This is a genomic window from Lacticaseibacillus baoqingensis, assembly GCF_003946165.1.
Classification (GTDB): Bacteria; Bacillota; Bacilli; order Lactobacillales; family Lactobacillaceae; genus Lacticaseibacillus; species Lacticaseibacillus baoqingensis.
Genome location: NZ_RHOI01000008.1, coordinates 56,659 through 114,329, shown reverse-complemented (window position 1 = coordinate 114,329; position 57,671 = coordinate 56,659). Strand labels below are relative to the sequence as shown.

At 49.6% G+C, this 57,671-nt stretch carries 54 protein-coding genes and 1 riboswitch (2 of these 55 only partly in view); of the genes, 44 read left to right on the top strand and 10 right to left on the bottom strand.

Features of this window, described 5'->3' with window-relative positions; translation table 11 throughout:
- Both EKM91_RS05145 and EKM91_RS05140 read left to right on the top strand, forming a co-directional pair.
- On the top strand, positions 1-136 hold the 3' end of the coding sequence (locus tag EKM91_RS05145; RefSeq protein ID WP_125750775.1) for a GNAT family N-acetyltransferase. 1,079 nt of this gene lie to the left of the window's left edge; only the last 136 of its 1,215 coding nucleotides appear in the window; its start codon lies off the left edge, out of view; the stop codon is at positions 134-136.
- Positions 137-192: 56 nt separating this feature from the next.
- Positions 193-738 carry a hypothetical protein gene (locus tag EKM91_RS05140; protein ID WP_125750772.1) on the top strand — a complete coding sequence of 182 codons (546 nt, stop codon included), beginning with the start codon at positions 193-195 and terminating at the stop codon, positions 736-738.
- A gap of 182 nt (positions 739-920) precedes the next feature.
- On the opposite strand, the gene EKM91_RS05135 is transcribed toward EKM91_RS05140, so the two are convergent.
- The 3 genes from EKM91_RS05135 to EKM91_RS05125 form a co-directional block, all read right to left on the bottom strand.
- Positions 921-1,868, bottom strand: a complete 948-nt coding sequence (locus EKM91_RS05135; protein ID WP_125750771.1) for a diacylglycerol/lipid kinase family protein — start codon at positions 1,866-1,868, stop codon at positions 921-923.
- Between the two features lie 200 nt (positions 1,869-2,068).
- Positions 2,069-3,751 carry a ribonuclease J1 gene (gene rnjA / locus EKM91_RS05130; RefSeq protein WP_125750768.1) on the bottom strand — a complete coding sequence of 561 codons (1,683 nt, stop codon included), beginning with the start codon at positions 3,749-3,751 and terminating at the stop codon, positions 2,069-2,071.
- Positions 3,752-3,756: 5 nt separating this feature from the next.
- Entirely contained in the window at positions 3,757-3,969 is a 213-nt protein-coding gene (locus EKM91_RS05125; protein WP_125750765.1) for a DNA-dependent RNA polymerase subunit epsilon, read from the bottom strand.
- Positions 3,970-4,153: 184 nt separating this feature from the next.
- Here EKM91_RS05125 and EKM91_RS05120 point away from each other — a divergent pair, with 184 nt between their 5' ends.
- Together EKM91_RS05120 and EKM91_RS05115 are read left to right on the top strand one after the other, a co-directional pair.
- Positions 4,154-4,591 carry a hypothetical protein gene (locus tag EKM91_RS05120; protein WP_125750761.1) on the top strand — a complete coding sequence of 146 codons (438 nt, stop codon included), beginning with the start codon at positions 4,154-4,156 and terminating at the stop codon, positions 4,589-4,591.
- A gap of 116 nt (positions 4,592-4,707) precedes the next feature.
- Complete coding sequence (locus EKM91_RS05115; protein ID WP_125750758.1) at positions 4,708-5,946, top strand: dicarboxylate/amino acid:cation symporter; 1,239 nt, start codon at positions 4,708-4,710, stop codon at positions 5,944-5,946.
- Between the two features lie 122 nt (positions 5,947-6,068).
- On the opposite strand, the gene def is transcribed toward EKM91_RS05115, so the two are convergent.
- Positions 6,069-6,623 (bottom strand): peptide deformylase, encoded by a 555-nt coding sequence (gene def, locus EKM91_RS05110; protein ID WP_125750755.1) that lies wholly within the window; start codon positions 6,621-6,623, stop codon positions 6,069-6,071.
- 130 nt (positions 6,624-6,753) lie between these two features.
- Positions 6,754-6,916, top strand: a riboswitch (M-box (ykoK) riboswitch).
- A 206-nt stretch (positions 6,917-7,122) separates the two neighbouring features.
- On the opposite strand from def, the gene EKM91_RS05105 reads away from it, so the two are divergent.
- From EKM91_RS05105 to typA, 9 genes are all read left to right on the top strand, one after another.
- Positions 7,123-7,923, top strand: a complete 801-nt coding sequence (locus tag EKM91_RS05105; protein ID WP_125750752.1) for a hypothetical protein — start codon at positions 7,123-7,125, stop codon at positions 7,921-7,923.
- Positions 7,924-8,417: 494 nt separating this feature from the next.
- On the top strand, positions 8,418-9,524 hold the full coding sequence (gene pdhA / locus EKM91_RS05100; RefSeq protein ID WP_125750749.1) for a pyruvate dehydrogenase (acetyl-transferring) E1 component subunit alpha: 1,107 nt from the start codon (positions 8,418-8,420) through the stop codon (positions 9,522-9,524).
- A gap of 1 nt (position 9,525) precedes the next feature.
- Positions 9,526-10,503 (top strand): alpha-ketoacid dehydrogenase subunit beta, encoded by a 978-nt coding sequence (locus tag EKM91_RS05095; RefSeq protein WP_125750745.1) that lies wholly within the window; start codon positions 9,526-9,528, stop codon positions 10,501-10,503.
- A gap of 69 nt (positions 10,504-10,572) precedes the next feature.
- Positions 10,573-12,207 (top strand): dihydrolipoyllysine-residue acetyltransferase, encoded by a 1,635-nt coding sequence (locus tag EKM91_RS05090; protein ID WP_125750742.1) that lies wholly within the window; start codon positions 10,573-10,575, stop codon positions 12,205-12,207.
- 2 nt (positions 12,208-12,209) lie between these two features.
- A complete protein-coding gene (gene lpdA, locus EKM91_RS05085) occupies positions 12,210-13,613 on the top strand; it encodes a dihydrolipoyl dehydrogenase (protein WP_125750739.1) in 1,404 nt (467 codons plus the stop codon).
- 170 nt (positions 13,614-13,783) lie between these two features.
- A complete protein-coding gene (locus EKM91_RS05080; RefSeq protein ID WP_125750736.1) occupies positions 13,784-14,665 on the top strand; it encodes a Rossmann-fold NAD(P)-binding domain-containing protein in 882 nt (293 codons plus the stop codon).
- A complete protein-coding gene (locus EKM91_RS05075) occupies positions 14,662-14,943 on the top strand; it encodes a UPF0223 family protein (protein ID WP_125750733.1) in 282 nt (93 codons plus the stop codon). The genes EKM91_RS05080 and EKM91_RS05075 overlap by 4 nt, the downstream gene beginning before the upstream one ends.
- Positions 14,940-15,716 (top strand): inositol monophosphatase family protein, encoded by a 777-nt coding sequence (locus EKM91_RS05070; protein ID WP_125750730.1) that lies wholly within the window; start codon positions 14,940-14,942, stop codon positions 15,714-15,716. Before EKM91_RS05075 ends, EKM91_RS05070 begins: the two co-directional genes overlap by 4 nt.
- 213 nt (positions 15,717-15,929) lie before the next feature.
- Complete coding sequence (gene typA / locus EKM91_RS05065; RefSeq protein WP_125750727.1) at positions 15,930-17,771, top strand: translational GTPase TypA; 1,842 nt, start codon at positions 15,930-15,932, stop codon at positions 17,769-17,771.
- Between the two features lie 205 nt (positions 17,772-17,976).
- On the opposite strand, the gene EKM91_RS05060 is transcribed toward typA, so the two are convergent.
- Positions 17,977-19,263: an O-acetylhomoserine aminocarboxypropyltransferase/cysteine synthase family protein gene (locus EKM91_RS05060; protein WP_125750724.1), complete on the bottom strand. Its 1,287-nt coding sequence runs from the start codon at positions 19,261-19,263 to the stop codon at positions 17,977-17,979.
- 613 nt (positions 19,264-19,876) lie between these two features.
- Here EKM91_RS05060 and EKM91_RS05055 point away from each other — a divergent pair.
- The 9 genes from EKM91_RS05055 (at position 19,877) to holA (ending at position 30,809) form a co-directional block, all read left to right on the top strand.
- Positions 19,877-21,067: an FtsW/RodA/SpoVE family cell cycle protein gene (locus EKM91_RS05055; RefSeq protein WP_125750721.1), complete on the top strand. Its 1,191-nt coding sequence runs from the start codon at positions 19,877-19,879 to the stop codon at positions 21,065-21,067.
- Positions 21,060-24,512 carry a pyruvate carboxylase gene (locus EKM91_RS05050; RefSeq protein WP_125750718.1) on the top strand — a complete coding sequence of 1,151 codons (3,453 nt, stop codon included), beginning with the start codon at positions 21,060-21,062 and terminating at the stop codon, positions 24,510-24,512. Before EKM91_RS05055 ends, EKM91_RS05050 begins: the two co-directional genes overlap by 8 nt.
- An 8-nt stretch (positions 24,513-24,520) precedes the next feature.
- Positions 24,521-24,835: a YlbG family protein gene (locus EKM91_RS05045; protein WP_125750715.1), complete on the top strand. Its 315-nt coding sequence runs from the start codon at positions 24,521-24,523 to the stop codon at positions 24,833-24,835.
- The gene (gene rsmD / locus EKM91_RS05040; RefSeq protein ID WP_238475772.1) at positions 24,816-25,373 is read left to right on the top strand and encodes a 16S rRNA (guanine(966)-N(2))-methyltransferase RsmD; all 558 of its coding nucleotides are present in this window, start codon (positions 24,816-24,818) and stop codon (positions 25,371-25,373) included. Before EKM91_RS05045 ends, rsmD begins: the two co-directional genes overlap by 20 nt.
- Complete coding sequence (gene coaD, locus EKM91_RS05035; protein ID WP_125750710.1) at positions 25,366-25,860, top strand: pantetheine-phosphate adenylyltransferase; 495 nt, start codon at positions 25,366-25,368, stop codon at positions 25,858-25,860. The genes rsmD and coaD overlap by 8 nt, the downstream gene beginning before the upstream one ends.
- Positions 25,853-26,887 (top strand): SepM family pheromone-processing serine protease, encoded by a 1,035-nt coding sequence (locus tag EKM91_RS05030; protein WP_125750707.1) that lies wholly within the window; start codon positions 25,853-25,855, stop codon positions 26,885-26,887. The genes coaD and EKM91_RS05030 overlap by 8 nt, the downstream gene beginning before the upstream one ends.
- Positions 26,888-26,990: 103 nt before the next feature.
- Positions 26,991-27,617, top strand: a complete 627-nt coding sequence (locus EKM91_RS05025) for a helix-hairpin-helix domain-containing protein (protein WP_164508460.1) — start codon at positions 26,991-26,993, stop codon at positions 27,615-27,617.
- The gene (locus EKM91_RS05020) at positions 27,614-29,797 is read left to right on the top strand and encodes a ComEC/Rec2 family competence protein (protein WP_125750704.1); all 2,184 of its coding nucleotides are present in this window, start codon (positions 27,614-27,616) and stop codon (positions 29,795-29,797) included. The genes EKM91_RS05025 and EKM91_RS05020 overlap by 4 nt, the downstream gene beginning before the upstream one ends.
- Positions 29,784-30,809, top strand: a complete 1,026-nt coding sequence (gene holA, locus EKM91_RS05015) for a DNA polymerase III subunit delta (RefSeq protein ID WP_125750701.1) — start codon at positions 29,784-29,786, stop codon at positions 30,807-30,809. The genes EKM91_RS05020 and holA overlap by 14 nt, the downstream gene beginning before the upstream one ends.
- A gap of 109 nt (positions 30,810-30,918) precedes the next feature.
- On the opposite strand, the gene rpsT is transcribed toward holA, so the two are convergent.
- Entirely contained in the window at positions 30,919-31,173 is a 255-nt protein-coding gene (gene rpsT / locus EKM91_RS05010; protein WP_125750698.1) for a 30S ribosomal protein S20, read from the bottom strand.
- A gap of 278 nt (positions 31,174-31,451) precedes the next feature.
- Here rpsT and rpsO point away from each other — a divergent pair, with 278 nt between their 5' ends.
- The 4 genes from rpsO to tuf all read left to right on the top strand — a co-directional run bounded on the left by rpsO (position 31,452) and on the right by tuf (position 36,084).
- Positions 31,452-31,721, top strand: a complete 270-nt coding sequence (gene rpsO / locus EKM91_RS05005; RefSeq protein WP_125750695.1) for a 30S ribosomal protein S15 — start codon at positions 31,452-31,454, stop codon at positions 31,719-31,721.
- Positions 31,722-31,885: 164 nt separating this feature from the next.
- The gene (locus EKM91_RS05000) at positions 31,886-33,568 is read left to right on the top strand and encodes a ribonuclease J (RefSeq protein ID WP_125750692.1); all 1,683 of its coding nucleotides are present in this window, start codon (positions 31,886-31,888) and stop codon (positions 33,566-33,568) included.
- 203 nt (positions 33,569-33,771) lie between these two features.
- Complete coding sequence (locus EKM91_RS04995) at positions 33,772-34,686, top strand: tetratricopeptide repeat protein (RefSeq protein ID WP_125750688.1); 915 nt, start codon at positions 33,772-33,774, stop codon at positions 34,684-34,686.
- Positions 34,687-34,893: 207 nt separating this feature from the next.
- Positions 34,894-36,084 (top strand): elongation factor Tu, encoded by a 1,191-nt coding sequence (gene tuf / locus EKM91_RS04990; RefSeq protein ID WP_125750685.1) that lies wholly within the window; start codon positions 34,894-34,896, stop codon positions 36,082-36,084.
- 232 nt (positions 36,085-36,316) lie between these two features.
- On the opposite strand, the gene yidC is transcribed toward tuf, so the two are convergent.
- Both yidC and EKM91_RS04980 read right to left on the bottom strand, forming a co-directional pair.
- Complete coding sequence (gene yidC, locus EKM91_RS04985) at positions 36,317-37,279, bottom strand: membrane protein insertase YidC (RefSeq protein ID WP_125750682.1); 963 nt, start codon at positions 37,277-37,279, stop codon at positions 36,317-36,319.
- A gap of 57 nt (positions 37,280-37,336) precedes the next feature.
- Positions 37,337-37,618, bottom strand: coding sequence for an acylphosphatase (locus EKM91_RS04980; protein ID WP_125750678.1), 282 nt, complete (start codon positions 37,616-37,618; stop codon positions 37,337-37,339).
- Between the two features lie 95 nt (positions 37,619-37,713).
- Between EKM91_RS04980 and EKM91_RS04975 the strand changes: the two genes are divergently transcribed.
- From EKM91_RS04975 to EKM91_RS04925, 11 genes are all read left to right on the top strand, one after another.
- Positions 37,714-38,472, top strand: a complete 759-nt coding sequence (locus EKM91_RS04975; protein ID WP_125750673.1) for a TrmH family RNA methyltransferase — start codon at positions 37,714-37,716, stop codon at positions 38,470-38,472.
- Positions 38,473-38,649: 177 nt separating this feature from the next.
- On the top strand, positions 38,650-39,150 hold the full coding sequence (locus EKM91_RS04970) for an HD domain-containing protein (RefSeq protein ID WP_125750670.1): 501 nt from the start codon (positions 38,650-38,652) through the stop codon (positions 39,148-39,150).
- A gap of 123 nt (positions 39,151-39,273) precedes the next feature.
- Positions 39,274-39,636: a winged helix-turn-helix transcriptional regulator gene (locus EKM91_RS04965; RefSeq protein ID WP_125750667.1), complete on the top strand. Its 363-nt coding sequence runs from the start codon at positions 39,274-39,276 to the stop codon at positions 39,634-39,636.
- Positions 39,637-39,964: 328 nt separating this feature from the next.
- On the top strand, positions 39,965-41,011 hold the full coding sequence (gene pheS, locus EKM91_RS04960; RefSeq protein ID WP_125750665.1) for a phenylalanine--tRNA ligase subunit alpha: 1,047 nt from the start codon (positions 39,965-39,967) through the stop codon (positions 41,009-41,011).
- Between the two features lie 5 nt (positions 41,012-41,016).
- The gene (pheT, locus tag EKM91_RS04955; protein WP_125750662.1) at positions 41,017-43,428 is read left to right on the top strand and encodes a phenylalanine--tRNA ligase subunit beta; all 2,412 of its coding nucleotides are present in this window, start codon (positions 41,017-41,019) and stop codon (positions 43,426-43,428) included.
- Between the two features lie 41 nt (positions 43,429-43,469).
- A complete protein-coding gene (gene mltG, locus EKM91_RS04950; RefSeq protein WP_125750659.1) occupies positions 43,470-44,633 on the top strand; it encodes an endolytic transglycosylase MltG in 1,164 nt (387 codons plus the stop codon).
- 49 nt (positions 44,634-44,682) lie between these two features.
- Entirely contained in the window at positions 44,683-45,312 is a 630-nt protein-coding gene (udk, locus tag EKM91_RS04945; protein WP_164508461.1) for a uridine kinase, read from the top strand.
- An 85-nt stretch (positions 45,313-45,397) separates the two neighbouring features.
- On the top strand, positions 45,398-45,874 hold the full coding sequence (gene greA, locus EKM91_RS04940; RefSeq protein ID WP_125750652.1) for a transcription elongation factor GreA: 477 nt from the start codon (positions 45,398-45,400) through the stop codon (positions 45,872-45,874).
- 219 nt (positions 45,875-46,093) lie between these two features.
- On the top strand, positions 46,094-46,804 hold the full coding sequence (gene liaF, locus EKM91_RS04935) for a cell wall-active antibiotics response protein LiaF (RefSeq protein ID WP_125750649.1): 711 nt from the start codon (positions 46,094-46,096) through the stop codon (positions 46,802-46,804).
- A complete protein-coding gene (locus EKM91_RS04930; protein ID WP_379896064.1) occupies positions 46,804-47,868 on the top strand; it encodes a sensor histidine kinase in 1,065 nt (354 codons plus the stop codon). The genes liaF and EKM91_RS04930 overlap by 1 nt, the downstream gene beginning before the upstream one ends.
- Complete coding sequence (locus tag EKM91_RS04925) at positions 47,861-48,505, top strand: response regulator (protein ID WP_125750646.1); 645 nt, start codon at positions 47,861-47,863, stop codon at positions 48,503-48,505. The genes EKM91_RS04930 and EKM91_RS04925 overlap by 8 nt, the downstream gene beginning before the upstream one ends.
- Positions 48,506-48,648: 143 nt before the next feature.
- On the opposite strand, the gene EKM91_RS04920 is transcribed toward EKM91_RS04925, so the two are convergent.
- The gene (locus tag EKM91_RS04920) at positions 48,649-51,255 is read right to left on the bottom strand and encodes a YfhO family protein (RefSeq protein WP_125750643.1); all 2,607 of its coding nucleotides are present in this window, start codon (positions 51,253-51,255) and stop codon (positions 48,649-48,651) included.
- Positions 51,256-51,403: 148 nt separating this feature from the next.
- Between EKM91_RS04920 and EKM91_RS04915 the strand changes: the two genes are divergently transcribed.
- The 5 genes from EKM91_RS04915 (at position 51,404) to EKM91_RS04895 (ending at position 55,980) form a co-directional block, all read left to right on the top strand.
- A complete protein-coding gene (locus EKM91_RS04915; protein ID WP_125750639.1) occupies positions 51,404-53,527 on the top strand; it encodes a peptidoglycan D,D-transpeptidase FtsI family protein in 2,124 nt (707 codons plus the stop codon).
- Positions 53,528-53,665: 138 nt separating this feature from the next.
- A complete protein-coding gene (locus tag EKM91_RS04910) occupies positions 53,666-54,343 on the top strand; it encodes a rhomboid family intramembrane serine protease (protein WP_125750635.1) in 678 nt (225 codons plus the stop codon).
- A 28-nt stretch (positions 54,344-54,371) separates the two neighbouring features.
- The gene (locus EKM91_RS04905; protein WP_125750798.1) at positions 54,372-54,605 is read left to right on the top strand and encodes a YqgQ family protein; all 234 of its coding nucleotides are present in this window, start codon (positions 54,372-54,374) and stop codon (positions 54,603-54,605) included.
- Entirely contained in the window at positions 54,598-55,557 is a 960-nt protein-coding gene (locus EKM91_RS04900) for an ROK family glucokinase (RefSeq protein WP_125750632.1), read from the top strand. Before EKM91_RS04905 ends, EKM91_RS04900 begins: the two co-directional genes overlap by 8 nt.
- A 12-nt stretch (positions 55,558-55,569) precedes the next feature.
- Entirely contained in the window at positions 55,570-55,980 is a 411-nt protein-coding gene (locus EKM91_RS04895) for a rhodanese-like domain-containing protein (RefSeq protein ID WP_125750629.1), read from the top strand.
- A gap of 112 nt (positions 55,981-56,092) precedes the next feature.
- On the opposite strand, the gene EKM91_RS04890 is transcribed toward EKM91_RS04895, so the two are convergent.
- Positions 56,093-56,272, bottom strand: a complete 180-nt coding sequence (locus tag EKM91_RS04890) for a DUF3042 family protein (protein ID WP_125750625.1) — start codon at positions 56,270-56,272, stop codon at positions 56,093-56,095.
- 106 nt (positions 56,273-56,378) lie between these two features.
- Here EKM91_RS04890 and miaA point away from each other — a divergent pair, with 106 nt between their 5' ends.
- The gene (gene miaA, locus EKM91_RS04885) at positions 56,379-57,305 is read left to right on the top strand and encodes a tRNA (adenosine(37)-N6)-dimethylallyltransferase MiaA (RefSeq protein ID WP_125750622.1); all 927 of its coding nucleotides are present in this window, start codon (positions 56,379-56,381) and stop codon (positions 57,303-57,305) included.
- Positions 57,305-57,671: the 5' portion of a methionine gamma-lyase family protein gene (locus EKM91_RS04880; protein ID WP_125750620.1), read on the top strand. Its footprint extends 896 nt past the window's final position; the window shows 367 of its 1,263 coding nt (coding positions 1-367); it begins with the start codon at positions 57,305-57,307; the stop codon falls past the right edge of the window. The genes miaA and EKM91_RS04880 overlap by 1 nt, the downstream gene beginning before the upstream one ends.

The window sequence follows — 57,671 nt, the reverse complement described above, 5'->3', positions numbered from 1 at the left end:
GACGACCATGCTCATGAGCTATCGCCGGCCTTCTTATTTGGCGAAGATCGAACGGCTGCAGGCGTCCAAAGCGGCCTTGAAGGTGCTGGAAAACATTATCCCGATGGATGAGCCTTATTTTTCTGACTATTTCTAATGCCGCTGGCAGCGCCAGCGCTTGATTGCGGCACGCGCTTTTTAGGAGGCCTGGACATGACGATCGTGCATACGTTAGGACCAAAATCAACGGATAGTTATGCTGCTGCTGCCACATTGCCGGCGGAATACGAGATCCAACTGCATGACGATTTCGATACCTTGATCGCGCATTTGCAAGATTATGTTGGCGACACCTTGTTGCTGCCAGCAGCCTATCAAAGTCAGCAGCCGGATTTTGGTTGGCGCGAGTTGGCCTATCAGTATTGGCAGCAGTTGAAGCTCCGTTCGGTGTTTGCGTTGCCGTTAAAACCGATGTGTATTATTGAAAATCCCGCGTACCAGTTGGCAAAAGCGGTGGTCCATCCAGCCACGGAAAACTTATTGCGCAGTTATTTGGATGCCCATGATCTGCAGGTAGCCATAGGTTATGCCGGCAGCAAAGCCCAGGCGTATACCGATTTTGTCAGTACACAAGCGCGTTTTACCGTGGCGAGTGCCGGGACATTTGTGCCTGGGGCACAGTGCGTGATCCGGGCAACATATAAGCCGGAAATGGTTTGGTGCTTGTATCAAATCAGATCCCAAGCTAAAAGCAGCTGAGTGAACACTCAGCTGCTTTTTTGCGCGGATGTGCGTTCAAACAGGCCATCATCAAAACGTGACCAAGTCATGCCCATGACAAAAGCGCCTTGGGACCGCGATTCTAAAACCGAATCGTGCCCTCAAGGCGCTGTTTTATGGGCTAAAATCGCTTGGTGGCTCAGCCTGGTTTGGGGCTGGCCTTAAGTCAAATCGACCCAGAATTTTTGCTGTTCGACGCGGAAAGCTAATTCATAAGGTCGAGAGCCCATTTCTTCGCCATCCATTTGGCCGAACTCTAAAGATGACGTCTCCAATTCGATGCGCGCTGCTTCAAACACATGCACACGGCGATAGTGGGTGTGGCGGCCTAATAACAGTTGCAAGCAAAGAAAAAGAAAGTAGGGGGTGTTGAGGTGCTCGACGACGATCAAGTCTAATTTGCCATCGGTGGGCTTTGCTGATGGTAGGATCCGCACGCCGCCGCCAAAGTAGGGATGATTGGTGGTGGTGACCAAAAATGCTTGCGGGATGTAGGTGCGTTTGCCATTTACATAAACGGCGACTGGAAAAGGTTTGCGGGAGAAAAATACCGTCAAAACGCCGACCATATACGCTAGACTGCCAAGGTGCAGGCGATTCAAGACTTTTTTGAACCGGCTGCGATTGGTCGCTGCAACTGCGGCAGCGTCAAAGCCGACGCCCACATTATTGACGAAATAGCCGGTATCACCGCGCGTCTTCTCGGTGTAATGACCAATGTCGCGCACGATCGGTTGGCTCGCTTGTAAGACTTGCTCTAAGGCAACCATGGGGTCTTGTGACATCCCGATCCCACGGGCAAAATCGTTGCCTGAGCCGGCAGGAATATAGCCAACTGGCATTTGCGGATTTCGAGTTTGGCGCAATCCGGTGATGGCTTGGTTCAAGGTACCATCGCCGCCAATGACCAACATCACCGCGCCAGCTTGTTGGTTAAAGCTCCCGATCTGCTTGGCTAACTGGATCGCGTGACCAGAGTAGCGGGAGACCTTGATTTCATATTGGATCTTACGGTCATCTAAAACTTGTTTGATCTTCTTGAATACCTCGACTGCGGTACCCGAACCCGCAGCGGGGTTGAAGATGATGTAGAAGAACCCTGCCTGCATACGCGACCCCTTTCTAAAAAACACTAATACGATTATACCGGCAAGGTTTGCAGAAAACAATAAGGCGCAAGCCCGAAAACAAAAAAGAAAGTGGGCAATTACTTTTTTTGTGCTGGATTCACGGCGGGCAAAGGGGCTTTTGCATCAAAAAATAGCCTTGGCCCGCCTGTGGTTGCACAGGTGGGCCAAAGCTAAGTCCCTTATAACAAGATCAGCATCGGTAAGATCACGGGATGCCGTTCTGTTTTATCAAACAAGAAAGTTTGCAAGTTGCTGATGATCGCATCTTTAAGCATGCCTTCAGTCACTTTCTCATTTTGTTTAAAGGTATTCTTGATCGTGCGATAGACACGCCGTTGCGCTTGATTGATCAATTCGCCAGATTCACGCATGTAAATGAAGCCGCGAGAAAGTAAGTCGGGACCGGCAAGGACCGCTTGCTTTTGCATATTGATCGTCGCCACGACCACGACCAGACCTTCTTCAGATAAGGTGCGGCGGTCGCGGATCACGGCATTGCCGATATCGCCAATACCAGAGCCGTCAATATAAACGTCATTGGCGGGGAAATGTCCGGCGCGCCGGACAGAATCTGGGGTGAGAGCTAACACATCCCCATTTTCCATGATGAAGCAGTGATCTTCAGGAATGTGGCATTCTTGTGCCAGTTCCGTGTGGATCTTCAGCATCCGGTATTCGCCGTGGATCGGCATGAAATACTTTGGCTTCATTAAGCGCAACATCAACTTTTGTTCCTCTTGGCCGCCATGGCCAGAGGTGTGCACGTTGTTGACTTTACCATGGATCACTTCCGCGCCGGCTTCTTCCAGCTCGTTGATGACATGGTTGACGCTGGTGGTATTGCCAGGGATTGGGTTGGACGAGAAGATCACCGTGTCGCCAGGTTGAATCGAGATCTGACGGTGAGTGCCATTGGCGATGCGTGACAATGCCGCCATCGGTTCGCCTTGCGAGCCGGTACACAAAATCATCACTTCGCCGGCCGGCAGTTTGTGCAACTCATGAGCGTCGACTAAAACGTCATCTGGAATATCCAAATAGCCAAGCTCACGGCCATTGACCATTGCGGTTTCCATCGAACGGCCAAAGACTGCGATCTTACGGCCATGATCCATGGCGGCTTGGGCGGCTTGGGCGATCCGGCTGATGTTGGACGCAAAGGTGGCAAAAATGATCCGGCCTTCGATCCCGTCGAAAATGTGGCGGATCGAATGGCCAACAAACCGCTCAGACTTGGTGAAGTTAGGGATCTCGGCATTCGTCGAGTCACTCATCAACAACAACACGCCTTCTTCACCTAAGCGGGCCATCTTTTGCAAGTTAGGTGCCGGTTGATCACCAACTGGCGTTAAGTCGAACTTGTAATCCCCGGTTTCGACGATCACGCCTTGTGGGGTATGCACGGCCACGCCTAAAGTATCCGGGATACTGTGGGTGGTGCGGAAGAAGTCGACCCAGACTTTGCCAAACTTCAAAACTGAGTCTTCTTTGAGCTCTTCAAGTTTTGTTGAGCGCAACAAACCATGTTCTTCCAGCTTGCCGCGAATCAACGCCGCGGCTAATGGCGGCGCAAAAACAGGCACGTTTGGCACTTGCTTTAAGAAGTAAGGAATTCCCCCAATATGATCTTCATGCCCGTGAGTGATCACTAAGGCTTTGATCTTGTCCTGGTTTTGGACGAGGTAGGAATAATCGGAAATGACATAGTCGATCCCAAGCAGATCATCTTCTGGGAATTTGATCCCCGCGTCAATGACGATGATCTCATCTTGGAATTGGACCCCATACATGTTTTTCCCGATCTCACCTAAACCACCGATCGCAAAAACGGCGGTTTCGTTATTTTTAACATTGAGTTTCATTTAGTTTAAAACTCCGTTAACTTGAAATCTGGGGATTGCTTCTCGTAATCCAAGAAGTTGCCGCTTAATTCTTGCACGAACTCGATGTTGTATGGGGTGTTAGCTTCCACCAAGGCACGTGCTTCGATTGCGGATGGCGCTTCAAGATAAAGCGTCTGCGTGGTTTCCCGGCGAGGGTTGACCACCTTGTCTTTTTGATACAATACTTTGTAGATCATAATGAACTCCTTTCGAATACGCAAAAATCGCCCCTGATGAAGGGGTGAACTTGCATTTGCCGGTCATTTGTTGATGATTTCAACAGTTATTAACAGTTTAGCATAAACCCGTCGGCGACGCTATAAGACGCGCAGGGATGCAATAAGGTATAATAGAAGGTAAACAAACCAAGGAGGGCACGCCATGCTGTGGTGGGTGATAGGCATCGCAATCGTTGTGATCGGGCTGATAGTGATTTTTTGGTGGCGCTTGGCACGCCGCAAGCGCGCCATGAAGGTGTTGATGCGGCGCAATCAACACCTATGTGATCAAGTGGTGGCCCAAGTGTTACATGATTTACGGTGGCAATATCCGGATCCGTTGCGTTCACAGCCGGTTGCCGATGTTTGGGGTCATGGTATCATGGCGTTTGCATATGCTTTGCCAACCGCGCAGCCGCCAGTGAGTCAAGCCGCTTTTGCCACCGCGTTGAAAGCTGTACCGGCGATCCCGCAAACAGAGGCGCTGGCCAGGTTAGTGATCACAGATTGGTGGACGCGGGATGCCTTGACCCATATCGATATTGCGTATGTGACTAATGCCGCGACCCGAGAATATGTTGAAGACGTGCGTCGGGTGTAGACCCGACTTTTTTTGTGCTCATTTTTGCTGAAATCTCGCAGCGGTGCTTGTGTCCCAGTACAGAAGCGGGTAAGATTAACTAACGATTAAATTTTTAGTAGTGAGGTTAATGTCAGGTGAAAATTCTACGCAATTATCGCGATACCTTCCTTTTATTGGGCGGGGTCGTCATCGGCGGGGTCGTTGGGGCCGTCGTGGGTGAAAAGGCCATTGTCTTGCAGCCGTTTGGTGAACTTTTCTTGAATTTGATGTATATGCTGCTGATCCCGTTGATCTTTTTTTCCATTGCCAGTGCGATCGGGCAAATGGGTAATAAGGCGCGGCTAGGGCGGATCTTAGCCAGCACAGTGGGCGTCTTTTTGTTTACCGCATTAGTGGCCACCGTGATCGGCTACATCGGTGTGCGGTTGTTTCCACTGATTCAAAGCGGCGATTTGCCAAAATTAAAGGCCATGATGGGCGGGGTGAAAGGGCAAAATAGTCATATTCCGGTGCTGCAGCAACTCGTTGAGTTGTTTACCGTCGATGACTTTAGCAAGCTGCTATCGAAATCACATATGTTAGCGACCATCGTCTTTTCGTTATTGATCGGTATTGCCACCAGTGCCAGCGGCCAACATGGCGAAGCGTTTCGGCAGTTTCTTGGGGCCGGCAATGCCGTAGTGCTCAAAGCCGTGCATTATGTGATGTTGTACGCGCCGTTTGGCTTGGCGTGCTATTTTGCCGGCGTCGTCGGAACGTTAGGCAGCCAGATCGTTGGCGGTTATTTGCGCAGTTTTCTCTTATATCTTGGCCTCACATTGGTTTACTTCTTTGGGGTCATGACCTTGTATGCTTGGTTAGCCAATGGCCGTTCTGGGGTGCGCGCTTATTGGCGCCATGTCAGCATTCCGGCGATCACAGCCATTGCCACCAGCTCCAGTGCGGCATGTATCCCAGTGAATCTGCAAGCGGCTAAGGCGATCGGCCTGGCGCCGGATATCGTTGACACAGTGATCCCTTTAGGGGCCAACATCCACAAAGATGGTTCAGCGATCGGCGGTGTCTTTAAGGTCTCGTTTTTGTTCCTATTGTTTGGCCATGACATCACCAGCTGGTCCAGTATCTTGGCCATCATTGCCGGCGGCTTTTTCGTGGGTGCGGTGATGGGCGCGGTGCCGGTAGGCGGGATGATCGCTGAGACTTTGATCGTGACCATGTTTGGCTATCCGACTGATGCGATCCCGCTGCTGATCGTGATCTCAACGATCATCGATGTACCAGCGACTTTGTTGAACTCGACTGGCAATATTGCCAGTTCAATGATGGTGGCACGATTGGTGGAAGGACGCCACCAGCGCACCCTTGATCAGTAATAAGCGCTTTGTTAGGGTCGTACGCAAATGAAAACTGGATCGTGGGCGGCGCAGCCATTGCTGGTTGTGCCGTTTTTTGGGTCAAAAAAATACGCCTATCTAAGTAGGCGCAGGTGGTACATTTAGTCGATCAAAACGGCATTAGGGTCCATGTGGAACGGTTCTTTTTCGTTGATATGATCATAAAACAAGATGCCATTCAAGTGATCGATTTCATGTTGGCAAACGATCGCTGGATAATTCTTTAAACGGACTTTTTTGGTTTCTCCGTCTAGGTTTTGATAGCGGATGGTAATGCGATCATGGCGCACCACATAACCGGGGACGTCTTTGTCGACGCTTAAGCAGCCTTCACCTTCAGATAAGGCTGCGTCTTGCACGCTGTGGCTGATGATCACAGGATTGATCAGCACTTCTTTGAACAAGATCTCGTTTTCCGGCCCAGGTACTAAGACGGCGGCCATGGCTTCGCCTACGCCAACTTGCGGGGCGGCTAAGCCGACGCCAGGACGCAAATGGTATTTTTTGTTGGCTTCTTCATCTTGGCTGATCACAAGATATTCCATCATATCATGTGCTAATTGCTTGTCGGCTGCTGATAGTGGAAATTGCACCTGATCAGCAGTACGGCGCAAAACCGGCTCGCCGTCGCGAGTAATATCTTTCATTAAATACACGGCTATTCCTCCATACATACTTGCTGTAGTCTACTTTACCACAAGCCGACAAGCGCGACTAGACTGCAAAGTAAGCTCATGCCTTGACACGTTAGCAGGAACCTGATACAGTGAGGTTGAATCAAAATATGGTGCTTTCCGTTAGGTGAGGCTCCTATACGAACAATGCTGCTGCTCAGAAACATCCAGAGATGCCAATGAGTCAACTGCGCTTGTCTACAAAGGCTTGTGCTAACGTAGCTGAAGGTTACTTCTAGGCGTATAGTGCTAAAACTAAACGATTGGGATGCAAAGATCGCGCATACCCTTTCGGTGTGCGCTTTTTTATTGATCCGCACGACGGTGAGTGAATGAAAGGTGGTGAGCACATGAAACAAACAGCGATTGATGGCGGTAGTCCCGACAATGCAGATCCCGGAAGGTTTGTCATTGTGCCACCATTTGATTTAATCAGTCAATAGGCGCATCGCAAGCCTCTCTGGGAAGAGAGGAGTTGTTGATGTTGATGCAAGTAAACAGCGGGTTGACCCGCTATGAAGTCCAAAAAGCAAAGCTGGCATTGCCAGAGGCTTTGCCGATGAAAAAGCCGCATTTGGCCATCGCACCAGCGCTCTTAGTGGCGTTGGGCGGGGCCTGCTTGCTGGATGCAAGCGCAGGGATGCAAGCGGCAGTTGTCGTTTTGATGGTGTTAGGGAGTTTGTTAGTGGGGGCGCACCTCTGCGTACAGCGGGTGTTGAGTCGTTTTGACAATGACCGCACAGAAGTTTTGGTGATTCGTGAAGGGCTGATCCGCCCGCGATTGGTGCGCGACCTTGTCCCAGGCGACACTTTGTGGTTAGCTGCTGGCAGCATCGTACCAGTGGATGTGGCCTTACCGGCTGATCAAGCCGTTTTAAAGGGGCCGTTAGCTTGGCTGTTGCGTGGGTTGCACATTGCCTTGCCTCATGATCAGGTGATCGCCGGCAGCCAAATCCTGAGCGAAACCCAAACCACAGTGCTGGCAACCGGCGCCAAGCGTTTTGCCCTCGTTCATCTTGGCGCTGCTTTGACGACTAACCCGGGGATCGGATGCTTGTCAGGCGTGATCGCATTGATCACTGCTTGCAAGTTCCAGTTACGGGTAGGACAAGCACGCTTTGGCTTACACTTGACCCAGATCACGCAGCTTGTGACGCGGCAGGTCGTGGCTTGGATCGATACGTTTAATGCCCACATGACCCTGGTTGGCCATTTGCAACACCACGCGAAACAAGTGGCGTTTCAATACAACCAGGACCCAGTCTCGTGGCGCTTGATATGAATTTTGCAGGAAAGACTCGCGATGCGGGTCTTTTTTTTGTATGAAAATTTGAATGTGCTTTGTAACATTTTTCAGCCATAAAATTTGCCTCAAAAGGGGGCTTTTCGCTATGCTGGAAGAAAGCATAGTGAGACAAGGGTGTCTGGATACTGGCAGCTGTTATAGTAACAGCTACGCAGCTGTGAAACGTACCACATGTTAAACCGGAAATACAAAGGCGGGATCATCAAATTGTTAACCCAAAAGTTTGTGAATGTACCACGAGTTTGTGAAATTGAAAGCGTTGTAACTGTTTATGAATGTGCTTATTCCTGTACAGACATTTTCCGTGAATCTGTTCACGGTTGTTAAACCGGCAAAAATCAGTAGGAAACCGGTGCCCTAAAACGCTTGCACGTCTTTTCTCCATGTGTTAAGGTTTAAGCGTAGGAATGATTAGTAATACAGTTTCCACTATAGATTGCAACAGATAACAATGAAAAGGGGTTCTGAATATGGCAAAGCATCCTGCAGTTGACTTTGATCAATTGTTGAAAAACCAAGCCGCAGATTTCTCAACGGTACAAATTTTGGATGAAGTCGGTAAGGTCGTTAACCCGGATATTTTACCGGATCTTTCCGACGAACAACTGGTGGAATTGATGTCGCAAATGGTGTGGTCACGCGTCCTTGACCAACGGGCGACCGCATTGAACCGCCAAGGCCGCTTGGGCTTTTGGGCACCGACTTCTGGTGAAGAAGCGTCTCAATTAGCGTCTAATTATGCAATGAAGAAAAGCGACTGGATCTTGCCAGGTTATCGTGACATTCCGGAATTGATCCAACATGGTTTGTCGATTGCCAAAGCATTCCTGTGGTCTCGTGGACATGTGGTCGGGAATGAATATCCAGAAGATTTTCATGCCTTGCCGCCACAGATCATCATTGGTGCACAGTACGTGCAAACTGCTGGCGTGGCGTTAGGTTTGAAGAAAAATGCGGCGGATGAAGTCGCTTATACCTACACCGGTGATGGCGGTACGTCTCAGGGTGATTTTTACGAAGGCGTGAACTTTGCCGGAGCCTTTAAAGCACCAGCTATTTTCGTGGTCCAAAATAACGGTTATGCGATTTCAGTACCGCGGGCAAAACAAACTGCTGCCGCTACTTTGGCGCAAAAAGCCGTGGCAATGGGTGTTCCAGGGATCCAAGTGGATGGGATGGACGCCTTAGCCGTTTATGAAGTCATGAAAGAAGCCCGGGAATTCGTTGCTGCCGGCAATGGCCCAGTGCTGATTGAAACTTTGACCTATCGGTATGGTCCGCATACGTTGTCTGGGGATGATCCGACCCGGTATCGTTCCAAAGAAACCGATGATTTGTGGCAACACCGTGATCCGTTGATCCGGATGCGTAATTACTTGACTGAAAAAGGTTTGTGGAGTCAAGAACAAGAAGATGCGTTGATCGAAAAGACCAAAGCCGACATCAAAGCTGCGATCAGTGAAGCTGATCAAGCGCCTAAGCAAACGGTTTCGCGCTTCTTGAAAGATACGTATGAAGAAGCACCGCAAAACGTTGCTGAACAACTCGCACAATACCAAGCAAAGGAGTCGAACTAATATGGCACAAAAAACGATGATTCAAGCGATTACCAATGCGCTTGACTTAGAATTGGCTGCTGATCCGAAGACACTGGTATTTGGCGAAGATGTGGGTAAAAACGGCGGCGTCTTCCGTGCTACCGATGGCTTGCAAGCCAAGCATGGTGAAGATCGCGTTTTTGATACGCCTTTAGCCGAGTCTGGGATCGGTGGCTTGTCCATTGGTTTAGCCTTGACTGGCTGGCGGCCAATTCCGGAAATCCAATTTTATGGGTTCATTTTTGAAGTCATGGATTCAATTGGCGGGCAAATGTCACGGATGCGCTATCGCATGGGTGACACGCGCAGTATGCCGATCACGATCCGGGCACCCTTTGGCGGTGGTGTGCACACGCCGGAAATGCATTCTGATAACTTTGAAGGTCTCGTGGCCCAATTTCCTGGGATGCGCGTCGTCGTACCAAGCAATCCATATGATGCCAAAGGCCTCTTGATCGCTTCAATTCGCAGCAATGATCCAGTGCTGTTTTTGGAACACATGAAGCTGTACCGTTCTTTCCGCGAAGAAGTGCCTGATGACGCTTATACGGTGCCGTTAGACAAAGCAGCCGTGACTAAAGAAGGGACAGATGTGTCGATTATTACCTATGGTGCAATGGTCCGTGAAGCGAAAAAAGCCGCCGATGCATTGGCCAAAGATAATATCAACGCTGAGATCATTGATTTACGGACGGTGGCACCATTAGATGTGGAGACCATCATTGCTTCTGTTAAAAAGACCCACCGGGCAGTCGTCGTTCAAGAAGCCCAACGGATGGGCGGTGTCGCTGCCAGTGTGATCGCTGAGATCTCTGAGCGTGCGATTTTGTCCTTGGAAGCGCCAATTGGTCGGGTAGCGGCACCAGATACGCCATTCCCATTTGGCCAGGCAGAAAGTGCCTGGTTGCCTAACGCCAAGGATATTGAAGATAAAGTCCGGGAAACGGTCAATTTCTGATCGGTTAGGATAGCGGGATCACCGCTTGTTGGATCGATGGAAAGCTACTATATATAAAGGGGTGCCAAGATGGCTTATGAATTCAAACTCCCTGATATCGGGGAAGGCATTGCTGAGGGGGAAATCGTTAAATGGCATGTTGCCGTTGGCGATGAAGTCAAAGAAGACGATACTCTCTTAGAAGTTCAAAATGATAAATCTGTTGAAGAGATCCCATCACCGGTTACTGGTAAGGTGCTGAAGATCTTAGTCCAAGAAGGCGAAGTCGCCACTGTCGGGCAAGCATTGGTCCAAATCGATGATGGTTCCGGTGCCGCTAGCCCAGACGCCGCACCAGCAGCTGCTGCTTCAGCGGCCGCAGCGCCAGCACCAGCAGCAGCGCCAGCCGGCGGTGTGTATCAATTCAAAATGCCAGAACTGGGCGAAGGCCTAGCTGAAGGCGAAATCGTTAAATGGCACGTTGCGCCTGGCGATGAAGTCAAAGAAGACGACACGCTGGTCGAAGTCCAAAGCGATAAGTCTGTCGAAGAGATTCCATCACCTGTCACCGGCAAAGTGCTCAAGGTATTGATCCCAGAAGGGGAAACGGCCACTGTTGGTGATGTGATGGTTGAAATGGATGCGCCTGGCCATAACGATGCAGCCGCTGCCCCAGCTGCAACGGCACCGGATGCACCTGCGGCTGCTGCGGCTGTCCAACCGGCTCCTGCTGCCACTGGTGTACCAGCGGTTAGTGATCCTAATCGCGAGATCCTAGCGATGCCATCAGTGCGGCAATACGCGCGGGATAACGGCATCGATATTTCTCAAGTGCCTGGTACTGGCAATCGGGGCCGCATCACTAAAGCAGACGTTGATGCATTCAAGAACGGTGGTGCCCAAGCGGCGCCTGCCCCAGCGGCAACACCAGCAGCAACTGCGCCTGCCGCAGCTGCTGCTCCGGCAGCTAAGCCTGCTGCACCAGCAGTGAAGCCATATGTGCCTGATGCAGATGTTGCTGAACTTGAAACTCGTGAAAAGATGACGCCAACACGCAAGGCGATCGCCAAGGCGATGTTGGCTTCTAAGGCCAATAGCCCACACGTTACGAGCTTTGATGAAGTTGAAGTTTCTAAGCTCATGGTGCACCGCAAGAAGTACAAGGCCTATGCTGCCGATAAGGGTATCAAGTTGACCTTCTTACCGTATATTGTTAAAGCGTTAGTCACCGTATTGCGTGACTTCCCGGCTTTGAATGCGTCAATCGATAACAGTACTGATGAAATCGTTTATAAGCATTACTTCAACGTTGGGATCGCCACAGACACCGATCATGGTTTGTATGTGCCTGTGATTAAGAATGCCGATAGTAAATCAGTCTTTGCGATCGCTAAAGAAATCTCAGAAAATGCCCAAAAGGCTTATGACGGTAAGTTAAAGGCCAAGGAAATGTCTGGCGGTTCAATGACGATTTCTAACGTTGGTTCGATTGGCGGCGGTTGGTTCACACCAGTGATCAATCAGCCTGAAGTCGCGATCTTAGGGGTCGGTAAAATTGCCAAAGAACCTTATGTCAACGAAGATGGCGAAATCGTCGTTGGGAGCATGTTGAAGCTTTCGATGAGTTATGACCATCGTTTGATCGATGGTGCAATGGCTCAGCGGGCATTGAATGAACTGAAGACACTGCTGGCAGATCCAGATCTGCTGTTGATGGAGGGATAAGGATGGTTGTTGGTGATTTTGCAATTGATTTAGATACCGTTGTGATCGGGGCCGGCCCTGGTGGCTATGTGGCGGCGATCCGTGCGGCACAAATGGGCCAAAAGGTCACTGTGATCGAAAATACCTTCATTGGTGGCGTTTGCCTGAACGTTGGCTGTATCCCGTCAAAGGCATTGATCAACGCGGGACATGCCTTCCAAGAAGCACAAGGCGGTTCGGTCTTTGGGGTTGAAAGCAAAGGCGCTACTTTGAACTGGGCCAAGACGCAAGACTGGAAACAGCATAAAGTCGTTGAGCGCTTAACTGGCGGTGTGGGGATGTTGTTCAAGAAGCACAAGATCGACGTCGTTTGGGGCACTGCCTTTTTGAAGGATGATCATTCACTGCGGGTCATGCAAAAAGACTCCGCGCAGACTTATACGTTCAAAAACCTGATTTTGGCGACTGGCAGTCATCCAATCGAAATCAAAGGTTTCAAGTTTGGCAAGCGGATCGTTGATTCGACTGGCGGGTTATCCTTGCCAGAAGTCCCGAAGGAATTTGTCGTCATTGGCGGCGGTTATGTCGGGTCTGAGCTTGCCAGTGCCTATGCGAACTTAGGTGCGCATGTGACAATTCTGGAAGGTACGGATTCGATCCTGCCGAATTTTGAAAAAGATATGGTCAAGTTAGTCACCAATTCCTTCAAGCAGCGCGGCGTTGATGTGATCACCGGTGCGATGGCAAAAGAAGCGGTTGAATCCGATCACGGGGTCAAGGTCACTTATGCCGTTGACAACGCTGAAAAGACGATCGATGCTGATTATGTGATGGTCACTGTCGGTCGGCGCCCCAACACCGCTGACATGGGCTTGGATATCGTTGGGATCGAAACGACTGATCGCGGTTTGATCAAAGTGGATAACCAAGGCCGTACCAGTGTGCCGAATATCTACGCGATCGGCGATATCGTCCCTGGGGCAGCTTTAGCACACAAAGCCAGTTATGAAGGCAAGGTGGCTGCAGAAGCGATTTCTGGTAAGGCTGCGGCAGTTGATTATAAAGCAATGCCTGCGGTTTGCTTCACTGATCCAGAATTGGCGACTGTCGGGTTGACGCAAAAAGAAGCTAAGGCTCAAGGCATCGATGCTAAAGCGGCGAAGTTCCCATTTGCCGCCAATGGCCGGGCAATTTCGTTGGATCAAACGGATGGGTTTGTTCGCTTAGTGACCAACCCTGAAGGCACTGTCATCGGTGCGCAAGTTGCTGGCCCTGGCGCTTCTGATTTGATCTCTGAGTTAAGCGTTGCGGTGGAATCCGGCCTCAATGCTGAAGACTTGGCTTTGACGATCCATCCACATCCAACTTTGGGTGAAGCCATCATGGATGACGCTGAACTTGCATTGGGAATGCCAGTCAACATTTGATCTTAGCTTTCAAACCGAAGTTCTTTGACAAAGGCGTGCGCACAGTCGCACGCCTTTGTTGTGCTTTTTGCAGGCAAAATAATAGTGGTCGCAATTTAACGGTTAAAAGACGATTTTTTGAATTTGTTTAAAAGTTTGCTAAACTTAAGGTAGAGACTTGGAGGTAGGGTATGCAAAAAATCGTGGTATGCGGGCAAAGCCGAGCGACCGTCGCGATCACCGCGCATTTGTTGCGGCAATCGCAACGGTTTGAGGTGGCCTTGGCAGCACTAGACCTTGAAGCGTTAGAAATGGCGAGCTTGGCCGTTTTAAGTACGTTAGGGGCGAATCAATTTGCTAAGGCAACGAGCAAGACCCTGGGTGAAGCAGATATCTTAGTGATTACCGATTACGGCAGCTATGGGGCCAATGACTGGCGCGAACAAATGCTGGCACAAATGCGCAAGGTGATCAGTAATGCAATGGCAGCAGGATTTCAAGGCAAGATCTTAGTCGCCGCGCATGAAGATGGGCTGATGACTTATTTTGCGCAACGCTTTTCCGGCTTAGCCAAAACAGTCGTATTCGGCCTCGGGACGATGGGGTTAACAAGCTGCTTTGAAAAAACGGTCGCCACCGCCTTGTCTGTGCCGCGGGCTGCGGTGACGGCATATGTCGTTGGCGGCTTGATGACGCCGGTATATGTTTGGAGTCGCGCGTATGTCGCAGCGACGCCGTTGTTAAGTTTGCTACAGCCAGAAGCAGGTCAAGCGCATCCGTTATTGTCAGCGGTACCGCAAGCGTGTGCGGCTTTTGCCGCTGCTGATGCCGCCATGTTATGGCCGCCGCTGGTCGTTCGAGTCCTTGCGGCGCTTGCAGGCGAAGTGCTGTTGGCGCCGTTGACTGTGATCACGGCGCGTGGGACATATGCGACACCGATGTTGGCAGATGCTGACGGCGTACGGCCTTTAGCGGATTTAACGGGTGCTGAAGCCGAAGAAGCGGCCCTGGAAACGCTTTTGGCTGATCAAGCCGCAGTGATCACTGCGATTGAAAAAGGAGAACCGGCATGAAACCTAATTATCAATACCCATTAGAGCTGGATTGGACAACCGACGAGATGATCAAGGTCACGACGTTTTATCAGCTGGTTGAAGACGCGTATGAGCATGGTGTGGATCGCGACAATCTGTTAGCCGCTTATCGCGGGTTCAAGACGGTGGTACCGGATCAAGCAACCGAAAAAACCTTAGGGCGCGAATTTGAAACCGTCAGCGGGTATTCTTTATATACGGTGGTGAAAGCTGCTCGGTCAGGAAGCCAAAAAAAAATTAAGGTGCGCTTATCATGACGGTGGCAATCGCGACTTTACATGAACAAGTCAGTGCGTGGCTAAAAGCGAGTCGGCAGCGGATATACCGCGAGCTGCAAGCACCCTTGACGGTAGCGACCAAGTCTGGGCGCACGGACTTGGTGACGAATGTTGACCGCGCCAATCAGCGCTTTTTGATCAGTCAGATCCACGCGGCATACCCCCAAGCGCATATCGAAGGCGAAGAAGGGCGTCAAGCCAAACTGGATCGATTAGCGGGGCTCGTGTTTTTTGTGGATCCGATTGACGGGACGATGAATTTTGTCAAACAACGCGCTAATTTTGCCGTCATGATCGGGGTGTATATTGATGGTGCGCCGCTTTATGGGGCTATCTTAGATGTTGCCCGCGATGAATTGATCACCGGCGGCCCCAATTGGCCGTTGCAGTTGAATGATCGGCCATTGCCAACGCCGGCTGATCTTGCGTTGGCAGATGGCTTGATCGGCGTCAATGGGCATATGCTGATCCGTAACGGGGTACATGTCGCAGATGTGGCTTTAAAAAGTGCTGGACCAAGGTTGATCGGCAGTGCAGGCATGGAATTTATTGCCGTGGCGCTAGGTCAGCAAGTCGGTTATGTCTCTTATTTACAGCCATGGGATGTGGCGCCGGGCTTGGCGATTGGGGCGAATTTTGGGCTTCAAGTGACGCGCCCAGATGCTTCGGCGATCGACTTGCTTGAACCTGGCATCGTCGTCGCCGCTATGCCCAAGGCTCATGCTGAGATCATTGATTTGATGCAGGGTTAAAATACTTTTCTGAAAATCAAGACAGCGCGCCTGAGTTATGTTATAATTTCAAATCGGATACTGTGTCGCCTGCGACACGATTTTTTTATGAGCTTAGACTGAAGATCGGTGCGCAAATGCGCGAGGACATCGCAGGCCATGCCCATAATGCCGTTTTTCGTAACAGTTCATTGATTTATACAACTTGTACCAGCCTGAAAGGAAGTAGAACACGTGAAGACACGCGACGATATTCGGAACATTGCGATTATTGCCCACGTTGACCATGGTAAAACCACTTTGGTCAACGAGATGCTGAAGCAATCAGACACCTTGGATGAGCATATTAACCTGCAAGACCGCGCTATGGACACCAATGCGATCGAAAAAGAACGCGGGATCACCATCCTATCGAAGAACACGGCCGTTAAATACGGTGACACCACGATCAACATCGTGGATACCCCAGGACACGCGGACTTCGGTGGCGAAGTAGAACGGATCATGAAAATGGTCGATGGTGTGTTATTGGTCGTTGATGCATTTGAAGGCACCATGCCTCAGACCCGCTTCGTTTTAAAGAAAGCTTTGGAACAGCACTTGACCCCGATCGTCGTGATCAACAAGATCGACCGTCCCGGTGCACGTCCTGCCGAAGTCGTTGACGAAGTCCTAGAATTATTTATCGACTTAGGGGCTGAAGAAGATCAACTTGAATTCCCGATCGTATACGCATCAGCAATCAACGGAACCTCGAGCTATTCAGATGATCCAGCTGATCAAGAACACACGATGGTACCGTTATTCGATACGATCTTGAAGACGATCCCAGCGCCAGAAGATACTTCTGATGAACCTTTGCAGTTCCAAGTCTCAATGCTTGACTACAATGATTATGTTGGACGGATTGGTATCGGCCGCGTGTTCCGCGGCACGATCTCAGTTGGCGATAATGTCACTGTGTTGAAGCTTGACGGCTCCAAGAAGAACTTCCGGGTCACCAAGATCTTTGGTTTCTTTGGTCTTAAGCGGATCGAAGTTAAGAGTGCCAAGTCTGGTGATTTGATCGCCGTATCTGGGATGGAAGATATTTACGTCGGCGAAACCGTCGCCGATGCTGATCATCCAGAAGCCTTGCCGGTTTTGCGGATCGATCCGCCGACATTACAAATGATGTTTTTACAAAATGATTCGCCATTTGCCGGTCGCGAAGGTGATAAAGTGACTGCGCGTAAGTTGGAAGATTATTTACGCAGCAAGCTGCAAACAGATGTTTCTTTGCGTGTTGAAGATACTGACCAAGCGGGTGCTTGGATGGTTTCTGGCCGTGGGGAATTGCATTTGTCCATCTTGGTCGAAGAAATGCGGCGGGCCGGATTTGAATTACAATTAGGCCGTCCTGAAGTGATTTATCGCGAAATCGATGGCAAGCTTTGCGAACCATTTGAAGAAGTGCAAATCGATACCCCAGAACAATATACTGGGACGATCATCGACGCCATGGCACAACGCAAAGGCGAAATGCAGAACATGGAAAACGAAGGCAATGGCCAGACCCGTTTGACGTTCTTAGCGCCTTCGCGCGGGTTGATCGGTTATTCGACTGAGTTCTTGAGTTCTACTGGTGGTTACGGGATCATGAACCACACCTTTGAGAAGTATTTACCAGTCGTTAAAAACTGGGAACCTGGCCGGACTTCCGGCGCCTTGGTTTCTATCAATGCGGGCCAAGCAACGACTTATTCGCTGCAGTCGATCGAAGATCGGGGACAGCTTTTCATTGATGCTGGGACCGAAGTTTACGAAGGCATGATCGTGGGTCAAAACTCCCGGGAAATGGATATCGCCGTTAACGCGACGAAAGGGAAGAACCTGACCAACACCCGTGCTTCTGGTAAAGATCACGCTGCCGCCATCAAGACACCAAAACACTTGTCTTTGGAAGAATCTATTGAATTCTTGAATGAAGACGAATTGTGTGAAGTAACGCCTGAATCAGTGCGGTTGCGTAAGAAGATCTTGAACACCAACGAACGCCAAAAAGCGGACAAGAAAAAGAAGAAGACGACAAACTAAACCTTCTTGCTCGTGCTAAAAAACAGCCTTGTTGTGCTCCTCGGTTTGAGGCGGCGGCAAGGCTGTTTTTTGCATTTGCATGCGCTTGAACGCCCCTGATTGGCGCTGTCAGTCGGCAAATGAATCGTGATCGACACCACAAAAAAAGCTTCTGCTGCTCGTTTGCAGAAGCTTTTTTGAATGGATAAAGCTGGAAAATACAATGTTAGTCGACGTATGTGAGGGCGTGGGTCAAATCGGCGATCAAATCATCGACGTTTTCGATGCCGACAGACAACCGGATCAAATCCGGGGTGATCCCGGCAGTTTTGAGCTGCTCATCGTTAAGTTGCGCATGCGTCGTTGAGGCAGGGTGAATGATCAATGACTTGGCATCGCCGACGTTTGCCAGCAACGAGAAGAGTTCCAAATGGTTGATCAACGTGATCGCCCCTTCACGACCAGCTTTCAAGCCAAAGGTGAAGATCGACCCCGTGCCATTAGGGAAGTACTTGGCTGCCAGATCCGCATATTTAGAGCCCTTAGCTTCTGGGTAGGAGACCCAAGCGACCTTGGGATTGTCCTCTAAGAACTTGACGATTTTGCGGGTGTTGGCAACGTGACGTTCGACCCGCAGGCTTAACGTTTCGAGGCCTTGAATGAAATACCAGGCGGATTGTGGTGATAAAGTGGCCCCGGTATCGCGCAGATGTTCGGCACGGATCTTGGTAGTAAAGGCGGCAGGGCTTAATTCACCCCAGACAATGCCGTTATAAGATGGCGTCGGGGTCGTGAAGCCGGGATATTTGCCGCTGGCTTGGTAATCAAATTGGCCATTTTCCACTACCAAGCCGCCTAGAGTTGCCCCATGCCCGCCGATAAACTTTGTGGCAGAGTGGACTACGATATCGACGCCATGTTCTAAGGGGCGCACCAGATAAGGCGTGGCAAACGTGGAGTCAACGATGCTTAAGATCCCGTGTTTATGCGCAATTGCAGAGACTGCTTCAAAGTCGACAATATTGATTGCAGGGTTGCCTAAGGATTCAAAGAACACGGCTTTGGTGTTGTCTTGAATGGCATCTTCGAAGTTTTGCGGATCATCTGGATCAACGAAGGTGGTTTCGATCCCTAACTTTTTGAAGGTTTCAGAAAACAACTCGTATGTGCCGCCGTAAATAGTGGAAGCAGAAACGATATGGTCCCCTGCACCGGCAATGTTCAAAATCGCCGCGGTCACCGCAGCGGCGCCTGAAGCCAAGGAAATTGCGCTTGTCCCGCCTTCTAAAGCGGCAATGCGTGTTTCAAGCACTGCATTAGTGGGGTTGGTCAAGCGACCATAGATGTTGCCTGCATCGCGCAAAGCGAAGCGGTCGGCAGCTTGTTTGGCATCTTTAAAGACGAAACTGGCAGTTTGATAGATCGGCGTGACCCGTGCACCAGTTGCTGGATCTGGTGCTTCTTGACCAGCGTGGAGTTGCAAGGTTTCGAAATGGTAGTCGTTTTTTGTCATGTTCATTACCTCTGTTTAAGTTGACGTGTGCAAATTATTGGAGTGGGGGAGCAGGCATGGCCAATGCCTGACACAGGAATAAAAAAAATCCCGGGATCTTCAATTGAAGACCCCGGGACGACATGTCGTGTTACCACCCGTGTTTTGATCGTTATCGCTACCGACCACTCATCAAGTACGCGAGACCACACTTGTCTCGGATACTCTAGCGCTTTAACGGGCGCGCCCGGACTCAGCTCACAACTGCTTACCGAATCACTGGCTCGAAGACCATTTTCCCACATTCTGCGTCACCGGCTTACACCATTGACCAGTTCTCTGAGCACGCATTGTGTGGTACTTATCTTGTCATTGCCATCTGTTGATAATCACTTTAATCGCTTACTCATAAAAAAGCAAGGGCTTTTCGGAATTTATTTGTGGGTCTACTCAACGGATAGTTGCTCTATAGAAAGAAAATCAGCAAACGGCTGAAATAATTTTAGCCGACGATGAAATTAAAAAAATGGTAAAATGATGAGGATTACCTTAACGCCCGTGTCAGCATGCCGCTAAGCCGCTATGGGGATATGCTATAATAGTGCTAACTTTGCCGTGAAAGGGCGACTGTGTTGTGAAGAAACTGCGTTATTTGGACTATTATATTTTAGTCCCATACCTGGTGTTGATTGCGATCGGGGTGGTCATGGTTTACTCTGCGAGTGCTTATTGGATCAAGAACCAATACGGCATGGCAGAAACTGCGATAGTGGTGCGACAGCTGTTATTCGCCTTGATTGGCATTTTACTGGTGGTGTTTTTTTATTATTTCAAACTGCAAGTGTTTACGCATCCGCGGTGGACGAAGATCATGTGGGCGATTACCTTCGCGTTGTTAGTCTACTTGTTTTTACTGAGTCACTTGCGGCCTAGTGCTGCCATTAATGGGGCTACCGCTTGGATCCAACTGGGGCCGATCAACATTCAGCCTACAGAACTCGCCAAATTGGCGGTGATCATTTATTTAGCGAACATGTTCTCCAAGCGTCAATCACAGATGCTGGATCCGGATTTTTCGCTGCGGCAGCTTTGGCAGCCAGTCATGATGGTGGGGATCTGTTTGATTTTAGTCTTTTTTCAACCGGATACCGGCGGTGCATTGATCATTGGCGGCATTACCGTGGTCATGTTGGCAGCGAGCGGCATTTCCATGCGGTACGGCTTGACATGGGCTGGCGCTTTGGCGATTCTTGTTTCAGCATTGTATTATGTGTTAAGCCATATTTCCTTGCCTAAAGCCGTGTTGAAATCTTATCAGATTCGGCGCTTACTAGCGGCGATCCACCCTTTTGCCATGCGCAAATTGGAAGGTAATCAAGTTGTCAATTCATTAGTCGCGATCGCTCATGGCGGTTTGTTTGGTGTCGGGTTAGGCAACAGCAGCCAAAAATTAGGCTATTTGCCTGAGCCGTACACAGATTTTATCTTGGCGGTCATTGCAGAAGAGCTAGGATTGATTGGGGCCCTTGTGGTGGTGGGATTGATCTTCTTTTTGATCTTACGGTTTTACTTACTCGGCGTTCGGTCAAACAATACATACCATGCGCTGATTGCATATGGGATCGCCACGATGATGTTGATCCAGACCACGTTCAACGTCGGCGCGGTGGTTGGCTTGTTGCCAGTTACCGGCGTGACCCTCCCGTTCATCAGTTATGGCGGCTCTTCGATGTTTGTGTTATGTGCTGCCATCGGGATCATGTTAAACATTAGCGCGACGCAAAAGCGCGCAAAAGAAAAGAAAGTGGGCATCGATCATGCATAAAGTGTTAGTCGCTAACCGCGGGGAAATCGCGATTCGCATTTTCCGTGCGGCTGAAGAGTTAGGGTTGGAAACAGTCGGGATCTTTGCGAAAGAAGATGAATTAGCTATTCATCGCTTCAAAGCAGAAGAATCCTACCAAGTTGGTGCAGGCAAAGCGCCGATCGCGGCCTATTTAGATATGGATGATATTATTCGCATCGCGAAAGAATCTGGTGCCGATGCCATCCATCCAGGCTATGGATTACTTTCCGAAAATGCCGAGTTTGCCCGCAAAGTCCGCGCTGCCGGGCTGACTTTTGTGGGACCGCGCTCTGAATTGCTCGATATTTTCGGGGATAAGGTGGCTGCCAAAGAAGCTGCCCAAGACGCCGGTTTGGCTACCATTCCAGGGACACCAGAACCCACCCGCGATTTTGACGAGATCTTGGCCTTCACGCAAACGCATGGCTTCCCAGTCATGCTCAAAGCTGCCAGTGGCGGCGGCGGCAAAGGGATGCGGATCGTCCACTCAGAAGCAGAATTACGCCAAGTCTATCAAAACGCGGTCAATGAAGCGCAAGCCAGTTTTGGCGATGACCGGATGTATGTCGAAAAATACATTAAGTCGGCCAAACATATTGAAGTCCAAGTGCTAGGGGATAATTATGGGCATTTAGTCCATTTGTTTGAGCGTGATTGTTCCGTTCAGCGCCGAAATCAAAAGGTGATCGAAATTGCGCCAGCAATCGGTTTGCCAGCCGCACTGCGGCGGCGCATTTGTGATGCGGCGGTCCAGTTGATGAGTCATCTTCATTATGAAAATGCCGGGACCGTTGAATTTTTAGTCGAAGGCAACGACTTTTATTTCATCGAAGTCAATCCGCGGGTGCAAGTTGAACATACGATCACAGAATTGATCACCGATGTGGATATCGTTCAATCGCAATTGCGGATCGCCGATGGTGCCGATCTATTCAAAGACTTGCACTTTCCGCAACAAGCCGACCTCACATTTCGAGGCGCCGCGATTCAATGTCGGATCACGACAGAAGATCCAACCAACCACTTTATGCCCGATACCGGGACGATTTCGACTTATCGTTCACCAGGCGGCTTTGGGGTGCGCTTAGATGTTGGTAATGCCTATGCCGGGGCAGTGGTCAGTCCATATTTTGATTCTTTGTTGGTCAAAACGTCAGTGCATGCCGCCACTTTTGGTGGGGCAGTGCGCAAGATGCAGCGAGCATTGAAGGAATATCGGATCACTGGGGTCAAAACGAACTTGCCGTTTTTGAAGAATGTTTTATCTCATCCGACGTTTCAAGCCGGTGCCGCAGAAACGACGTTTATCGATACGACGCCTGAATTATTCAAGCTGCGGCCGGTGCGGAGCCGTTCCGGTGAATTAATGCATTATGTCAGCGAGATCACGGTCAATGGCTTCCCGGGGTTGGATCGCCATGAACAAAAATATTATCCCGATTGGCACTATCAGGCCCAATTCCCACAAGGCCCGCTGCACTGGCCGGCTGTTTCAGGTGGTTTGCCGCAACTCTTGCACGATCAAGGCCCAAAAGCCGTCACCGACTGGATCCGCGACCATCAGCAAGTCTTGTTGACGGATACGACCTTCCGCGACGCGCATCAAAGCTTATTTGCCACCCGGATGCGCACCCGCGATATGTTACGGGTGGCACCAGACATGGCCAATGGCTTGCCAAATCTGTTTTCCATGGAAATGTGGGGCGGCGCGACCTTTGATGTGGCGTATCGCTTCTTAAAAGAAGACCCATGGCAGCGTTTGGCCTTATTGCGCAAAGCGATGCCGAATACGTTATTGCAAATGTTGTTCCGCGGCTCGAATGCGGTCGGTTATAAGAATTATCCGGACAATGTGTTGAAAAATTTCATTAAAACGGCTGCTAAAGACGGGATCGATGTCTTTCGGATCTTTGATTCGCTTAACTGGGTCCCGCAGCTGACGCACAGTATCGATGCCGTCAAGGAAACCGGCAAGCTGGCAGAAGGCACCATGTGCTATACCGGCGATATTTTAGGGGATGCCCATCCCAAATATAACCTCGCTTACTATGTTGATTTGGCCAAACAATTAGTTAATGCCGGTGCCGATATTTTGGCGATCAAGGATATGGCTGGTTTGCTCAAACCACAAGCCGCCTATATGCTGGTCAGCGCCTTAAAAGATGCCGTTGATGTGCCGATCCATTTGCATACGCATGACACCACCGGCAACGGGGTGGCGACTTATGTCCAAGCGGTCAACGCCGGGGTAGATATCGTTGACGTGGCGCAAAGTGCTTTTTCCGCGACGACGTCTCAACCTTCCATGGAAAGTCTTTATTATGCCTTGGCTAACAATAAGCGGCAACCGGAACTGAATATTCAAAACGCGGAGAAACTGGATGCTTATTTCCAAAGCATCCGACCATATTACGCTGATTTTTCCAATGGCGTTTCTGGTCCGCTGACGGATATCTATACGGTTCAAATGCCTGGGGGCCAGTATTCAAATTTACAACAACAAGCCAAGTCAATGGGCATTTCAGATTTTGGTGCGGTCAAGAAGATGTATGCTGCAGTCAATGATTTATTCGGGGATATCGTCAAGGTCACCCCTTCGTCTAAAGTTGTTGGGGACATGGCGTTGTTCATGATCCAAAATGAGCTTACCCCTGCAGATGTACTGGATCATGGTGAGACGATTGATTTTCCAGAGTCTGTGGTCAGCTTCTTCAAAGGCGATCTCGGTCAACCAGCCGGCGGGTTCCCGCCGTTATTGCAGCAAAAGATCTTAAAAGGCCAGCCGGCTTTGACGGTCCGGCCAGGCAGTTTAGCCGAGCCAGTTGACTTTGATCAAGTACGGGCGGAGCTTATCGCAGATGGGGTAGAAGATCCAAGCGAAGAAGCGGTTTTGAGTGCGATTTTATACCCAGAAGTGTTCAAGCAATATCGCCAAGATCATGCTCAATATGGGCCGGTGACGACATTAGATTCACCGACTTATTTCCAAGGGATGCGGCTGGGTGAAACGATCAGCGTCGCGGTCAAGCCAGGGATCATCTACATTATTCGCTTGGATGCGATCGGAGAACCCGATGCCGGCGGCTTGCGAACCTTGTATTTTACCGTTAATGGGCAAAAACAAGAGACCCAAGTCCGTGATGCCAGTTCGCAACACACGACGGCGGCCCATCAATTAGCTGAACCAACCAACAAGAATCAGATCGGCGCGCCAATGGGTGGTCGGATCGTTTCTGTGGCAGTGGCGAATGGGCAAACAGTGCAAGCTGGAGATGACTTATTCGTGACGGAAGCCATGAAGATGGAAACCACCGTCCATGCGCCATTTACGGGCAAGATCACGCACTTGTACGTTGAAGCCGGGGATTTGGTCCAAAGTCAGGAATTATTGGCGACGATCAAACCGGTTGCAGAAGAAAAGTAGGTGAAAGCATGTTCACACTAACGCCCAGGATCGGGTTGGTCGTTTGGGTCTATTCATTAAAACAGATTCGGGCATTGCGCCATTATGGCACGGTGATGTATGTATCAAAAAAGATGAAGTATGCATATTTGTATTTAGATCAAGCTGATTTGGAAGCAACCATGGCAAAACTGGAAAAGTTGCGTTTTGTGCGTGCAGTCGAGCCGTCACATCGCCCAGAGTTGGCAGTGGCATACGGACCAGATGCGGATACGGCAATGAATCATTTGATCCAGGCAACTCATCAAAAAGGAGGACAAGCGCGTGCGGGTGATCAGCGGTGAATTTCGCGGGCGACGATTAGACGCGGTCAGCGGAGACCAAACTCGGCCAACTGCAGATAAAGTCAAAGAATCAATGTTTAACATGCTTGGGCCCTATTTCGACGGTGGTCAAGTTCTGGATCTTTACGCGGGTACCGGCGCTTTAGGGATCGAAGCGGTGTCACGCGGAATGGCTCATGCAACGGCAGTGGATCGCCAGTATGCCGCGATCAAGACGATTCGCAACAATATCGACAAGCTAGGGGCCAAAGATCGGTTTACGGTGATGAAAGCGCCAGTCGAAAAAGCACTGGCCAGTCTGAAAGGACAACAGTTTGATTTGATCATGGCGGATCCGCCTTATGCCAAACAAGCTGTTTTGACGCAATTAGCAAGTTTTTTGGCGCTTGATCTGTTGACGGGAAATGGGCGGGTGATGCTGGAAACCGGCTTGGATGTTGATTACCCTGAAGAAATTCCAGGTTACATCAAGTTGCGGCATCAAACTTATGGGGTCGCGCAAGTCTTGATCTTGAAAAAGGCGGTGGCTCATGAGTAAAATCGCTGTATTCCCGGGCAGTTTTGACCCGTTCACTAATGGTCATCTTGATACGGTGCGGCGCGCAGCCGGGCTATTTGACACGGTGGTGATCGCGGCAATGACGAATACCAACAAACATCCGTTATTTTCAAGTGAAGAAAAGGTGCGCTTGATCCAAACGGCGGTCCTAGACCTGCCAAATGTTCAAGTCGTGGCGCAGCCAGAGATGCTGACGGTGACTTTTGCCAAGCAGATCGGCGCACGTTATCTGATCCGCGGCTTACGCAACGTCGCAGATTATAACTACGAAGCTGATATCGCCGCGATGAATCACACCCTCGATACGCAAATCGAAACGGTGTTATTGTTAGCGGATAAGCGCTATTCATATCTATCTTCAAGTTTGATCAAAGAAGTCGCGAGTTTTGGTGGCGATGTGTCTGCTATGTTACCGCCAAATATTGATGCTGCCTTACAAGCAAAGTTAGGAGGACAGCATGCGTAAGCGCCGTTGGCTGGCGGCGATCGTGTTGGCGCTTGGCGTCGGTGGATTTTTATTTTGGCCCACCGGCAAATATGTGGAAGTGCCAGGATCAGCTGAGTCGCTAAAGCCGTATGTGAAAGTTGCCGGCACTAAAGATTCTGCCAAGGGCAATTACATGCTGACTACCGTGGGCGTCATTGGGCCCGCAACGCCAGTCGAATTGTTGTACGGTAAGTTGCAACCTTATGCGGAAATCGATGATGCGAGTCAACTGCTTGGGGGAGACACTTCCGCAGAATATGATCAACTGCAACGCTATTACATTAAAAGCGCCGCAGATATGGCCAAAGCCGCCGCGTTTAAAGCTGCTAAGCAGCCATATCAGATCACCCACAAAGGGATCTACGTGATGTCGATCTTAAAAGGATCGCCATTTAAAACGCAACTCAAATTAGGCGATACGATCACGCAACTGGATGGCAAGCCATATTCAACTGCGGATCAATATGTCAAAGCGATCCAATCGCGGCCCATCGGCAGTCAGTTAACGTTAACGTATCTGCGTGATGGGCGCCAACATCAAGCTAGCGGTAAATTGATGCGGCTGCCAGGCACCCAAAAAGCCGGGATTGGGATCACGCTGACCGAGCATACCGTCACGCAAACGACCCCTAAAGTGACGATCGATGCCGGAAACATTGGCGGGCCCAGCGCCGGCTTGATGTTTGCTGTGCAAGTTTATACGCAGATCACGCATCAAGATCTGCGTCATGGGCAAAACATCGCAGGCACCGGGACGATCGATGCCGATGGGAATGTCGGCCAAATTGGTGGCATCGATAAAAAGGTGTATATGGCCAATAAGCAAGGGGCGAAGGTCTTTTTCGCGCCAGACACACCGGCAACTAAGCAACTGCTGAAATTAGATCCAAGCTACCAAAACAATTATGCGGTAGCAAAGAAAACAGCGCACCAGCTGGGCAGCAATATGAAGATCATCCCGGTCAAAACTTTAGCAGACGCGTTAGCTTATCTGCAGACGCATTAACCAAGTACGAATAAAAAAGTCGGCCATTTTGGCCGGCTTTTTAGTTTGCGGTGCAGGTGAGCGCAACTAGCTGGCGAAATTTTACGATCATGGGGGTGATCGATTGGAGACGTTGAAAAACTGGGTGCGTGATTATTGGGGGATCGCCTTAGTAGCAATAGGTGTTTGCGGATTCATGTGGTGGCAAGGCCGCAGCGGTGCCGCAATGGCCCCAATTGAAGCGTCATCGTCAGTAGTGATCAGTACCAGCCAAACCAGCAGCATCAGTGCCACTAGCAGTACGGCTAAAGCAGGGTATGTGCACATTAAAGGGGCGGTTGTACATCCAGGCTTATATCCTGTTGATGGGACGACGCGCTGGGATGCGGTTGTGAAAGCTGCCGGCGGCTTGACGGCGGCAGCAGACATTTCAGGGGTCAATTTGGCAGCAATCGCCAATGATCAAGAAAGCTTATTGATCCCAGTCAAAGGTGAGACACCATCACCTGCTGCTAGCGGTGTCACTGCAGCGCCGAACGCGAGTGGCCAATCTGCATTGATCAACTTGAACACCGCAACGGAAGCCGAGTTACAGACGTTAAGCGGTATTGGCCCTAAAAAAGCCGCAGATATTATTGCTTTTCGAGAAACCAACGGGGGCTTCAAATCAATCGAACAACTCAAAGAGGTCAGCGGAATCGGGGATAAAACGTATGAGCAATTAGCCCCATTTGTCACGGTGGGACCATGAGCGGGCGCTGGTGGGTGGCCGCGGCGGCGTTTGCCGGCAGCATCACCTGCATGATCGGGCCGCGACTGATCGGCATCGTCGTTGTCAGCTGGGCATTGTGGCACGGCCGGCAGCTGATCAAAGGCTGGTGTGTCGTCTTTATCCTCTGCGGTTTGGTTGTCGGGCAACAAGAAGCACAACAACAAGCCCATCCGCAGATTCCTGCAGGGGCGATTTTAGTCATGCCAACCGCTTGGCAAGTAACGGATACCTTGGCGACATTCACCGGTAAGGCAGCCAATGGCGTGACAGTCGGAGGCCAAGTGACACTAACCAATGCGCAAGTCATCCAGTTGCAGCAGTTGGATGCGCCTGCGATCGTCAGCTGGGAGCAGGCGCCAAAACGGCTGACCGGCGCTCGCAACCTCTATGAATTTGATTATGCGCAATATGCCTGGGCACAGCTGCATCAAGCCTATACGATTCAGCGCCAACCGCTGCAGCTGCAAGTTTTGCCCATCACTTCGATTTCAGCACGACTGTTTGCGTGGCGTGTGCAGATCCAGCGGCGCATCGCTCAATTACCAACGCATGTTGCGCGGTATGCCAAGGGCTTATTATTGGGCCAGATCGACCAAGATTTCGACCCTGTGCGGATGACGTTTATCAATCTGGGGATTTTTCACCTTTTTTCGGTTTCTGGATTACACCTGTTTGCCTTAGTGGCGGCATTGTTTTGGCTGGCAGACCGGATGCGGGTGCCGAGAGAATTTGGCGAATGGGGGTTGCTGATTGGGTTGCCTGCGTTGTTGATTTTGATCCCAACCGGTGCCGGTTTGATCCGAGCAGTTTGGATGCGGTGGGGATTGAGTTTAAATTCACGATTAGGGCTGCACCTCACCGGGTTGGATGTCTTTAGCTTGGTATTGATCGGCAACTTATTTTGGCGCCCGCAGGTGTTGTTTACCTTTGGAGGTCAATTGACTTACTTGTTGACCGGCGTATTGCTGCTATTGCCAGCAGTGTCGACTTGGGGACTCTCGTGGCGTTTGTTGTGCGTGAGTTTGCCAGTGGTGATCGCGCATACCTTTCGCTTTCATTTATTGGCGGGGGTGTTTAATTGGCTGTTGGTCCCTATTTTTGAAGTGGGCGTGATGCCGTTGCTGTTTCTAGTGGTGATTTGGCCGAATAGTTTGCTGACCAATTGGTTGGAGCTGCTTTTGCGTCACGGTGAATCCAGTTTAACAGCGTTGAGCAGTTTACCCGGGCAAGTCGTGTTTGGCGCAATTTCAACAGTGACTGCGGTAATCGGCTTGATTGCAGTATTAGTGGGGTTGGCCCATCAACGGTGGGGGTATTTTGGGACTTGGGTCGTCGTTGCTTATGGGATTGCCAACTGGCACCCACAAGCGCGCGTCAGTGTGTTTGATGTCGGGCAAGGGGATGCGATCTTGATTGAAGCCCCAAATAAACAAGGGACGCTATTGATCGATACTGGCGGCCGTATTTTTGGAACCAAACGCAACCCGCCAGCGCTGAGTGTGATCGTTAATTATTTGTATGCCAGAGGGTATTCCCATTTGGATACATTGGTCTTGACCCATGCTGATGCTGATCATGTGGGGGATGCGGCTGCTTTGACGCACAACTATCCAGTTGAATTGTTGGTGACCACGCCGCTGGCAGCAGCGCATCCATTGATCCAAGCGGCTAAAGCGGGACAAGTGGCGGCAACTAAGCAGGTTTTAGCAGGGACAGCATTGAATGTCGGGGCACTTTCTTTACAAGTGGTGGCGCCGCAGTCGCCGACGGCCAAGGAGAAAAATGCGGATTCTATTGTGCTCTATGGTAAAATTGGTGACGGCTCCTGGTTATTTACCGGAGACGCTGATGCCAACGTGGAAAAACGTGAGTTGATCCCGCAGCACTTGGCCGTTGATTATCTCAAAGTCGCCCATCACGGTTCACGGACTGCGACGACACCTGATCTAATCGCACAATGGCAATTGAAAGCCGCATTTATCTCTGCGGGTGTCGATAATCGCTATGGCCACCCCCATGAAGAAACGGTGCAAACGCTTGATGCGGCCAATGTTCCCTGGTGGGTCACCGCAAAATCAGGCATGTTGTGGGTAGATAGTACGCTTGACACGCATCAGATCAACCAATTTGTGAAGGATACTGAGCATGCAAATCACTGAATTTTTGAAACAGCTTAAACAACAGGTGCCGCCGTTGATCTTGATTCTCGGTGAAGAAGAAGCCGTGCGCGAGCAGGCCCTTTCAGCGATCAAGGCGGTGATCCCTGAAGCAGAAGCAACCATGAATCTCGCCACTTATGACATGCGGCAAACCCCAGTGGCCGTGGCTTTAGATGATGCCGCTTCACCGCCATTTTTCGGGGATCGGCGCGAAGTGGTCATCCAAGACCCTTATTTTTTGACTGGTGAAACTAAACTCAGTAAAATCGAGCATGATCTAGACGCATTAACAGCGTATTTTAAAGCGCCGATCGAATCGACGGTCATGGTGTTAGTAGCTCCTTATCCGAAGCTGGACGAACGCAAGCGGCTGACGAAAGCACTGAAGCAAAATGCCTGTGTGGTCGAAGCCAAGCCTTTAGACGAGCGCCAAGCCAAACATGCTGTGCAAGCGGCCTTACAAAAACAAAACATTGCCGTGACGGCAGATGGGTTGCAAGCTTTGGCGACCAGAGCGAATGCCGATTATAGCGTCATGATGGCACAGCTGCCAAAACTCGCCTTATACGCAGCCAATGGGTCGGTTTTAGATGCAGAAGCCATCTCGGCGCTGGTCCCCAAGCAATTGACGGATCGTGTCTTTGATTTGGTCAGTGCCGTTTTGGCCCGCGATGTGACAACGGCGTTGGGGATTTACCGTGACTTATTGCTTCAAAAAGAAGAACCCATTCGCCTCAATAGTTTGTTGCTGGGACAATTTCGACTGTTGTTACAAGTCCAGATCTTGGCGAAAAAAGGGTATAGTCAAGGCAGTGTCGCTTCAACTTTGAAGGTCCATCCTTATCGCGTCAAGTTGGCATGGCGGCAAAGCGGCCGGTTGAATGGGCAAGCGTTGCGCCAGGCCTATATTGGCCTAGTAGATACTGAAGCCAATATGAAAACTGGTAAAATTGATAAAGCGCTGGCGTTTGAGTTATTTGTCTTGCAATATGCCCGCAGTGCAACGGCGTAGAGCAAGTGATGTCAAAAAATGGCCTTGTCACTTTCTGTTGTTGGAAAGCGGCAAGGCCATTTTTGTTGATTTGAGCAAAAAAAAAGCCTCGCTGTGGCGAGGCACCGAATTACTTGTTCAGCAATGCGGATAAACGGCTCTTATCGCGGCCGGCTTTGTTCTTATGGATCAAGCCTTTGGATGCAGCCATATCGATGGCGCGAGTTGCGTCCTTGAGCAAGTCTTGGGCGTTATCGGCACCGCTAGCTTGAGCAGCCTTGAACTTTTTGATGGTGCTGCGCAATGCGCTTGATTGGGCAGCATTGTTTTGGCGAGCAGCTTCTTGCGTCTTCACACGCTTGATAGCAGATTTAATTTGTGGCATGAGGTTCACCTCCGAAAATTATTAGTTGATACAGAACTGGTTTCGGTTCAACAGCAAGTATTATACCGAAGGCACCCAGGCAATGCAATAAAAACTTGTAAAGGGAAAGTGCTTGATACCTAAAAGACTGGCTGGCAGAAGACTTTGAGGGTCAGACTTGCAATCGTCTGCAAACTCCGGTAAAGTTAACAAGTACTTTTGAACCTGTCACTTAGCTCTGCGGTTCACCGCGCGCTGCTCAGTCCCAGGCAATTATAATGGAAAGGTGGAAATAACCCATGGCTATTTCACAAACACAAAAGAACGAGATCATTGCTAAGTACGCCCGTCACGAAGGCGACACTGGCTCACCGGAAGTGCAGATTGCAGTATTGACTGCTGATATCTTGGCATTAAACGATCACTTGGATGTCCATCATAAAGATCACCATTCTTATGTTGGCCTAATGAAGAAGATCGGGCAACGTCGTAACTTACTTCGCTACTTGCGGAACAAGGATGTTACTCGTTATCGTGATTTGATCAAGAGCTTAGGGCTGCGTCGTTAAGCGCCTGCCCAATTGCAACGACTCCCATGATGGGGGTCGTTTTTTTTGCGTGAACCACTGGAAGTTTGGGAGCCATAGGTATTTTAGCAGACGTGTGGTACACTAGTCGTTAGGAAAAACCGTGACCGGGATTTAGCCGGTTAATTAAATTTTGAGGTGAAACCATGACAAAAATCAATCTGGTTGCCCTCGGTGGTGTGCGTGAAAACGGTAAAAACATGTATGCTATCGAAGTGGACGACCAAATTTTCGTTGTCGATTTTGGGTTGAAGTACCCCGACAATGAGTTATTAGGCATCGACATCGTGATCCCAGACTTGACCTACTTAGAAGAAAACGCAGATCGGATCGCAGGGATCTTTTTGACTCACGGTCATGCCGATGCGATCGGTGCGCTGCCTTATTTCTTGAACACGCATCCCGTGCCAGTATTTGGTTCGGAATTGACCATCGCCTTGGCCAAGTTGATCACAGCAACTGACCCGCAAGCTAAGAAGTTCAAGGATTTTCACATCATCGATGAAAAATCCGTGATCGACTTTGACAATGTTTCGGTGTCGTTTTTCCGTACGACGCACAGTATTCCGGGTTCCTTAGGGATCGATATCCAAACGCAAGCAGGGCAGATCGTTTATACCGGCGATTTCAAATTTGATCAAAGTGCCCGCCCAATGTACCGCACGGATCTTGCCCGCCTGGCACACATCGGTGAACAACGCGTCTTGGCGTTGTTATCTGATTCAGGCAATGCCGAATCACCTTACACCAATGCGTCAGAGCGGGAGATTTACGCAACGATCAAAGAAACTTTTAAATATCATCCGGGGCGGATCGTTGTCGCTGGGGTCGCCAGCAACATCGAACGGATCCAGCAAGTCTTGGATGCGGCTGCTGCCAATGATCGCCGTGTCGTTTTGACTGGACGAGATGTTCAAAAAATCGTCAAAACCGCGATCAAAATGAAGTATGTCAAGCTCCCAAATGCGGACATCCTCGCAACGACTAAGGACCTCAAGGAATTGGCACCAGAGCAAACCGTAATTTTAGAAACTGGCCGCATGGGCGAACCGTTGAAGTCGCTGCAGCGTATGGCCACTTCTAAACATCGCCTGATCCATATTCACGAAGGTGATCTGGTTTTCATCACGACGTCGATTTCGCACGCCATGGAAACGATGGCGGCTAAAACCAAAGATTTGATCTACCGTGCCGGCGGCGAGGTGAAGTCGATCAGCGATACCTTGCATGCATCAGGACATGCGAATAAACAAGATCTGCAGTTGATGTTGAACTTGTTGCGGCCTAAGTATGTGGTGCCCGTGATCGGTGAATATCGCTTATTAGCGGCACATGCGGAGATCGCTCATGAAGTCGGAATCCCTTATTCACATATTTTTGTTCCTGGTTTAGGGGACATTTTGAGTATCGAAAAAGGGAAGATGCATAATGCTGGGCATGTCGATGCCGGCAATACGATGATCGATGGCATTGGCGTAGGCGATATTGGCAACATCGTGCTGCGTGATCGTAAGATGTTAGCCGAAGATGGGATCTTTATTGCAGTCGTGACGATCGACCGTAAAAAGAAAAAAGTAGTGGCCCATCCAAAGATCCAATCGCGAGGTTTTGTTTATATGAAAACTTCCAAGGATCTGTTGCAAGAATCCGCCAAATTAGTGACCGAGTCCGTGCAAAAGAACCTTGACCATAAGGAATTTGATTGGAGCACGCTTAAGCAGGCAGTACGCGACGATTTGAGCCATTTCTTATTTGATCAAACTAAAAGACGGCCAGTGATCTTGCCGGTCATCATGGAAGTCAATCAAAACAGCGCCAAGCGTCAATAAGCAAGATGGCCTCTGGCAACGATGTCGGAGGCTTTTTTTGGTCAGTCCAAGAAAGCGCCTTCTAATGATACGTCGGGAATTGCTCGTACTTTGTAAGACAGGTACAATGAAGCCACCGGTTTTAATTACTGCGGCAGCATTCGCGTGGACTGGCGCCAACTTGATAAGCGCAGTAAGCTGTACACGCACAAAAGGAGTGTATTATGGGAAAAGTCGTTTCGATGCCAAACAACACTAACCGCCATTTGACCTTGGGTCAGCGTGCGTTAAAGAGTCAAAATTACGCCAGTGCCGTCGCCCATTTAGAAAAAGCGTTTAAACAAGCGCCAGCGTTTGAAATCGCGCGTTTGTTAGTCAGCGCGTACAACGGACTTTCGCAACCGCAAGAAGCGGTCGGATATTTAAGTGAATTCATGGAGGACTTTTTAGCTCATCCAGAGGATACGGCGACACTTTATGATACGTTGATTGCCTTGCCGGATTATCGTTTTGCTTGGGCCGTATTGCATCACGTCCAACCTGATCAGCAACATAGCGTCAAAGCGCGCATTGAAGCTGCAGAAGCTGCCGATATGGCAAAACATCAAGCCGAGATCACAGAACTCGCGCGCCAATTACGGCATCTAGGCGGGTTTGAGCCGCATCAGCAAGAAGAATTACTTAAAAATCTTGGCCGTTTACCTCGCACGGCCTTGATCAGCGCGGCGCGGGCAAATTTGGCTGATCCGGATGTCCATCCGGCTGTGCGCATCAGTCTGCTTGATGCGTTAACAGCCGTCGATGATGATCAACCGGTCATGGTTGCCGGGTATCAACAAAGCGGTGAGGTGGTGCCCAATGCCTTGCCAGGTGTTTTAGGAGATCACACCTTGTTGGCCGTGTTAGATCAGATCCAGCGCCAGATCGGCCTTGGCGACCCAGAACTGATGCGTGCCACGGTTGAAGTTTTGCGCTTTGAGTTAGGGTATCTTTATCCTTTCATTGATGCGGTGATCCCAGATCCGGCGCATTTTGCGGCGAGTTATTTCCACAAAGAAGCGGCAAGCGTCACCAAAGCGGAACAAGCGCTTTTTAACTGGATGCAGCAGCAAACGGCGAAGTTAATGGATATGGCGTAATATCGCGATTTTGGTGTAAATGAAAAAAACTTGACGCCACGGGTTTACAAAGTCCGCGATTCTCGATATAATCATTTTCGGAATTCATTTCCAGCCAAAATATTTGTTTTGTGTTTTGGCGTGAATGTAGTACACTATAACGTAAAGGATTGCGTGGCTTTTGCGATGCATATCTTTGCGACAAAAATACAGGAGGTTCGTTTTTTCATGGCTGAAAAAGAACACTATGAACGCACTAAGCCCCACGTAAACATTGGTACGATCGGGCACGTTGACCACGGTAAGACTACCCTGACCGCGGCTATCACCAAGGTACTTTCCGAAAAGGGCCTTGCTAAAGCGCAAGACTATGCATCTATCGATGCTGCCCCAGAAGAAAAGGAACGTGGTATCACTATCAACACCGCCCACGTTGAATACGAAACCGAGAAGCGCCACTATGCGCATATCGATGCCCCTGGGCACGCGGACTACGTTAAGAACATGATTACCGGTGCTGCGCAGATGGATGGTGCGATCTTGGTTGTTGCCGCTACTGACGGCCCAATGCCACAGACGCGTGAACACATCCTCCTGGCTCGCCAGGTTGGTGTTGACTATATCGTTGTCTTCTTGAACAAGACTGATTTAGTTGACGATGAAGAACTCATCGACTTAGTTGAAATGGAAGTCCGTGAACTCTTGTCCGAATACGATTTCCCTGGTGACGATATTCCTGTTATCCGCGGTTCTGCTCTCAAGGCTCTTGAAGGCGACCCAGAACAAGAAAAAGTTATCCAAGAACTCATGGACACGGTTGACGAATATATCCCAACCCCAGAACGTGATACGGACAAGCCTTTCTTGATGCCTGTTGAAGACGTCTTCACTATTACTGGTCGTGGTACCGTTGCCTCTGGTCGTATCGACCGTGGGACGGTTAAGATTGGTGACGAAGTCGAAATCATCGGCTTGAAGCCTGAAGTGCTCAAGTCCACTGTTACGGGTCTGGAAATGTTCCGTAAGACGTTGGATCTTGGCGAAGCCGGCGATAACGTTGGTGTCTTGCTTCGTGGGGTTAACCGCGATCAAGTTGAACGTGGCCAAGTTTTGGCAAAGCCAGGTTCCATCCAATTACACTCCAAGTTCAAGGGTGAAGTTTATATCTTGACCAAGGACGAAGGTGGCCGTCATACACCATTCTTCTCTAACTATCGTCCTCAATTCTACTTCCACACCACTGATGTGACTGGTGTCATCGAATTGCCAGACGGCGTAGAAATGGTTATGCCTGGCGATAACGTGACGTTTGAAGTTGATTTGATCAACCCAGTTGCGATCGAAAAAGGTACCAAGTTCACCGTTCGTGAAGGTGGCCGTACTGTTGGTGCCGGTGTCGTTTCCGAAATCTTGGACTAAGACACTGCCCCGAAAAAGTATCCTGCATTGCAGGGTGCTTTTTTTGTGCGCGTTTAAGTCATCGTGGCGGTAAGCGGACTCGCACTGCAAAGTCGCCTAATTGCGACTCACAGCGATGATCATCCAAAGCTCGGGTGCCTTCGTACCAGGCTGAACACGTCAAAAAAACGGTTCTGTGCACAGCCGCTGGGTGTGAACAGAACCGTTTATTATGTTTGGTGATTGCGAGTGATTATTTTTTATGATGTTGCTGCTTGCCGGCATTACGGTTGCGCTTGGTCACACCTGGGCGAGCAGGATTGATCGGGGCGTTGGTTGGCGTTGGTGCCGGTGCGGCCTGATCAAAGGTATGTTCATCGACCACAATCACAGGGGGATTTTTTGCCAGATCTTCATCCATCTTGCGACGAATGTTTGGCGTGATGACGTAGGTCACGATCACTTGTTGGATCAAGATGATCACCCCACCGGCTAAGAAGTAAAGTCCCAAGCCGGCGTTGTACATCAGACAGAACCAAAATGTCATGATCGGTGAGATCAAGGCACTTGTTTGCATGGCCTTGCGCTGCTCAGGGGCAACGCCTTGCAGCATGATCCAACTTTGGATCAAATACAAGATCGTCGCACTGATCGTGATGATCAAGCTGGAATGGCCCAACTGGATCCCGAAGAAGGTACTTTTGGAAATCTCTGGCGAATATGCAACGGCTTGATAAAGTCCAGAGAAAATCGGCAATTGGATCAGCAAGGTCAAGCAACCCATGGATGGGATCATACTCGTACCATTTTTCTTGTAGACATCTTGCATCAACTGATTCAGATGAATGGTTTCGTCTTGACTCAAGCCTGGTTTCTTCATTTGCTTTTGGATGATATCCAATTGTGGCTTGAGAATCTTGGCCTTTTCTTGCGAAGTGGTCATTTTGCGCTGCTGATTCAGCATCGCCGGGAGCAAGACCAACCGGACGACTAACGTGATCAGCAGGATCGCGATGCCATAGCCGTTGGTGGTGTTGCCGACCATACCGGCGATCCATTCCATCACGTGCTGAATTGGCTTACCAATGATGTTGTAAAAGACGCCAAAGAATCCTGTCGGCGGTTTTAACTGTGTTGTGGTCTTATGACACGCACTTAAAAAGATTGCGAGGCTTGCGACCCCGCCAAGTGCGGCCCATTTTTTTATTCTATGCATGTTGTCTGTCCCTTCATCTCATACTGAAAATAACTATACTTGAAGGAACACCGGCTTTCAACCGGTAACCCGAAAGTCGTCATATGGAAAGTCCTTGGTCAAGACGTGCTCTTCATACGTTGCGACGCGCCCGCTCGGGGTGGGACTGGCTTTGATCGCAGCGGCGAATTTTGCCATCGCCACAACATCGCCTTTGGCTTCAATATAGACAGAACCGTCAAAACGATTTTGCACATAGCCTTTGATCTGTAATTTATCTGCGACCATCTTTGTCATCCAGCGAAACCCAACGCCTTGAACGCGGCCGGTGACGCGCATTGATTTTGCAATTTCTACCATGAATGACACCTCCACAAATATTTTATCACAACGCTGTGAGATGGTGTCTGCGCACGAAGACTGCTATACTCGTTAAGAAACCTTAGGAGGACAATATGGAATACATTGCATCACCAAAAAATGAACACATCAAAGCCGCGAAGAAATTGACGGTCAAGAAATATCAAAAACAAGGAGACGCCTACTTGCTGGAAGGGTGGCACTTAGTCGAAGAAGCCCTAAAAGCGGGACAGCAGCCGCGGCGGATCTATGCGATCAATAAGTTTTTGGAAGAGCGCGCGTTACGGCCTTATTATGAGCAGCTGACAGAGATCAGTCCGGAAGTGGCTAAACATTTGAGCGAAACCCCAACACCGCAAGGGATCTTTGCGGTAATGCCGCGGGTCACAGGTACTTTGCCAGAAGCGGTGAGCGGGTCATATTTGTTGTTAGACGGGATCCAAGATCCAGGTAATGTTGGGACCTTAGTACGGACTGCCGATGCCGCTGGGATCCAGCAGGTGATCTTTGGCGATGGGACTGCAGATGCGTTTAATCCCAAAGTCTTGCGCGCGATGCAAGGCAGCCAATTTCACGTTAACATCACCACTACGGCACTGGCCCCTGTGATCGCACAATTACAAGCCGCCCAAGTCCCTGTGTACGGGACAGAATTAAATGTGAATGCCAAATCCTATCGAGACGTGCAACCGACTCGGCATTTTGGCTTGATCGTCGGCAACGAAGGCAATGGGATGTCTCAGGAACTTTTGCATCAAACGGATGTCAACTTGTACATCCCGATTCGTGGCGAAGCTGAATCGTTAAATGTTGCGATCGCGGCTGCGGTGGTGATGTTCCACTTGACCGCCTGAAAACCCGCCTAAAGCTGTCGGCTTAAATTAGTGATAGCGCTTTTGGTGGTCAGTCTTTAGCTAATTGCTGAACGGTTACAAGCAAGTTAAGAATCTTTAAACCAGGTGCGCAAAAGGACTTGAGGCTGTTATAATATAGGTGTGTTGAACGATAACCGCATATGAAGGGGACTTTGAATGAGCACTAAGCTTGATTGGACCACCGACGCGGAATATCTGGGTTATGTTGGCGACTTGCTGGCACAACCAGCGGTGCAAAAGCTGGCGGATTATACCCAGCATCATTATTCCAACCGTTTGGAACATTGTATCAGCGTCTCTTACCAAAGCTATTTGCTAGGTAAGAAGTGGCATTTGAATGTTCGTGCACTCGCTCGAGCAGGTTTGTTACATGATCTGTTCTATTATGACTGGCGGGTGACCAAGTTTGATCTGGGAACGCATGCCTATATCCATCCGCGGATCGCATTGCGAAACGCGGAGAAGTTAACGGATCTCAGTCCAATGGAAAAAGACATCATCGTCAAGCACATGTGGGGCGCAACCACGGCTTTGCCGAAGTATAAGGAAAGTTTTGTGGTGTCTTTAGTTGACGATTATGCCGCCATGGATGAAGTTTTAGTCCCGTGGCTCCAAAAGGTGCGTCATCCATTTCGGTACCACTTAGAACGATCATGAAGTTTTGGCCCTGTGGTGGAAGCCTCAGGGCTTTTTTGATGGGGCTGCTGCGGTTGCATTTTGAACCCAGTGCGTTATACTAATACTATATAATTGTAAGTGAGGCTTTATGAGGTGACTAATATGACAGCGACTGTAGTAGCAACGAGCAACTGTACCCAAGAACGTTTATCGTTGTGTCCAAAATTTACTCAGACCTTTAAGATCTTAGGCAAAAAGTGGAACGGCCTGATCCTTGAAGTCTTGTTACAAAATGGACCATCGAGGTTTAAAGACATTGCCGGTACGATCACAAAGTGTTCTGACCGCGTTTTAGTTGAACGGCTAAAAGAATTAGAGGCAGAAGGTTTAGTGGATCGGCGCACGCATACTGATTCTGCATTGATCGAATATGTGTTAACATCAAAGGGTGAAGCGCTTTCGCCAGTGATGGCAGCAGCGCACACTTGGGGTGACGCATGGTTGACCGATCAAGAATGTGAATAATCGATTGGGCGGTTCGCCCTTGACGAACCGTTATTTTTTTGCTAGCCTAAATGCAACTAAACAAATCAAATACATTGAGAAAAGCGCAAGCCGGCGGACTAGTCAGGGAACAGCACTCAGCGACTGAGAGGTGCTGATAGGATCAAGGCTCGTATTCACTTTTTGAGTAGACGATCGTCAGGTCGCTCCGGTACTGCCGTTAAGTTGTTGAGTTGTTTTGCCATTAATGGCATTGAACAAGGGTGGTACCGCGATGCTTCGTCCCTTCTTAGGGATGGGGCTTTTTTTGTGCCACCGAATTGAGAGACACATAAAGGGAGGATTCCAAATGGATCTCAAATCTAAATTGGAAGAACTATTTGAACAGAATCAAGCTAAGATCAAGTCGTTAAAAGACCTTGACCAATTGAATCAAACCCGCGTTGAGTTGTTAGGAAAAAAAGGACCGATCACTGAGGTTTTGCGGGGGATGAAAGATCTTGACGCAAATGAACGGCCTAAAGTCGGGGCGTTTGCCAACAAGATCAAAGATGATCTGCAAGCAAGCATTCAAGAACGCAAGCATGACCTTGAACAAGCCGTGATCAATCAAAAGCTGGCGGAAGAAACGCTTGATGTCACGCTGCCTGGCGATGCCGTCGTAGCCGGGACGCCTCATATTTTGGCGCAGATCATGGATGATATTGAAGAATTCTTTATTGGCCAAGGCTATCAAGTAATCGATGGGCCGGAAGTTGAAGAAGATCATTACAATTTTGAAATGTTGAACATCCCCAAGAACCACCCAGCACGTGATATGCAGGATACTTTTTATATTGATGATCAGCTGTTGATGCGGTCACAAACCAGTCCTGTGCAAGCACGGACGCTGGAAGTGCATGACTTTTCTAAAGGCCCCTTAAAAATGATCTCCCCAGGGCGGGTTTACCGTCGGGATACTGATGATGCCACGCATTCACACCAATTTCATCAAGTTGAAGGCTTGGTCATTGACAAGCACATTACAATGGCTGATTTAAAAGGTACCCTGTTGGCATTAGCCCAGCATGTCTTTGGCGCCGACCGGAAGATCCGGTTGCGGCCAAGTTTCTTTCCGTTTACGGAACCATCCGTTGAAGTGGATGTCTCATGTTTCCGCTGCAACGGTGCCGGGTGTGCGATCTGCAAGTATTCTGGTTGGATCGAAGTGCTCGGTGCGGGCATGGTACATCCCAATGTCTTGACGGCTGCAGGGGTGGATGCTCATGTCTATGGCGGTTTTGCCTTTGGCTTAGGCCCAGATCGGTTTGCCATGTTGAAGTATGGCATCGATGACATTCGCAGTTTTTATCAAGGGGACCAGCGCTTCTTGTCCCAGTTCCAACAGGAGGGTTAACAAACATGGATGTTTCATACGAATGGTTAAAAGAGCTGGTCGACGTGCCTGTTGATGCAGATGAATTAGGTGAGAAGGTTTCTCGCACTGGGATCGAAGTTGACAGTGTCACGCATCTGGACGCTGGCTTAAAAAAGATCGTGGTCGGGAAAGTCGTCAGCTTGACTGATCACCCCGATTCAGATCACTTGCACATTGCCCAAGTAGACACGGGAGATGATGAATTACGCCAGATCGTTTGCGGGGCGCCCAATATTGCTGCCGGGCAAACCGTGATCGTGGCCTTGCCTGGTGCGCGGATCGGCGACAACGTCAAGATCAAGCGCAGCAAAATGCGTGGTGAAGTATCCGATGGGATGATCTGTGCCCTGCAAGAACTGGGCTTTTCGGATTCTGTCGCTCCTAAGGCTTATGCTGACGGCATTTACGTTTTTAACGACACATTGACCCCAGGCAGCGACGCGCTGCAAGCTTTGGGCATGCATGATGCGGTCTTGGACTTTGAGATCACCCCGAATCGCGCAGACGCCTTGGGTATGCGCGGTGTGGCGTGGGAAGTGGGAGCGACCTATGGCAATCGTCCGCACTTTGAAAATCGTCCGGTTATAGAAGGGGATACTCCAATCGAGGAATTACTGACTGCGACAGTGACAGATCCGGCTGACGCGCCCAGTTATCAGATGCGCGTTGTTGAAGGCGTCAAGATCCAAGATAGTCCTTTATGGCTCCAACGCCGGCTTTGGAATGCCGGTGTGCGGCCAATCAACAATATCGTGGATGTGACCAACTTAATCATGTTGGGCTATGGTCAGCCATTGCACGCATTTGACTATGATAAGTTGGCTAATAAGCAAATCGTCGTGCGGCGCGCCCAGGCTAAGGAACATCTCACCACACTTGACGGCAACGACCACGAACTGGATCCTGAAGACATTGTCATCACCGATGGGACTAAGCCAGTTGCGTTGGCAGGTGTGATGGGCGGCTTGAATTCTGAGATCACTGACGACACCGTCAATGTGGTCATTGAAGCGGCCAAATTTGCACCGGTCAATATTCGCAAGACCGCCTTAAAATATAATTTGCGCTCGCAAGCCTCATCGCGTTTTGAAAAAGGGATCGATGTGGCCAGCATCAATTTGGCTTTGGATGAAGCGGCACGATTAATGGCTGAATTAGGGGATGGAACAGTTGCCAAAGGCCATCTTTCTGCTACGGCGATCAAACCAGAACCGGTGGTGGTGGACATTACATTGGCGCGGATCAACCATGTCTTAGGGACGCAATTGAGCAGCGAAACCGTGACGAAGTTGTTTGATCAATTGGGATTTGGGGTCAAGCAGCATGATGGCGAATTTAGCGTGTCAGTACCGCCTCGGCGTTGGGATATCAGTATTGATTCTGATTTGATCGAAGAAGTCGCGCGGTTATATGGTTTTGATAATTTACCCAGCACCTTGCCAACCACGACCATGACGATCGGGCAATTCACCCCGAAGCAAAAGCGGTTGCGCCGCACTCGCAAGATCTTAGAAGGGTTAGGCTTAAGTCAAGTGATCACATACAGCTTGACTAGCGTAGATGAGGCGAGTCAGTTTGCCTTAGCACCTGCAGCCGGTACTCAAGTCGCATTCCCAATGACGCAAGATCATGCGAAGCTGCGGGAAAACTTGGTCGCCGGTTTGATCAACGCGGAAAAGTATAATGTTGCCCGCAAGCAAACCGATCTGGCGATTTACGAACAAGGGCGGGTGTTCCCACGGACTCAAGGCCATCAGCGGCCAGAAGAAAAAGAATATGTTGCCGGCTTGCTGACCGGTAATATCACGAATAAAAATTGGCATCAAGCCGCACACCCAGTTGATTTTTATTATGTCAAAGGCATCGTCGAACAGCTGTTGGGAGATTATCGCTTGGCCACGCCGGTACGTTACGAAGCCTTGCGTGACAGTCGCGAATTGCATCCAGGACAAAGTGCAAAAATCATGTTAGGGGCACAAACGGTTGGGTTGATCGGCCGGTTGCATCCGGCTTATGAACACGCTGCCGGTTTGGCGCAAACGTATGTTTTTGAATTAGACCTAGAGGCGTTGATGCAGGCGCCGCGGACACAAATGGCAGCCAAGCCTGCGCCGAAGTTCCCATCAATGACGCGTGATATCGCGATCTTAGTGGCACAATCTGTTGAAAATGCCGCGATCGAATCGGTGATCACGGCTAATGGCGGCAAGTACCTGAGAGATGTGACGCTGTTTGATGTTTATTCCGGCAAAAACATTGCCAATCATCAAAAGAGTTTGGCTTATACACTGACTTATCGCCGCGATGATCAGACCTTGACTGAAGACGAAGTGAATACCGCTTTTGCCAAGGTCACGACGGCTTTGGAAGAGCAACTCGGAGCTGCGATCCGATAATCATGAACCTGTCGCTTTTTGCGGCAGGTTTTTGTATACTTATGGCAGTATGTGTCATCAGGAGGAAAACGTTGAGTAAGTTAGATTCACGCAAAAAAGCCCTACATACAGCGGAAACGCAAGCAGTCAATCATATCGTTGCTTGGGTGGTTGGAATCGTGATCACGGTATTGGTGATTATTGCCTTCATGGGCTATCGTTACGTTCACCATGCATTAGGTGCTGTTGATGCTAAGGATAATCAGTCATTGACTGTAACGATCCCCAGTGGTGCGACCACTAAGATGATCGGGACCCGCTTGGAAAATAAAGGGTTGATCAAAAGTGCCTTGGTGTTCAATTATTACGTCAAGTTTCATAATGTCAGCAACTTTCAAGCTGGCGATTATACCCTGACCAAGGCAGAATCATTGCCGGCGATCATTCGCGTGTTGCGTGGCGGCAGTGCTGCGAGTGATTCTGCAGGCAGCGTTTTGGTTAAAGAAGGGGTGACTGCTGACACAGTGGCGGATGCCGTGGACAAATTAAAAACGAAAGACCCGCAATACACGAAAGCTAACTTTATCAAACTATTGAAAGACGAAAACTTCTTCAACCAATTGGAAAAGCAGTACCCGCGGTTGTTGAAGAGTGCCAAAGCGGCCAAAGGCGTTCGTTATCGCTTAGAAGGGTATCTCTTCCCTGCCACGTATACAGTGACCAAAGGGGAAAGCTTGAAAGCCTTGATCACTGAAATGGTTGGCAAAACCGATAGTGTCATGCAAAACTATTATGGCAGTATCGCCAGGCAAGGGTACTCAGTCCAAGAAGTGATGACACTGGCAAGTTTGGTCGAACGTGAAGGGGTCGCAGCCACAGATCGGCGGACAATCGCAGGAGTCTTCTTTAACCGGATCGCAACGGGGATGCCGCTGCAGTCTGATATTTCTGTGATGTATGCGTTAAATACGCATAAGACGCACTTGACGAATAAAGACACCAGTGTAGACTCACCGTATAACCTTTATGTGCATACTGGATATGGCCCTGGGCCGTTCAATTCACCAAGCGAGACTGCGATCCGTGCAGTCTTGAGTCCTAAAGATCGCGACAAGGGTTATCTCTATTTTGTTGCCAACCTCAAGACCGGCGAGATCTTGTATGCGACGACGCTGGCACAACATGAGCAAAATACGGCTCAGTTTGCTTCGGACAATGGCAACTAGTTCTCAGCAAGCATTGGCTGAACTGATTCGGCGCAACGAAAAGAGGCAGATCGTGAGCGCAAAACCCATCGTGATCGGCATCACTGGCGGTTCTGCTAGTGGCAAGACTAGCGTTGCTAAAGCGTTGTGCCGCCAGTTTGCCAGCCAATCAGTGTTGTTGCAACAGGATAATTATTACAAGCACAGTGCGCTGCCGTTTGCGCAACGGGAAAAGATCAATTATGATCATCCTGATGCATTTGATGACGACTTGCTGGTCCAACAATTAAAGGCCTTGATCGCAGGCAAAACGATCCAGCGCCCGGTGTATGACTATCAACAGCACAATCGTACTGATGCGGTGGTGGCAGTGGCTTCAAAAACTGTGATCATTGTTGAAGGAATCTTGGTTTTGGCAGATCCTGCACTGCGCCAGTTGATGGATATCAAGGTGTTTGTCGATACCGATGCAGATGTGCGCGTCTTAAGACGGATCCAGCGAGATATTGCCACGCGGGGGCGCAGTTTAGAATCAGTGATCGCACAATATTTAGCAACAGTCAAACCAGCTTATCATGCGTTCATTGCACCGACGAAGCGGTATGCGGATATCATTATTCCGGAAGGCGGTCAAAACCGGGTCGCAGTTGACTTATTGAGTACTAAATTACAAATGATCATCCAAGCGCGCAGTCAGTAATCGTGAAAAATGTTGACAAGTGCGATGTATCTTCTTAACATCATATTTTGAAGTGGTATCTAAATCATGGAATTGAGGGAATCGTATGGCAGAAAAAGTATACCCGATGACAGCAGCGGGGAAGCAAAAGCTTGAAGAAGAACTAGAAAATTTGAAAACAGTTAAACGCCCAGAAGTGATTGAGCGAATCAAGATCGCGCGCGGCTTCGGTGACTTATCAGAAAACTCCGAATATGAAAGTGCCAAGGATGAACAATCCCAATTGGAAACTCGGATCGTGACGATCGAAACTCAGTTGCGGTATGCACAGATCATTGATTCGAATGCAGTTGCGCCTGATGAAGTCTCATTAGGTAAAAAGGTGACTTTCGTTGAGGTGGGTGACGATGAAGAAGAGACCTATGAAATCGTTGGCGCGGCCGAAGCAGACGCGTTTAACGGCAAGATCTCCAATGACTCACCGATCGCGCAAGGCTTGATCGGCAAAAAAGTCGGTGATGAAGTGGCGATCAGTACGCCTGGAGGCGAAATGAAAGTCAAGATCGTTAAGGTCGCAGGCTGATCACGCGATTAAGCTAACACAGCTGCCGGCAAGTTGGCGGATCAAGCAGTTAGGTCATAAAATGACCTAACTTTTTTTGTGGTCAAAACGTCATCGAGGCGTTGAGCGGGTGTTGGTATGGCTTGAAAATCATCAGTGCAGGATATCAGTCTTGCGCCCCACGGCAAAGATTCTCGGATAAGGTATAATAACCACAGAATAAAATCAAAGGAGAAACGCATGACGCGACGTTGGCAGTGCTTTTGGCTTGTGGAAGCAGCGTTACTATTGTTATTGTGTTATCAGATCGTGACGAGCCCGCCATTGCTGGTCGGTGTGGTCAGTGGCGTGTTGGCGTTGATTTTAGGCGCACACGTGCATTTTTGGAAGACACTGTGGCTGACGTTTGGCAGTCTCTTGATCGTGATCTCCGTTTTCGTTAATCCCACGGTGTGGATCATGCTTTTTCTGGCAGTGCTTGCCGGAATGCACTTGTTTACTGGCAAGTCGAGTCGAGTAGGTCCTTGGGCGCGGAAGCACTTCATTGCGGTGACGACGCGTGAACCAGGGAAAAAAGCGGGACAACAACATCACCAACCTTGGTTTGGCGACTCGACAGTCGGCCAGACCCAATTTGAATGGGATGATATCAACATGATCGTGGCTGCCGGAGATACCATTATCGATTTGGGCAATACGCTCTTGCCCAAAGGTGACAATACTGTCGTGATCCGCAAAGGCCTTGGCAAGACCCGCGTGTTGGTGCCTGTCGGGGTGGGGATCGCGATCGATCATGCCGCTGTGATCGGGACCTTAAGCGTCAACGGTCAAGAACTTCCCTTGAGAAACGAACATATCACCTATTATAGCGACGAATACGACACTGCGACCCGCCGGATCCATCTCTTGACGAATGTTGTGGTCGGTGATGTGGAGGTGTTGGCGGTATGATCAAAGGTCAGCGAGTGGCATGGCAGTTTTTTTGCTTGTTTGGCTTAGTGGGGTTATTAGAAAGCGGACTCGTGTTCATGGTCAACTATCCCACTAAGCGTCATTTTGGGGAGACGTTGTTGGCAACTGTGTTTTCTGCGCCATTAGTGACTTATTTGATCGGTGGGGCGATCGTCATTGCCGGTGTCGCGACGATCATGAGTTATGGCGTTGCTCGACGGCAGCACAATCAGTTGACCAAACGCTTGGCTGCCTTGACTGCTGGTCAAATGGAGGCGCCGATCTTAGCTCGGCAAGGACAAGCAACCACACTTTTAGGTGCAGATGTTGCGGATATGCTTGAAGCCTTGCGCCAAAAAATGATACGCTTACAACGTGAGATCGAACGGTACAGTAACACGCCGGTACTAGTCGCTGGCGAAACGAAAGAAGAAATTTTGACGCAAGAGCGGCATCGCTTGGCGCGTGAATTACATGATTCTGTCTCCCAGCAGTTGTTTGCCGCGATGATGATGCTATCGGCTTTGCGCAGTGTGATGAGTCAACAGTCTCCTGACGATCCGCAACTCAAGCAATTGACCACGATCGAAGGCGTGATCAATGAGGCACAAGCTGAGATGCGGGCGCTTTTGTTGCATCTGCGGCCGACGACGCTTGAAGGAAAGTCGTTACGCGATGGGATCATCGCACTATTGCAAGAGTTGCAAACTAAGATCAAGATCGAGATCTCTTGGGAGTTGGCAGATGTTCAGCTGGGTGCGGCGATCGAAGATAATTTGTTTCGGATCGTTCAAGAATTATTGTCCAACACCTTGCGCCATGCCAAGGCGCACAGTCTTGAAGTGTATTTGAAGCCGGTGGCGAATCACGTCGTCTTGCGTGTGATCGACGATGGCGTCGGTTTTGACCCGCAAACAGAAAACACCACAGGCAGTTATGGGTTGTCAAATATCCAAGAGCGAGCAGCCAGTTTGGGCGGCACGGCAAAGGTGATCAGTTTTCCAAATCAAGGGACGAGTGTGGAAGTGCGTGTTCCAATAACAAAGGAAGTTGCAGATGATTAAGGTATTGATTGTAGACGATCATGAAATGGTACGGTTAGGGATCTCCACTTACCTTGGCGTCCAGCCAGATCTTGAAGTGGTCGCTCAGGCCACAGATGGGCAACAAGGGTTGGATATGGCTTTGGCATTGCGGCCTGATGTGATCTTGATGGATCTGGTCATGCCGAATATGGATGGCATCGAATCGACAAAACGTATTTTGAAGGCCTGGCCAAAAGCACGTATCATTATCCTGACAAGCTTTATCGATGATGAGAAGGTCTATCCTGCCATCGAAGCCGGGGCAGCGTCATACATATTGAAAACTGCTACCGCAGAAGAAATCGCCAATGCGATTCGGCAAACCGCTAAAGGGGAATCCGTCTTGGAACCTCAGGTGACGACCAAGATGATGAATCGGCTAACGCAAAAGCAGCAGCCGGCATTGTATGATGATTTGACCAATCGTGAGCGGGAGGTATTGCAACTGATCGCGCAAGGCAAATCCAATCAAGAAATCGCGACGGCACTCTTTATCACGCTAAAAACCGTTAAGACCCATGTGTCGAATATTTTGGCAAAATTAGAAGTAGAAGATCGCACCCAAGCGGCGATCTATGCGTTTAAGCATGACTTGGTCAAAGATGATCAAGCGTGACTGCCGCAAACTGCTCGGCCAGCCGTGATGAGCGGTGAAATTCTGATTGACTGAAACCATACAAATAAGCCGTGTGACCGGATCTGGATCGGTGCACGGCTTATTTTTGGGTTGGGATATCGGTCAGGCGACTTTTTGGTTGATCAAGCGTGCCGGCGGCTGTGGCGGCCGGTTGGGGTCAACACCCACCACAATAGGCGTAAGCAGATACTGATCAGGGTGATCAACAAGCCCCACCACAAAAAAGGCGGGGTGTAGCGCATGGAAAGCGTGTGTTGGCCGCGTTTTAACGGTAAAGCCATAAATAGTCCTAGTGCGGTTTTCGGTTTCACAGGGTGGCCATCGACACTAACCGTCCAGCCAGCCACATTGGGGATGCTGGTCATCAACACTTGATGGGGTGCTTCAATTGAGATGCTGCCAGTCAAACTGCGATCGGTGCGCTCCTTGATGTGCAACGGCGATTGTTTGAGCTGAGTCAGCTTGGCACTGACGGCAGCTTGATTCAGTCGATACAACAAGAGCTGGCCGAAATCAGCAGAATCTTTCAACAAGGTGAAAGTCAAGGTCTGCTTTTCGTGTGGGGACGTTGGGGTCACATTCAACAGCAGCGGGTCCCGGAACGTGTCGTAAATTGGCACATTGCGGCCATTTTGAGTCAATGACACGACATTGTCAGTAAACGTGGCAGGAATTTGTAAGTAATAGGGGTCGGTGGTATTGGCTGTAAACGTATAAGTCACAGTTGCCAAGCCGCTACCCTTTTTTTTGACCACAGCCCCATTCCACCTGGCCTCTTTTAGGGTTGGCGGCGTTAAGCTCTCTTTAGCAAATAGGGTTTGGAAATCATCCCCAGTCAGTCCGCATAATAAGAGTTCTTGATTAACTACGGGCATCCCATCGATGAAATTCGTTTTTAAGATCGCCTGGTCGGCGGCAAAGCCAAGGCCTAACGCATATGGATTGGTGTACACATTGAAGTCTGCCGTTTCACCGCTTTGGCCGTAGCGCTGCAAGTCCGGTCTGGCTGAAACTTGAGGTAAGAAAACATGGCGTTTTGTCGTTAGTTTAGGATCCAACCAATATTTCAGATCTAAAAAGGCGTCTGTGATCTCAGTGCCATTAGTGTAGGCCACAAACCCATCACCAGCGGCTTGGCCCAGCTGACCGAAAAGTTTGGGCACACTGGGTTCAAACATTGAGTTGAACTGATCCGTGCCGAGATAATCAACTTGCATCGCATCATTTTTAGTGCGCAATACGGTTTTGCCAATGCGATAAGTGCCGGTATGTTGCGCTTGGATCTGGTTGACGCCAGTGCGTAAGGCTTCTGTGTAAGTGTGGTAATCAAAATGGCTGACGTAGCTCAACTGATTCAGGGTCAAAACAGCATTGCTGGCACTTTCGGCGATCAGTAAAACCATGAATAGTAATGGGGTAAAGCGGTGTGCGTCACTGCGGATCGACAACAATACCAGGGCAAAAAAAGCGAATAAGCAGGTGGTCAAGATCTGGCCGTTGCTTAAGTAGCTAAAGCTTTTTAAGTGTAACCAGACATAACTGCCGCAAGCGACGATCAACCCTAAAGCAATGAACATTTGCCACCAGTTGATGCCTTCAGGCAACAGCAGCAAGGCTCTGGTCGCTAACACTAAGAGCCAAAAACAAACGACATAAGAGAAGCGATAAGGGTACCACACCGGAAATTGCAGACCATGCCAGAGCAAATCGAGGGGTTCTACCATCATGGATAGCGTCAAAAAAATCGTCCAGAAACCGGCAAAAAGCCGTTCCCGCCAAGGAATCTTGGCGAGTAAGAAAAACAAGATCACGCCGATCATAGCCAAACTGCCGACAAAAAGATTGGGCTGGCCATTAGGCATTTGATCAAAGTTGAAAGCACCGGTGAAGAATTTCCCGATAATTTTGACTGGCGAGTATTCAAAGCGCCAATGTAGTTTGGTGACTGTGTAGGTGCCTTTAGAGCGGGTAAGTTGAAAAAGCGTGGGCAACAAGACGACCGCAGCTGAGCCAGCCGCTAACAGGCTGGCGTAAACAAAACGCCAACTCACTTGCCAAGCGCTGCGCCAATGATGTTGATCGCGACATAAAACGTAGCCCCAATAACCGCATACAAACAAGCAGGTCATGTAAGCCATGTAGTAATTCGTGATCATGCTGACGGTCAACCAGGTGATAAACATGGTGGGTTGCCGATGGGTGCTGAGGCGATCAAGGCCAGCGGCGATCAGCGGCAAACAGATCACCGCATCAAACCACATCAAGTTCAATTGGTTGGCTAACATCCAACCGCTCAAGGCATAGGTCAATCCCCACCCTGGCAGCCATAAGCCTTGCCAGCCGTGCTGCTTCAAGTAATACGCCATTGCCAAACTGGCACAGGCGTACTTGGCCAGCGTGATCACGACGATCGCCACATCGAGCAGCGATTTAGGAAACAGGCAGACAATCAGATTAAACGGGCTGAACAAATAGTAGGCAAAAACCCCATACATGTCACCGCCCAAGTCTTTATTAAAGGCGTAAAACAATTGACCAGGATGGCCGAGCACGGTTTGTCTAAAATAGCTGTAAAAATCGATATATTGTTGTCCCATGTCCACAGTCAACAAGCTGCTGTTGCCGAAGGGATAAACGCCGCGTCCAATAAAATAAATCCCCATCACCAGGATCGGCAGGAAAAACGCCGCGGCTAATGCGTGGTGAGACAAAGGGCGATAAATACGCATAAGGCCTCCAAGATTGCTTAGGGTCAGTTCCCCTAAAACGTTAACTTTACTATATCATAACCGCAGAATCATGGCGTTGTGGAGGGCTTTTTGCTACACTCATAGGTGATGACAATCAGTAACATGACAGTTAAGGGGTTTTTGACCGGTGAAATACATTCGTACACCAAAGCCAAAACGGGTAAAATCACACATTCCGTTTCGACTTAATTTATTATTCTTCTTCGTTTTCTTGTTGCTTGCCGCGTTGGTGGGACAACTTGCCTATTTACAGATCCTGAATGGCAGCCGGTTTGCCGCAGAAGTTGACCGTACCGACCAAACGGTGGTCACAGGATCCGTGCCGCGGGGAATGATCTATGACAGCCAAGGGCGCGCATTGGTGACCAACAAGGCCAACAATGCGATCACCTACACGAAAAGCCTCGATGCAACGGCAGAGTCGATGTACCATACGGCCAATCGTTTGGCCCGGTATATCACGATGTCAACAGACGGGCTGCAAAAGCGTGACTATGCGGATTATTACCTCGCTGACACCCAAGCTGCCAAAGCTGTAACTAAAGCGTTGCCCGCGGCGCAACAAAAAACGACTTCAGACAGCAAGTTATATAAATATCAAGTTGCCTATGTTGAAAAGCATCTGCCTGAATATACCGATAAACAAAAACAAGCGATCGCGATTTACAAGATCATGAATGGCGCGACGGCGTTGACCACAGTTTATATCAAAAATGCTGACGTTAGCGAAACCGAAAGTGCTACAGTCGGTGAGAACTTGACGGCAATGTCTGGCGTCAATTTAGGGACTGATTGGGAACGCTCATATCCCAACGGAGACTCCATGACCAGTGTCTTGGGCACCGTATCTTCAACGAAATCCGGATTGCCGTCTGATGGGTTAAAGGCGTATTTGGCAAATGGCTATGCGCGCAATGACCGAGTGGGTATTTCTTACTTGGAAAAAGCCTACGAAAATGTCTTAAAAGGGGCCAAGAGCCGCACCCAAGTTGAATTAGGCACGAATAATCAAATCGAAAAGCAAGTGCAGACCTTTAAGGGGCAGCAAGGCGGCAACTTGAATTTAACCATTGATTCTGCTTATCAAACTAAAGTTGAAGCCATTTTAAAATCGACGTTTAGTTCTGCGCTTTCTAGCGGCGCCGCGGCGCATTCTGATGGTGCCTATGCGGTGGCAATGAATCCTAAAACCGGGGCGATTTTGGCCTTGGCAGGCGTGGCTCATAATGCCAAAACGGGTAAGATCAATGATGATGCCTTAGGGGTTTTGAACCGCTCATTTGCAATGGGGTCTGCGGTGAAGCCGGCGATGGTGTTAGGCGCTTTGCAAGACGGGGTGATCACCGTCAACGATAATACCCAAAGTGATGATCCAATTTATCTCCCTTCAACGCCAGTGAAGAAGTCAGTTTATCCAGTCGGCACATTCGGGTCGCTGAATGCCACCACTGCATTACAAGTTTCCAGTAACATCTACATGATGCGCTTGGCAATGAAAGAAGGCCACGCGCAATATGTCGCCCATACCGCTATGACGATGGATAATGATATTTTTACCAAAATGCGGCGTTATTTCTCCGAGTTTGGTTTAGGCCAAACCACTGGTGTGGACCTGCCTGGTGAAGTCAAAGGCCAGTCTGGGGCAACGATGACTAATGGGTCGCTGGCAGTGGGCTCAGCATTAGACCTTTCGTATGGGAACTACGATACCTATACGTTGATGCAAATGGCTCAGTATGTCTCGACGGTTGCCAATAACGGGTATCGGATGAAACCATATATCGTCAAGAGCATCAGCCAAACTCTCAGCGACGGCAGCAATGGGCCAACGTTGACGACGACTAGTCCGACGGTGCAAGCCAAAATTCCTAATACCCAAGCGCAGATCGATCTGGTCAAACAAGGGATGTGGCAAGTGGTACATGGCACGAATGGTTGGACCACAGCGACGAATTTGAACACATTAAATCCCGGCGTCGCGGCCAAAACTGGGACGGCGCAGACGTTTACGCGTGCAGATCCGACTAATCCAAGTTCTGAGCTGTTAGAAACAACCACGTTAAGCTTTGTTGGGTTCGCCCCAGCAAAAGATCCGCAAATCGCGATCGCAGTGGTTGTACCTAACTTGACCACGGACAGCAGTGAGTTCAATTTGACGATCGGCAAGCAGATGATCAGCGATTATTATGCCCTACACAACATCAAGGGCAATAGTGGCTACAGCGCCCATCAAAGCAGTATCAACGGCTAGGCATAGCGCTTAAAAAATGCTACACTAGCTGTTGAATGTTGGCATAGCCAACAGCAGTTTTGTACTTGTTTGCGGGCAATCACACACCAACAACAGGTTCGCCTGTTGTTTTTTTTGTCGGATGGAAAGGAGACTGGCATGCACAACCCATATTGGCGGAGCAGGTTGGCCAATACACCAATCGTGACTTATGTATTGCTTGCTATCACCGTTGCAGTTTTTATTGGCGAAACGCTGATGGGTGGCAGTACCAATAATTTGGTATTAGTTGCTTTTGGCGCCCGGTGGAATCCGTTGATCGTTGCTGGTCAATGGTGGCGGTTCGTCACGCCGGCATTTGTGCATATCGGCTGGATGCACATCATCGTGAATGGGATCTCCTTATATTACCTAGGGGCAATTTGCGAACGCATCTTTGGTCATTGGCGGTTTGCGGTCATTTATTTAGTCTCAGCGATTGCTGGCAACGTTGCGGGCTATGTTTTTGCACCGGATTCACTTTCGGCTGGGGCTTCCACTGCAATTTTTGGATTGATGGGCGCATTTTTAATGCTTGGCGATAGTTTTCGCGATAATGCGATGGTGCGTCTTTTGAGCCAACAGTTTGCGATGCTGGCGGTGATCAACTTGGTATTCAATCTCTTTTCCAGCGGTGTCGATATCACCGGGCATATCGGCGGTTTACTAGGCGGCTTTTTAGTGGCTGGTGCCGTGGGTGCCCCACAGTTAGGGCAGATGAGCAAAGCTAGACAGATCATTATGGCTGTTGTGTTGGTTTTTGCACTCATGGCGCTATTGTTGCTAGGTCGGCATTAAAAGGGGTGAGTGACGCGTGTATCCAGAAATTCGTACATTTTATGATGTGCTGCAGCTGTTAAAGCGTTTTGGCACTTTCATTCACCTGGGTGATCGTCTTTGGGACATTGAATTAGCCGCTGTGGAAGTCGACCGCCTGCATGAATTGCGGTTGATTCCAGATCAGGAATACGCAACGGCGAAGATTGTCTTGCGACATGCTCATGAACAAGAAGCAAAACATCCACTAAATTCAGACCTACGGAGGAATCAAGATGACTGACAAGAAGTTATTAGGCGTCGATCTTGGCGGCACGACGGCCAAGTTTGCGATCCTGACTCAAGACGGGGAGATCCAGCAACGCTGGAGTATCGATACCAACATTTTGGATGAAGGACGACACATTATCCCTGATATCATCGCATCGATCCAAGATCATTTGCAGTTGTACCACATGGATGCCCAAGATTTTCAAGGAATCGGCATGGGGACACCAGGAACGGTCGATACCAAAGCCGGAACTGTGATCGGCGCATATAACTTAAACTGGAAGACCCTCCAACAGCCAAAACGTGACATTGAAGCTGCGACGGGCATTCCGTTTGCCATCGACAATGACGTCAATGTTGCCGCAATGGGCGAACAGTGGAAAGGCGCTGGTGAGGCTGCTGACAACGTGACCTTAGTGGCCTTAGGGACTGGCATCGGCGGCGGGATCATTGCCGACGGGCATCTGTTACATGGTGTCGCCGGTTCTGCAGGCGAAATCGGGCATGTCACGGTAGATCCCAATGGGTACTTATGTACTTGTGGCAAAAAAGGCTGTCTAGAAACCATTGCCAGTGCGACTGGGGTCGTGCGGGTGGCCCGCGACATGGCAGAAGAGTATGCTGGTGATTCGCAGTTAAAGCAAACGCTTGACGATGGTGATGAGATCTCCAGCAAGATCGTGTTCGATTGTGCCAAGGCAGGCGACAAATTGGCGCTGATGATCGTCGATCGGGTCAGCTATTTCTTAGGTTTGGGTCTAGGCAATATTGGCAATATCTTGAACCCAGAATATATCTTGATCGGCGGCGGCGTTAGTGCCGCTGGAGATTTCTTATTGACCCGCGTTGATAAGTATTTCAAACAATTCACTTTTCCAAATGTTCGCGAAACGACTAAGTTGCGGTTAGCCACTTTGGGCAATACAGCTGGGGTCATCGGTGCAGCAAGTTTGGCGCGGCGGTAAGGAGGCCACAGCATGTTAAGTTTCTTATTGATCCTGATCGGGGCAGGGCTTTTGGCTTGGGCACTCAATTGGCTATGGGTGTGGTACCGCAAGTCACAGCTAAAAGCAATTGGCGGCGAAATTGAACCGGATGAGTTTGAAGCGACCATGCGCAAGGCTCAGATCATCGACTTACGAGAGAAGAAAGATTTTGATGCGGGCCATATCTTAGGGGCTCGCAATATGCCATACTCCGTTTTGAAAGAACGGATGACGGAATTGCGTCCTGATTTGCCAGTCTATCTTTATGATGCTGCCGGTGAATTGTCTGTGCGTGCCGCTGGCAGATTAAAAAAAGCCGGCTTCACCAAAGTCAACTTCTTGAAAAAAGGCTATCAAAACTGGTCTGGCAAAACGAAGAAGAAGAAGTCCTTTGAGGCTTGAGTTTTTTCATGGCTAAGACAATGCGTGGTTAGCTGAGTGTTTTGATAAATGCAATATGCTACAAAAAACAAGGCTAGGTCCAGTAAATGGCCTAGCCTTGTTTTTTGTTGTGTTAGCCTTGATGAGCAGAGTGGCGTTTGCGGTTTGCTTTTCGCCGGTTATCGTTGATTTCTTCCACTTTGGTTTCAACGGGCTCGATATACGACTTTTTGAAGGCAACAACGCTTCCGCAAACCGCGCTGACCGTCATCAAGGTCCCGAGGAAGAAGCCTTTAGCAAATTTATGTTTCATGAATTTTCCCTCCAGATACTGAACTTTGTCGCTAATTTCATTATACTATAGAACGGGTTTCACAACAAAAAGTGACCCTTAACTGCCAACCAGTAAGGAGGACGTCATGCAACGGCAAATATTGATCATCGGCGGGCCAACGGCAGTGGGCAAAACCGCATTGTCTGTTCGGCTAGCCCAAGCGCTCAAAGGGGAGATCGTCAATGCTGACGCCTATCAGATCTATCGCGGCATGGATATCGGCACAGCTAAAGCGACCCTCGCTGAACGCGGCGGAGTCCCGCACCATTTACTGGATATTGTCACCCCCGGCACCCCATACACGGTGGCACAATTTAAGCAGCAAGCAATGGCAGTCATTGCTGAGATCCAGCAGCGCGGGCATTTGCCGATCGTTGTCGGCGGTACCGGGTTTTACCTCAATGCTTTGCGGCTAGGATTGCCTTTAGGCGGCGAAGCGCCGCCGAGCGCGTACCGAAAGACGCTGCAAAAAGAGCTGGTTAGCAATGGTCCCGACTGGCTGTGGCAACGGTTGCAAGCGCAAGACCCCAAAGCCGCTAGCCAGATTCCGGTAGGGAATAGCCGGCGGGTGATCAGGGCATTAGAAGTGATCGCACTGACGGGGCGGCGGTTTTCCCAGCAGCCGGCACCTAAGCCAGTTTATGATGCGTTGATCTTGGGATTGACCACTGATCGCGCGCAGTTATATAGGCGGATCAATGCACGCGTAGAGGCCATGGTTCAAGGCGGGTTAGTCGCTGAAGTCAAACGCGTGGTTGCCCAAGCCGGGCCACAGGCGCAAGCACTCAAAGCGATCGGCTATAAAGAATTGTTGCCGTATTTTGCTGGGGAAGCGTCCCTAGAGACGTGCATTGCGTTAGTGCAGCAGCATTCGCGGCAGTATGCCAAGCGCCAGCTGACCTATTTTCGCCACCAGATGCCGACGCAGTGGTTCGACTTGATCGCACAGCCGCAACAGTACCAAGACATATTGAACCGAGTGACTCAGTGGTATAACAAAGGAGTTTTATGATGAGTTGGAAAAATGACTATGATCCAAAATTAATCGCCTTAGTCGATCAAATCGACAAGCAAATCGCACCGCGGCTTGCGCAGATCGATGCGCAGATCGTTGAGAATGAAGCCAAAGTATTGGCTAGTTTTCAGGCCCATCATGTGGCTGAAAGTGATTTGAATGGCACGACTGGATACGGGCATAACGATGAAGGCCGAGATAAACTGGAGGCCATTTACGCTGAAGTATTAGGCGGTGAAGATGCGTTAGTTCGGCCGCAGTTTGTTTCTGGGACGCATGCGATCGGTGTTGGTTTGTTAGGCTTAGTGCGGCCAGGCGATGAGATCTTATACATTACGGGTAAGCCATACGATACGTTGCAAG

Bases quoted from the DNA above. Each gene is read 5' to 3' on its own strand.
- EKM91_RS05030 (WP_125750707.1), top strand. From the start codon at position 25,853: ATGCGTAAGCGCCGTTGGCTGGCGGCGATCGTGTTGGCGCTTGGCGTC.
- EKM91_RS04920 (WP_125750643.1), bottom strand. From the start codon at position 51,255: ATGCGTATTTATCGCCCTTTGTCTCACCACGCATTAGCCGCGGCGTTT.
- EKM91_RS05020 (WP_125750704.1), top strand. From the start codon at position 27,614: ATGAGCGGGCGCTGGTGGGTGGCCGCGGCGGCGTTTGCCGGCAGCATC.
- rpsT (WP_125750698.1), bottom strand. From the start codon at position 31,173: ATGCCACAAATTAAATCTGCTATCAAGCGTGTGAAGACGCAAGAAGCT.
- EKM91_RS05120 (WP_125750761.1), top strand. From the start codon at position 4,154: ATGCTGTGGTGGGTGATAGGCATCGCAATCGTTGTGATCGGGCTGATA.
- EKM91_RS05135 (WP_125750771.1), bottom strand. From the start codon at position 1,868: ATGCAGGCAGGGTTCTTCTACATCATCTTCAACCCCGCTGCGGGTTCG.
- EKM91_RS05045 (WP_125750715.1), top strand. From the start codon at position 24,521: ATGTTCACACTAACGCCCAGGATCGGGTTGGTCGTTTGGGTCTATTCA.
- EKM91_RS05070 (WP_125750730.1), top strand. From the start codon at position 14,940: ATGACGGTGGCAATCGCGACTTTACATGAACAAGTCAGTGCGTGGCTA.
- EKM91_RS04910 (WP_125750635.1), top strand. From the start codon at position 53,666: ATGCACAACCCATATTGGCGGAGCAGGTTGGCCAATACACCAATCGTG.
- EKM91_RS05095 (WP_125750745.1), top strand. From the start codon at position 9,526: ATGGCACAAAAAACGATGATTCAAGCGATTACCAATGCGCTTGACTTA.
- lpdA (WP_125750739.1), top strand. From the start codon at position 12,210: ATGGTTGTTGGTGATTTTGCAATTGATTTAGATACCGTTGTGATCGGG.
- EKM91_RS04995 (WP_125750688.1), top strand. From the start codon at position 33,772: ATGGGAAAAGTCGTTTCGATGCCAAACAACACTAACCGCCATTTGACC.
- EKM91_RS04975 (WP_125750673.1), top strand. From the start codon at position 37,714: ATGGAATACATTGCATCACCAAAAAATGAACACATCAAAGCCGCGAAG.
- pdhA (WP_125750749.1), top strand. From the start codon at position 8,418: ATGGCAAAGCATCCTGCAGTTGACTTTGATCAATTGTTGAAAAACCAA.
- pheT (WP_125750662.1), top strand. From the start codon at position 41,017: ATGGATGTTTCATACGAATGGTTAAAAGAGCTGGTCGACGTGCCTGTT.
- greA (WP_125750652.1), top strand. From the start codon at position 45,398: ATGGCAGAAAAAGTATACCCGATGACAGCAGCGGGGAAGCAAAAGCTT.
- liaF (WP_125750649.1), top strand. From the start codon at position 46,094: ATGACGCGACGTTGGCAGTGCTTTTGGCTTGTGGAAGCAGCGTTACTA.
- EKM91_RS04900 (WP_125750632.1), top strand. From the start codon at position 54,598: ATGACTGACAAGAAGTTATTAGGCGTCGATCTTGGCGGCACGACGGCC.
- EKM91_RS04895 (WP_125750629.1), top strand. From the start codon at position 55,570: ATGTTAAGTTTCTTATTGATCCTGATCGGGGCAGGGCTTTTGGCTTGG.
- holA (WP_125750701.1), top strand. From the start codon at position 29,784: ATGCAAATCACTGAATTTTTGAAACAGCTTAAACAACAGGTGCCGCCG.
- EKM91_RS05060 (WP_125750724.1), bottom strand. From the start codon at position 19,263: ATGACAAAAAACGACTACCATTTCGAAACCTTGCAACTCCACGCTGGT.
- tuf (WP_125750685.1), top strand. From the start codon at position 34,894: ATGGCTGAAAAAGAACACTATGAACGCACTAAGCCCCACGTAAACATT.
- EKM91_RS05105 (WP_125750752.1), top strand. From the start codon at position 7,123: ATGTTGATGCAAGTAAACAGCGGGTTGACCCGCTATGAAGTCCAAAAA.
- EKM91_RS05080 (WP_125750736.1), top strand. From the start codon at position 13,784: ATGCAAAAAATCGTGGTATGCGGGCAAAGCCGAGCGACCGTCGCGATC.
- EKM91_RS05075 (WP_125750733.1), top strand. From the start codon at position 14,662: ATGAAACCTAATTATCAATACCCATTAGAGCTGGATTGGACAACCGAC.
- EKM91_RS05000 (WP_125750692.1), top strand. From the start codon at position 31,886: ATGACAAAAATCAATCTGGTTGCCCTCGGTGGTGTGCGTGAAAACGGT.
- miaA (WP_125750622.1), top strand. From the start codon at position 56,379: ATGCAACGGCAAATATTGATCATCGGCGGGCCAACGGCAGTGGGCAAA.
- EKM91_RS04970 (WP_125750670.1), top strand. From the start codon at position 38,650: ATGAGCACTAAGCTTGATTGGACCACCGACGCGGAATATCTGGGTTAT.
- rnjA (WP_125750768.1), bottom strand. From the start codon at position 3,751: ATGAAACTCAATGTTAAAAATAACGAAACCGCCGTTTTTGCGATCGGT.
- rpsO (WP_125750695.1), top strand. From the start codon at position 31,452: ATGGCTATTTCACAAACACAAAAGAACGAGATCATTGCTAAGTACGCC.
- EKM91_RS04980 (WP_125750678.1), bottom strand. From the start codon at position 37,618: ATGGTAGAAATTGCAAAATCAATGCGCGTCACCGGCCGCGTTCAAGGC.
- yidC (WP_125750682.1), bottom strand. From the start codon at position 37,279: ATGCATAGAATAAAAAAATGGGCCGCACTTGGCGGGGTCGCAAGCCTC.
- EKM91_RS04925 (WP_125750646.1), top strand. From the start codon at position 47,861: ATGATTAAGGTATTGATTGTAGACGATCATGAAATGGTACGGTTAGGG.
- EKM91_RS05090 (WP_125750742.1), top strand. From the start codon at position 10,573: ATGGCTTATGAATTCAAACTCCCTGATATCGGGGAAGGCATTGCTGAG.
- EKM91_RS04965 (WP_125750667.1), top strand. From the start codon at position 39,274: ATGACAGCGACTGTAGTAGCAACGAGCAACTGTACCCAAGAACGTTTA.
- EKM91_RS05125 (WP_125750765.1), bottom strand. From the start codon at position 3,969: ATGATCTACAAAGTATTGTATCAAAAAGACAAGGTGGTCAACCCTCGC.
- coaD (WP_125750710.1), top strand. From the start codon at position 25,366: ATGAGTAAAATCGCTGTATTCCCGGGCAGTTTTGACCCGTTCACTAAT.
- mltG (WP_125750659.1), top strand. From the start codon at position 43,470: ATGGCAGTATGTGTCATCAGGAGGAAAACGTTGAGTAAGTTAGATTCA.
- EKM91_RS04890 (WP_125750625.1), bottom strand. From the start codon at position 56,272: ATGAAACATAAATTTGCTAAAGGCTTCTTCCTCGGGACCTTGATGACG.
- EKM91_RS05140 (WP_125750772.1), top strand. From the start codon at position 193: ATGACGATCGTGCATACGTTAGGACCAAAATCAACGGATAGTTATGCT.
- EKM91_RS05050 (WP_125750718.1), top strand. From the start codon at position 21,060: ATGCATAAAGTGTTAGTCGCTAACCGCGGGGAAATCGCGATTCGCATT.
- pheS (WP_125750665.1), top strand. From the start codon at position 39,965: ATGGATCTCAAATCTAAATTGGAAGAACTATTTGAACAGAATCAAGCT.